52 protein-coding genes, 3 tRNA genes, 1 pseudogene and 1 CRISPR repeat array (1 of these 57 running past the window's edge) are annotated in these 55,667 nt (G+C 71.9%); of the genes and pseudogenes, 24 read left to right on the top strand and 32 right to left on the bottom strand.

Features of this window, described 5'->3' with window-relative positions:
* Together cas1e and cas2e are read left to right on the top strand one after the other, a co-directional pair.
* Nucleotides 1-180, top strand: the 3' portion of a protein-coding gene (cas1e, locus tag JXZ78_RS19595; protein WP_030023060.1) for a type I-E CRISPR-associated endonuclease Cas1e. It extends 768 nt beyond the left edge of the window; 180 of the gene's 948 nt are visible here — the last part of the coding sequence; the start codon falls outside the window, past its left edge; the stop codon is at nt 178-180.
* A complete protein-coding gene (cas2e, locus tag JXZ78_RS19590) occupies nt 177-542 on the top strand; it encodes a type I-E CRISPR-associated endoribonuclease Cas2e (RefSeq protein ID WP_030023059.1) in 366 nt (121 codons plus the stop codon). Before cas1e ends, cas2e begins: the two co-directional genes overlap by 4 nt.
* Nucleotides 543-670: 128 nt before the next feature.
* Nucleotides 671-1,370: direct repeats of the CRISPR family, unit length 29 nt; unit sequence GTGGTCCCCGCGCGTGCGGGGCTGTTCCC.
* Between the two features lie 1,046 nt (nt 1,371-2,416).
* Here the strand turns inward: cas2e and JXZ78_RS19585 are convergent.
* The 3 genes from JXZ78_RS19585 to JXZ78_RS19575 all read right to left on the bottom strand — a co-directional run bounded on the left by JXZ78_RS19585 (nt 2,417) and on the right by JXZ78_RS19575 (nt 2,821).
* A tRNA-Ile gene (locus JXZ78_RS19585) sits at nt 2,417-2,490 on the bottom strand.
* Nucleotides 2,491-2,670: 180 nt separating this feature from the next.
* Nucleotides 2,671-2,743, bottom strand: a tRNA-Asn gene (locus tag JXZ78_RS19580).
* Between the two features lie 5 nt (nt 2,744-2,748).
* Nucleotides 2,749-2,821, bottom strand: a tRNA-Asn gene (locus JXZ78_RS19575).
* Nucleotides 2,822-3,075: 254 nt separating this feature from the next.
* On the opposite strand from JXZ78_RS19575, the gene JXZ78_RS19570 reads away from it, so the two are divergent.
* Both JXZ78_RS19570 and JXZ78_RS19565 read left to right on the top strand, forming a co-directional pair.
* Nucleotides 3,076-3,375, top strand: coding sequence for a hypothetical protein (locus JXZ78_RS19570; RefSeq protein WP_030022394.1), 300 nt, complete (start codon nt 3,076-3,078; stop codon nt 3,373-3,375).
* A gap of 235 nt (nt 3,376-3,610) precedes the next feature.
* Entirely contained in the window at nt 3,611-5,050 is a 1,440-nt protein-coding gene (locus JXZ78_RS19565) for an FGGY family carbohydrate kinase (RefSeq protein ID WP_030022392.1), read from the top strand.
* A gap of 34 nt (nt 5,051-5,084) precedes the next feature.
* Here JXZ78_RS19565 and JXZ78_RS19560 read toward each other — a convergent pair whose 3' ends face one another.
* The 6 genes from JXZ78_RS19560 to JXZ78_RS19535 all read right to left on the bottom strand — a co-directional run bounded on the left by JXZ78_RS19560 (nt 5,085) and on the right by JXZ78_RS19535 (nt 13,584).
* Nucleotides 5,085-6,281: an RNA polymerase sigma factor gene (locus tag JXZ78_RS19560; protein WP_030022391.1), complete on the bottom strand. Its 1,197-nt coding sequence runs from the start codon at nt 6,279-6,281 to the stop codon at nt 5,085-5,087.
* Nucleotides 6,282-6,566: 285 nt separating this feature from the next.
* Nucleotides 6,567-8,489: a DNA primase gene (gene dnaG, locus JXZ78_RS19555; RefSeq protein ID WP_030022390.1), complete on the bottom strand. Its 1,923-nt coding sequence runs from the start codon at nt 8,487-8,489 to the stop codon at nt 6,567-6,569.
* A gap of 111 nt (nt 8,490-8,600) precedes the next feature.
* Nucleotides 8,601-9,563, bottom strand: coding sequence for a pyridoxal-phosphate dependent enzyme (locus JXZ78_RS19550; protein ID WP_030022389.1), 963 nt, complete (start codon nt 9,561-9,563; stop codon nt 8,601-8,603).
* 91 nt (nt 9,564-9,654) lie between these two features.
* Nucleotides 9,655-10,932: an NAD(P)/FAD-dependent oxidoreductase gene (locus tag JXZ78_RS19545; protein ID WP_030022388.1), complete on the bottom strand. Its 1,278-nt coding sequence runs from the start codon at nt 10,930-10,932 to the stop codon at nt 9,655-9,657.
* Between the two features lie 313 nt (nt 10,933-11,245).
* Nucleotides 11,246-12,595: a deoxyguanosinetriphosphate triphosphohydrolase gene (locus JXZ78_RS19540; RefSeq protein ID WP_030022387.1), complete on the bottom strand. Its 1,350-nt coding sequence runs from the start codon at nt 12,593-12,595 to the stop codon at nt 11,246-11,248.
* Complete coding sequence (locus JXZ78_RS19535; RefSeq protein ID WP_050502764.1) at nt 12,592-13,584, bottom strand: sirohydrochlorin chelatase; 993 nt, start codon at nt 13,582-13,584, stop codon at nt 12,592-12,594. The genes JXZ78_RS19540 and JXZ78_RS19535 overlap by 4 nt, the downstream gene beginning before the upstream one ends.
* 354 nt (nt 13,585-13,938) lie before the next feature.
* Between JXZ78_RS19535 and JXZ78_RS19530 the strand changes: the two genes are divergently transcribed.
* On the top strand, nt 13,939-15,978 hold the full coding sequence (locus JXZ78_RS19530; RefSeq protein ID WP_050502767.1) for a molybdopterin oxidoreductase family protein: 2,040 nt from the start codon (nt 13,939-13,941) through the stop codon (nt 15,976-15,978).
* 18 nt (nt 15,979-15,996) lie between these two features.
* Here JXZ78_RS19530 and JXZ78_RS19525 read toward each other — a convergent pair whose 3' ends face one another.
* The 4 genes from JXZ78_RS19525 to JXZ78_RS19510 all read right to left on the bottom strand — a co-directional run bounded on the left by JXZ78_RS19525 (nt 15,997) and on the right by JXZ78_RS19510 (nt 18,755).
* Nucleotides 15,997-16,455, bottom strand: a complete 459-nt coding sequence (locus JXZ78_RS19525; RefSeq protein ID WP_030022382.1) for a nuclear transport factor 2 family protein — start codon at nt 16,453-16,455, stop codon at nt 15,997-15,999.
* A gap of 110 nt (nt 16,456-16,565) precedes the next feature.
* Entirely contained in the window at nt 16,566-17,021 is a 456-nt protein-coding gene (locus JXZ78_RS19520) for a MarR family winged helix-turn-helix transcriptional regulator (protein WP_030022381.1), read from the bottom strand.
* Between the two features lie 133 nt (nt 17,022-17,154).
* Complete coding sequence (locus JXZ78_RS19515; protein ID WP_050502763.1) at nt 17,155-18,171, bottom strand: adenosine deaminase; 1,017 nt, start codon at nt 18,169-18,171, stop codon at nt 17,155-17,157.
* A gap of 95 nt (nt 18,172-18,266) precedes the next feature.
* Nucleotides 18,267-18,755, bottom strand: a complete 489-nt coding sequence (locus JXZ78_RS19510; RefSeq protein ID WP_050502762.1) for a gamma-glutamylcyclotransferase family protein — start codon at nt 18,753-18,755, stop codon at nt 18,267-18,269.
* Nucleotides 18,756-18,961: 206 nt separating this feature from the next.
* On the opposite strand from JXZ78_RS19510, the gene JXZ78_RS19505 reads away from it, so the two are divergent.
* Complete coding sequence (locus JXZ78_RS19505; protein WP_030022378.1) at nt 18,962-19,615, top strand: SanA/YdcF family protein; 654 nt, start codon at nt 18,962-18,964, stop codon at nt 19,613-19,615.
* Between the two features lie 59 nt (nt 19,616-19,674).
* Here the strand turns inward: JXZ78_RS19505 and JXZ78_RS19500 are convergent, their stop codons facing one another.
* The 4 genes from JXZ78_RS19500 to JXZ78_RS19485 are packed head-to-tail and all read right to left on the bottom strand — an operon-like array spanning nt 19,675 to nt 22,646.
* The gene (locus JXZ78_RS19500; RefSeq protein WP_050502761.1) at nt 19,675-20,019 is read right to left on the bottom strand and encodes a DUF6092 family protein; all 345 of its coding nucleotides are present in this window, start codon (nt 20,017-20,019) and stop codon (nt 19,675-19,677) included.
* Entirely contained in the window at nt 20,003-20,569 is a 567-nt protein-coding gene (locus tag JXZ78_RS19495; protein WP_238783237.1) for a nitroreductase family protein, read from the bottom strand. Before JXZ78_RS19495 ends, JXZ78_RS19500 begins: the two co-directional genes overlap by 17 nt.
* Nucleotides 20,566-21,801 (bottom strand): cytochrome P450, encoded by a 1,236-nt coding sequence (locus JXZ78_RS40810; RefSeq protein WP_050502760.1) that lies wholly within the window; start codon nt 21,799-21,801, stop codon nt 20,566-20,568. Before JXZ78_RS40810 ends, JXZ78_RS19495 begins: the two co-directional genes overlap by 4 nt.
* The gene (locus tag JXZ78_RS19485; protein WP_078624487.1) at nt 21,798-22,646 is read right to left on the bottom strand and encodes a tRNA-dependent cyclodipeptide synthase; all 849 of its coding nucleotides are present in this window, start codon (nt 22,644-22,646) and stop codon (nt 21,798-21,800) included. The genes JXZ78_RS40810 and JXZ78_RS19485 overlap by 4 nt, the downstream gene beginning before the upstream one ends.
* Nucleotides 22,647-22,954: 308 nt before the next feature.
* Between JXZ78_RS19485 and JXZ78_RS19480 the strand changes: the two genes are divergently transcribed.
* Nucleotides 22,955-23,620, top strand: a complete 666-nt coding sequence (locus JXZ78_RS19480) for a class I SAM-dependent methyltransferase (protein ID WP_157851668.1) — start codon at nt 22,955-22,957, stop codon at nt 23,618-23,620.
* A 34-nt stretch (nt 23,621-23,654) separates the two neighbouring features.
* On the opposite strand, the gene JXZ78_RS19475 is transcribed toward JXZ78_RS19480, so the two are convergent.
* Nucleotides 23,655-24,548 carry a trypsin-like serine peptidase gene (locus JXZ78_RS19475; RefSeq protein WP_238783236.1) on the bottom strand — a complete coding sequence of 298 codons (894 nt, stop codon included), beginning with the start codon at nt 24,546-24,548 and terminating at the stop codon, nt 23,655-23,657.
* A 196-nt stretch (nt 24,549-24,744) separates the two neighbouring features.
* A complete protein-coding gene (gene cutA / locus JXZ78_RS19470) occupies nt 24,745-25,041 on the bottom strand; it encodes a divalent-cation tolerance protein CutA (RefSeq protein ID WP_030022367.1) in 297 nt (98 codons plus the stop codon).
* A 388-nt stretch (nt 25,042-25,429) separates the two neighbouring features.
* On the opposite strand from cutA, the gene JXZ78_RS19465 reads away from it, so the two are divergent.
* Entirely contained in the window at nt 25,430-25,762 is a 333-nt protein-coding gene (locus JXZ78_RS19465) for a cupin domain-containing protein (protein WP_030022365.1), read from the top strand.
* 46 nt (nt 25,763-25,808) lie between these two features.
* On the opposite strand, the gene JXZ78_RS19460 is transcribed toward JXZ78_RS19465, so the two are convergent.
* The 4 genes from JXZ78_RS19460 to JXZ78_RS19445 form a co-directional block, all read right to left on the bottom strand.
* A complete protein-coding gene (locus tag JXZ78_RS19460; protein WP_030022364.1) occupies nt 25,809-26,594 on the bottom strand; it encodes a sulfite exporter TauE/SafE family protein in 786 nt (261 codons plus the stop codon).
* Nucleotides 26,595-26,803: 209 nt separating this feature from the next.
* Nucleotides 26,804-27,163: a hypothetical protein gene (locus JXZ78_RS19455; RefSeq protein ID WP_030022362.1), complete on the bottom strand. Its 360-nt coding sequence runs from the start codon at nt 27,161-27,163 to the stop codon at nt 26,804-26,806.
* Complete coding sequence (locus JXZ78_RS19450) at nt 27,160-28,731, bottom strand: alpha/beta hydrolase-fold protein (RefSeq protein ID WP_078624484.1); 1,572 nt, start codon at nt 28,729-28,731, stop codon at nt 27,160-27,162. Before JXZ78_RS19450 ends, JXZ78_RS19455 begins: the two co-directional genes overlap by 4 nt.
* Before the next feature lie 178 nt (nt 28,732-28,909).
* The gene (locus tag JXZ78_RS19445) at nt 28,910-29,860 is read right to left on the bottom strand and encodes a ribosome-inactivating family protein (RefSeq protein WP_030022359.1); all 951 of its coding nucleotides are present in this window, start codon (nt 29,858-29,860) and stop codon (nt 28,910-28,912) included.
* 387 nt (nt 29,861-30,247) lie between these two features.
* Between JXZ78_RS19445 and JXZ78_RS19440 the strand changes: the two genes are divergently transcribed.
* On the top strand, nt 30,248-32,278 hold the full coding sequence (locus tag JXZ78_RS19440; RefSeq protein ID WP_078624483.1) for a glycoside hydrolase: 2,031 nt from the start codon (nt 30,248-30,250) through the stop codon (nt 32,276-32,278).
* Nucleotides 32,279-32,476: 198 nt separating this feature from the next.
* Here the strand turns inward: JXZ78_RS19440 and JXZ78_RS19435 are convergent, their stop codons facing one another.
* From JXZ78_RS19435 to JXZ78_RS19425, 3 genes are all read right to left on the bottom strand, one after another.
* Nucleotides 32,477-33,106, bottom strand: a complete 630-nt coding sequence (locus JXZ78_RS19435) for a hemerythrin domain-containing protein (protein WP_030022357.1) — start codon at nt 33,104-33,106, stop codon at nt 32,477-32,479.
* The gene (locus JXZ78_RS19430; RefSeq protein WP_030022355.1) at nt 33,103-34,308 is read right to left on the bottom strand and encodes a hypothetical protein; all 1,206 of its coding nucleotides are present in this window, start codon (nt 34,306-34,308) and stop codon (nt 33,103-33,105) included. The genes JXZ78_RS19435 and JXZ78_RS19430 overlap by 4 nt, the downstream gene beginning before the upstream one ends.
* A gap of 95 nt (nt 34,309-34,403) precedes the next feature.
* Nucleotides 34,404-35,345 carry a beta-ketoacyl-ACP synthase 3 gene (locus JXZ78_RS19425; RefSeq protein ID WP_030022353.1) on the bottom strand — a complete coding sequence of 314 codons (942 nt, stop codon included), beginning with the start codon at nt 35,343-35,345 and terminating at the stop codon, nt 34,404-34,406.
* A 147-nt stretch (nt 35,346-35,492) separates the two neighbouring features.
* Between JXZ78_RS19425 and JXZ78_RS19420 the strand changes: the two genes are divergently transcribed.
* Nucleotides 35,493-36,116 (top strand): TetR/AcrR family transcriptional regulator, encoded by a 624-nt coding sequence (locus JXZ78_RS19420; RefSeq protein WP_030022352.1) that lies wholly within the window; start codon nt 35,493-35,495, stop codon nt 36,114-36,116.
* A gap of 128 nt (nt 36,117-36,244) precedes the next feature.
* On the opposite strand, the gene JXZ78_RS19415 is transcribed toward JXZ78_RS19420, so the two are convergent.
* Both JXZ78_RS19415 and JXZ78_RS19410 read right to left on the bottom strand, forming a co-directional pair.
* The gene (locus tag JXZ78_RS19415) at nt 36,245-36,895 is read right to left on the bottom strand and encodes a response regulator transcription factor (protein ID WP_030022351.1); all 651 of its coding nucleotides are present in this window, start codon (nt 36,893-36,895) and stop codon (nt 36,245-36,247) included.
* A 31-nt stretch (nt 36,896-36,926) separates the two neighbouring features.
* Nucleotides 36,927-38,285, bottom strand: coding sequence for a sensor histidine kinase (locus JXZ78_RS19410; RefSeq protein ID WP_106968856.1), 1,359 nt, complete (start codon nt 38,283-38,285; stop codon nt 36,927-36,929).
* A gap of 193 nt (nt 38,286-38,478) precedes the next feature.
* Between JXZ78_RS19410 and JXZ78_RS19405 the strand changes: the two genes are divergently transcribed.
* From JXZ78_RS19405 to JXZ78_RS19385, 5 genes are all read left to right on the top strand, one after another.
* A complete protein-coding gene (locus JXZ78_RS19405; RefSeq protein WP_238783235.1) occupies nt 38,479-39,843 on the top strand; it encodes an NAD(P)/FAD-dependent oxidoreductase in 1,365 nt (454 codons plus the stop codon).
* A 2-nt stretch (nt 39,844-39,845) separates the two neighbouring features.
* Nucleotides 39,846-42,497 carry a nitrite reductase large subunit NirB gene (gene nirB / locus JXZ78_RS19400; protein WP_030022345.1) on the top strand — a complete coding sequence of 884 codons (2,652 nt, stop codon included), beginning with the start codon at nt 39,846-39,848 and terminating at the stop codon, nt 42,495-42,497.
* On the top strand, nt 42,494-42,862 hold the full coding sequence (nirD, locus tag JXZ78_RS19395) for a nitrite reductase small subunit NirD (RefSeq protein WP_033038803.1): 369 nt from the start codon (nt 42,494-42,496) through the stop codon (nt 42,860-42,862). The genes nirB and nirD overlap by 4 nt, the downstream gene beginning before the upstream one ends.
* 111 nt (nt 42,863-42,973) lie before the next feature.
* Nucleotides 42,974-43,912 (top strand): oxidoreductase, encoded by a 939-nt coding sequence (locus tag JXZ78_RS19390; protein ID WP_030022340.1) that lies wholly within the window; start codon nt 42,974-42,976, stop codon nt 43,910-43,912.
* Between the two features lie 32 nt (nt 43,913-43,944).
* The gene (locus JXZ78_RS19385) at nt 43,945-44,130 is read left to right on the top strand and encodes a DUF1737 domain-containing protein (RefSeq protein ID WP_030022338.1); all 186 of its coding nucleotides are present in this window, start codon (nt 43,945-43,947) and stop codon (nt 44,128-44,130) included.
* A 134-nt stretch (nt 44,131-44,264) separates the two neighbouring features.
* On the opposite strand, the gene JXZ78_RS19380 is transcribed toward JXZ78_RS19385, so the two are convergent.
* Nucleotides 44,265-44,774 carry a hypothetical protein gene (locus JXZ78_RS19380; protein ID WP_030022337.1) on the bottom strand — a complete coding sequence of 170 codons (510 nt, stop codon included), beginning with the start codon at nt 44,772-44,774 and terminating at the stop codon, nt 44,265-44,267.
* Nucleotides 44,775-45,172: 398 nt separating this feature from the next.
* On the opposite strand from JXZ78_RS19380, the gene JXZ78_RS19375 reads away from it, so the two are divergent.
* Nucleotides 45,173-47,086 (top strand): APC family permease, encoded by a 1,914-nt coding sequence (locus JXZ78_RS19375; RefSeq protein ID WP_030022335.1) that lies wholly within the window; start codon nt 45,173-45,175, stop codon nt 47,084-47,086.
* A gap of 225 nt (nt 47,087-47,311) precedes the next feature.
* Here the strand turns inward: JXZ78_RS19375 and JXZ78_RS19370 are convergent, their stop codons facing one another.
* Nucleotides 47,312-47,881, bottom strand: a complete 570-nt coding sequence (locus JXZ78_RS19370) for a DUF3291 domain-containing protein (RefSeq protein WP_030022334.1) — start codon at nt 47,879-47,881, stop codon at nt 47,312-47,314.
* Nucleotides 47,882-48,131: 250 nt separating this feature from the next.
* Here JXZ78_RS19370 and JXZ78_RS19365 point away from each other — a divergent pair, with 250 nt between their 5' ends.
* Nucleotides 48,132-48,809: a dioxygenase family protein gene (locus JXZ78_RS19365; protein ID WP_030022332.1), complete on the top strand. Its 678-nt coding sequence runs from the start codon at nt 48,132-48,134 to the stop codon at nt 48,807-48,809.
* On the opposite strand, the gene JXZ78_RS19360 is transcribed toward JXZ78_RS19365, so the two are convergent.
* On the bottom strand, nt 48,751-49,218 hold the full coding sequence (locus tag JXZ78_RS19360) for an ATP-binding protein (protein ID WP_033038800.1): 468 nt from the start codon (nt 49,216-49,218) through the stop codon (nt 48,751-48,753). The genes JXZ78_RS19365 and JXZ78_RS19360 overlap by 59 nt on opposite strands.
* Before the next feature lie 195 nt (nt 49,219-49,413).
* Between JXZ78_RS19360 and JXZ78_RS19355 the strand changes: the two genes are divergently transcribed.
* The 7 genes from JXZ78_RS19355 to JXZ78_RS19325 all read left to right on the top strand — a co-directional run bounded on the left by JXZ78_RS19355 (nt 49,414) and on the right by JXZ78_RS19325 (nt 54,474).
* Nucleotides 49,414-50,295: a helix-turn-helix domain-containing protein gene (locus JXZ78_RS19355; protein ID WP_030022330.1), complete on the top strand. Its 882-nt coding sequence runs from the start codon at nt 49,414-49,416 to the stop codon at nt 50,293-50,295.
* Between the two features lie 3 nt (nt 50,296-50,298).
* Entirely contained in the window at nt 50,299-50,487 is a 189-nt protein-coding gene (locus tag JXZ78_RS19350; protein WP_033038798.1) for a DUF397 domain-containing protein, read from the top strand.
* 790 nt (nt 50,488-51,277) lie between these two features.
* Nucleotides 51,278-51,808 carry a hypothetical protein gene (locus JXZ78_RS19345; RefSeq protein ID WP_030022327.1) on the top strand — a complete coding sequence of 177 codons (531 nt, stop codon included), beginning with the start codon at nt 51,278-51,280 and terminating at the stop codon, nt 51,806-51,808.
* 216 nt (nt 51,809-52,024) lie between these two features.
* Nucleotides 52,025-52,873 carry a hypothetical protein gene (locus JXZ78_RS19340; protein WP_157851667.1) on the top strand — a complete coding sequence of 283 codons (849 nt, stop codon included), beginning with the start codon at nt 52,025-52,027 and terminating at the stop codon, nt 52,871-52,873.
* Nucleotides 52,874-53,053: 180 nt separating this feature from the next.
* A complete protein-coding gene (locus JXZ78_RS19335) occupies nt 53,054-53,371 on the top strand; it encodes a hypothetical protein (RefSeq protein WP_238783234.1) in 318 nt (105 codons plus the stop codon).
* Nucleotides 53,371-54,084, top strand: coding sequence for a polymorphic toxin-type HINT domain-containing protein (locus JXZ78_RS19330; protein WP_238783243.1), 714 nt, complete (start codon nt 53,371-53,373; stop codon nt 54,082-54,084). Before JXZ78_RS19335 ends, JXZ78_RS19330 begins: the two co-directional genes overlap by 1 nt.
* Nucleotides 54,085-54,474 carry a CPCC family cysteine-rich protein gene (locus tag JXZ78_RS19325; RefSeq protein WP_078624482.1) on the top strand — a complete coding sequence of 130 codons (390 nt, stop codon included), beginning with the start codon at nt 54,085-54,087 and terminating at the stop codon, nt 54,472-54,474.
* Nucleotides 54,475-55,550: 1,076 nt separating this feature from the next.
* Here the strand turns inward: JXZ78_RS19325 and JXZ78_RS19320 are convergent.
* Nucleotides 55,551-55,667, bottom strand: a pseudogene (locus JXZ78_RS19320) (IS5/IS1182 family transposase); the annotation flags it as partial.

Raw genomic sequence — 55,667 nt, 5'->3', positions numbered from 1 at the left:
CTGCGCAACCGCATCAACGACACCGGCCTGCTCGACCGCTGCGTCAGCGACATCAAAACCCTGCTCCACCACGAAGACACCGGCGACACCCCGGACCGCGAAGACTCCATGACCCTGCAATCGGACGGTGACACCCACCTGACAAGCGGCCGCAACTACAGCGACGAGGTGCTGTGGTGACCGTCATCATCCTGGCCAACTGTCCCGCCGGCCTACGCGGCTTCCTCACCCGCTGGCTCCTGGAAATTTCCCCCGGCGTCTTCCTCGGCTCCCCCACCGCCCGCATTCGTGACCTGTTGTGGGACGAGGTCCGCCAGTACTCCGACAAGGGCCGTGCCCTCCTCGTCCACCAGACAGACACCGAACAAGGCTTCACCTTCCGCACCCACAACCACGCTTGGCACCCCACCGACCACGAAGGCCTTACCCTCCTGCACCGACCAGCCCCCCGAACCACCCCACCGGAAGCCGGCCACCCACCCCAACCACCGAAACAAAACTGGAGCAAGGCCGCCCAACGCCGCAAGTACGGCCGCCGATGACAGCATCGGCCCACGACATCCACGAGCGAAGCGGCCAACGAATGCCTGAACATATGCCGGTTATGCCGGGATCTCGGAAAGTGAGCAAAAACCACCACCCCGCCTGACAAAACCGCTGGTCGCGACCTGTGGTCCCCGCGCGTGCGGGGCTGTTCCCTTCCAGCGAGGGGCTACCCCTCTGTGCATAAGGTGGTCCCCGCGCGTGCGGGGCTGTTCCCGTGACCGGCCCCTCGTCGACGTCGCCCTCTACGTGGTCCCCGCGCGTGCGGGGCTGTTCCCCCCCCAAGGTGTGTGCTTCGACTGTGCCACATGTGGTCCCCGCGCGTGCGGGGCTGTTCCCAGACTCTGCCAGTTGCCGTCAGCACCCTGGTCGTGGTCCCCGCGCGTGCGGGGCTGTTCCCTGGACGCTGTCATGGATGTACGGCAGGGCCCGGTGGTCCCCGCGCGTGCGGGGCTGTCCCCAGGACACCACCCTCGGCGTCATCGTCTCCGAGGTGGTCCCCGCGCGTGCGGGGCTGTTCCCACGGCGGAGAAGGGGCCCGGCGGGTACGGGTGGTGGTCCCCGCGCGTGCGGGGCTGTTCCCTGCCCGCCAGCGCCGCCCGCTCCCTGCCCATGGTGGTCCCCGCGCGTGCGGGGCTGTTCCCTGCCCGCCAGCGCCGCCCGCTCCCTGCCCATGGTGGTCCCCGCGCGTGCGGGGCTGTTCCCAAGGCCGTGGAACAGGTGCACATCATCGAGGCGTGGTCCCCGCGCGTGCGGGGCTGTTCCCGACTCGTCGGCATAATCCGGTCCGCCGCTTATGTGGTCCCCGCGCGTGCGGGGCTGTCCCCTCGGTGCCGATGCCTGCACCGCCACCTTCTTCGTGGTCCCGCACATGAGGGGCTGTTCCCCGGAAGCGCTGGCGTTCATGCTGGACATGCAGTGGTCCCCGCGTGTGCGGGGCTGACCCCTGAGAAGCGTCCGCTGTCAACCCTGCTCAGTCGTGGTCCCCGCGCATGCGGGGCTGTTGCCCGCCAGGTGAAGGTGTGGCCGACGGCCATACCGTGGTCCCCGCGTGTGCGGGGCTGTTCCCGCCGGGCCGATCGCGTTGTTCCACAGCCACATGTGGTCCCCGCGCGCGCGGGGCTGTTCCCTCACCACCGCCTATCAGTAGGCGGTGCCTTGAGTGGTTCCCGCGCGCGCAGGGCCGACCCTTGCGTGCAAGCTCATGGCGCTTCCCGCACGTCGAGCGGGACTTCTTGAGTAGTACAGCCGGCCAGGTGTGGGAGGCCAGCTTCCGAGGACCCCCTGTGGAGGTGGTGAGCCCGCCCTACCTCGGTTGCTGCGGCTTCTCCGCGAGACTCGTTGCTCTACTTTGCCGTCTACCAAGCAGGTGGCCGGGGTCGCCCGTGGGGCCGATGGACCTGCACCCGAGCCGTCCCTGCATCACGCGCGGTGGAACTTTCGACCCGGGCCCCCTGCGTCGGGGCGGCGGCGTTCGCGGGGGTCGAGTCGGGCTTCCAGCGGTGTGCGGGACAGGTACCGAAAACGCCACGGCTCTCCGGGCGGTGTCACCCTTCAGGTGCGCGCGGAGGAGCGCGTGCTCCGATGGCGCCAGGAAGATCTTCTCGTCCTTGGCCTCATGCGCCCTCGGCCGGCGGGCGCGGGCATCCGTTGTGCGATATCGGGCCCGCGGGGTGGAGTCGGACGTCCCCTGGCCCAGGTGGTGGCCCCTCATGGATTTCCGATATCTGATGTCGCTATGTCCCGATATGGACGTCAATAGTTTGACGTACTCGCGAGGGCCATCGCACACCGAGCGGGCCCGCAGGACGGGGTAGCGGCCTCGGAGTGACGTTTCCGCAGGCCACATCGTTTCTGCACACATGTGCAGCAGTGGGGCGGGTGGGACTCGAACCCACGGCCGACGGATTATGAGTCCGCTGCTCTAACCGGCTGAGCTACCGCCCCGATACGGCGCGCCGCGCACATTTGTGCGCGCCGTCTGCCGCAGCATAGCCGCTCATACGATCTGTTGCGCGGGTGGGTCCTCGCTGGGCCGCCATGCTCGTTCAAGAGGACTTCGGCCGCCCTGTGTTCGGTTCCCGCGCACAGGAAAGAGGACCCCCGCGGGGGTCCTCTTCCGTCCTGCTCCCCCGACTGGACTCGAACCAGTAACCCTCCGGTTAACAGCCGAATGCTCTGCCAATTGAGCTACAGGGGACCGAGCTCCCCCGACTGGACTCGAACCAGTAACCTGCCGGTTAACAGCCGGCTGCTCTGCCAATTGAGCTACAGGGGAATGCTCTGTGTGCCTCGAATGCACTCCGATCCGGGGGCTCCGGACGGCGTGCGCTCGCTGCTGCACATACATTAGCGCAAGCAGGGGGGTGCTCCGCCAATCGGTATGGCCGCGGGTGGCCCGGATGATCTTCTGGTCCGCGGGTAGGCGGGCAGCACAGCCCGGCGGACGCGCGGGTGGGCGGGCGGCGCGGACCGGCGAGACCCCGCACCGTGCGCGCGAGCGAGACCGACGAGAGGGAAGGTGGAGCGACGATGCGCTACCGGCTGACGTTCATCACGGGACTGGCCATCGGATACGTGCTCGGCAGCAAGGCGGGCCGCGAGCGGTACGAGCAGCTCCGCAAGAGTGCCCGGCGGATCGCGCAGAACCCGGCCGTCCGGAACACCGCGGAGTCCGCCGCGCTCGGCGGCCGCGAGGTGGCCACCAAGGCGTTCGACAAGGTGTCCGCCAAGGTCGGGGACCGGATGCCCGGGCCGGTGGCGGAGCGTATCCGGGCGCTGCGTGAGCAGCGCGGCGGTGGTGAGGACGACTGGGGGACGAGCAACACCTGAGCGCAGCACCTGGGCGAGGGACCGCGCGGGCGGCCGGGGACGGCCGCCCGCGTTCGCCTGTCCCCGTGTCCCCGCCCGCGTTCGCGTGTCCCGTGTCCCCGCCCGCGTTCGCCTGTCCCGTGTCCCCGCCCGCGTTCGCCTGTCCCCGTGTCCCCGCCCGCGTTCGCGTGTCCCCGCCCCGGGGGTGTGAACCTGGCAGCCGTACGGTCCCGTCCATGGGGCATCATCTGGGGGCATGGGGATAGTCGCCGGGCTGGACAGTTCGTCCGAGAGCACACGGATCGTCGTCTGCGACGCGGACACGGGTGCCGTCATCAGGCAGGGGTACGCGCCGCACCCCGCCGAAAAGGGACACGAGATCGACCCGCAGGCGTGGCTGATGTCACTCGGCGAGGCCGCGGGCAACGGGCTGCTGGAGGGTGTGCAGGCGATCGGTGTCTCCGCCCAGCAGCAGGGGCTGCTGCCGCTGGACGCCGACGGCGCGCTCGTACGGGCGGCACTGGTCGGTAACGACAAGCGGGCGCAGAGCGCCGCTGCCGATCTGATCGACGCGCTCGGCGGGCGGGCCGCCTGGACGCAGGCCGTCGGTGCCGTCCCGCACGCCGCGCAGCCGCTGACGAAGCTGCGCTGGCTGGCGCGGAACGAGCCGGCGAACGCGGCGCGCGTCGCCGAGGTGCTGCAGCCGCACGACTGGCTGGTGTGGCAGCTGCTGGGGCGCCCGGCGCGGCGTACGACGGACCGGGGCGGCGCGTCCGGCACCGGGTTCTGGTCGGCGGCGGCCGGTGCGTACCGGCCGGATCTGGTGGAGCTGGCGCTCGGGCACCAGGTGCGGCTGCCGGAGGTGCTGGGGCCGTCCGGCACCGCCGGTTTCACGCCCGAGGGGCTGCTGATCTCCGCCGGGACGGGCGAGACGATGGCGGCCGCCTTCGGGCTGGGGGTCGGTACGGGCGACGCGGTGGTGTCGCTGGGCGCCTCGGGCTCGGTCTTCGGCATCCACCACGAGGCGCTGGCGGACTCCAACGGCACGATCACCTCGTTCGCCGACGCGACGGGGATGCACCTGCCGGTGGTGCACACGAGCAACGCGGTACGGGTGCTGCGCGGCACGGCCGAGATGCTGGGCACCGACCTCCAGGGGCTGTCCGAGCTGGCGCTGAAGTCGACGCCCGGCTCGTACGGCATGGTGCTGCTGCCGTACCTGGAGGGCGAGCGGACGCCGCACCTGCCGCACACGGCGGGATCGCTGCACGGGCTGCGACGCGAGAGCATGAAGCCGGAGCATCTGGCGCGGGCGGCCTTCGAGGGCATGCTGTGCGGGCTCGCGGACGCGCTGGACGTGCTGCGCGGGCGGGGCGTCGAGGTGCGCCGGGTGTTCCTGCTGGGCGCGGCGGCGGAGCTGGGCGCGGTGCAGGCGGCGGCGCCGGGGCTGTTCGGCGCGCAGGTCGTGGTGCCGCAGCCGGCGGACTACGCGGCGCTGGGCGCGGCGCGGCAGGCGGCCTGGGCGCTGGGCGTGGCGCACGGCACGCTGGCTCCGCACGAGCCGCCGCGCTGGCCCGCGGCCGCCAGTCAGGTGTTCGAGCCGGGCGACGACCTGCCGGTCGGGCAGGCGGTGCGGCAGCAGTACATCGCGGTGCGGGAGGAGAGCTACGCGGGAGCTTTTCTCTCCGCGCAGTGAGGAGGAGGTAGGGGGCTCAGGGGGCGCACGGCCCTCAGTCCAGGTAGCCCCTCAGCTGGTCCGCGAAGGCGTGGTCGCGGAGTTTGTTCAGGGTCTTGGACTCGATCTGGCGGATGCGTTCGCGGGTCACGCCGAAGATCCGGCCGATCTCCTCCAGGGTGCGGGGGCGGCCGTCGACCAGGCCGTACCGCAGCTGGACGACCTTGCGCTCCCGTTCGCCGAGGGTGGACAGGACCGCTTCGAGGTGTTCGCGCAGGAGCAGGAAGGCCGCCGATTCGACCGGGGACGCGGCGTCGCCGTCCTCGATGAGGTCGCCCAGGGCCACGTCGTCCTCCTCGCCCACGGGGGCGTGCAGGGAGACCGGTTCCTGGGCGAGGCGCAGCACCTCGCTGACGCGCTCCGGGGGCAGGTCGAGCTGGGCGGCGACCTCTTCGGGGGTGGGTTCGTAGCCCCGTTCCTGGAGCATCCGGCGCTGGACCCGGACGACGCGGTTGATCAGCTCGACGACGTGCACCGGGACGCGGATCGTGCGGGCCTGGTCGGCCAGTGCGCGGGACATGGCCTGGCGGATCCACCACGTGGCGTAGGTGGAGAACTTGTAGCCGCGGGCGTAGTCGAACTTCTCGACGGCGCGGATCAGCCCGAGGTTGCCCTCCTGGACGAGGTCGAGCATGGTCAGGCCGCGGCCGACGTAGCGTTTGGCGACGGAGACGACGAGGCGCAGGTTGGCCTCGATGAGGCGGCGCTTGGCCATCCGGCCGAGGACGACCAGCTTGTCGAGGTCCAGGGCGAGTTGGGAGTCCAGGTCGGGGGCGAGCCGCAGCCGTTCCTCGGCGAACAGGCCGGCTTCCACGCGGCGGGCCAGTTCGACCTCCTCCACGGCGGTGAGCAGCGGTATCCGGCCGATTTCGCGCAGGTACTGGCGGAACAGGTCGGAGGACGGTCCGCCGGCCTCGGGGCGGGGCGGCGGCTCCGGGGCGATCTCCTCCACGAGGATTTCGGGCGCGGGCGGCTCGGCCTGCTGCGGCACGGTGGCCGAATCCGCGGCCGGCGCGTCGGCGAGGGTCCGGGTCTGCACGGGGGCGACCTCCAGTGTGATCGCTGCTGAGGCGGCGGAAAGGCCGGGACCGTCTGCGGCCGAGCCGCTGTCCGTCCCGTACATCAAGAGCGGTTCCGCGGGGGTTTCCGGTTCCGTACGTCCGGACCCGCCGCGCTCCGAGGACTCAGGCACCGCTCCTCAGTGTGGAGTACGACACAGTCCCGCCACGAGGGGCGTGCGGGCACTTTTTGGGTCCGGACGGTGACCGCGCGGCTACGGCGGGGTGGGTGCGGGGGCACGGGATGGGGGGTGCGGGATACGGGTGCCCGCAGTACCGGGTGCCGGGGTGCGGGGGCAGGGGTGCCGGGTTACGGGGCGTCCGCGGCCGCCGCCCGCGGGTACGGGCCCGTTCGCGCGGGCGTACGGGCCGTTCGCGCGGGCGGCGGCTTCCGGTGCCCGGCCGCCGGGCACAGGCGGCTACAGCGCCGCGTAGCCCCGTTCGCGGAGGGACTGGCCGTACTGCTGGAGGACCCAGAGCTCGTTCTGGACGGCGGCCAGGTGCTGGGGGTCGGCGTTCGGGCCGAGGCGCTGGAGGGCGCCGCGGATCTCCGTGACGCGACTGTTGACGGCGGCCAGCCGGACGGCGACCAACTGGACGCCCGCGTACGCCTCGTCGGGGTCGCGGCGGGTGTGCAGGGGCTCCACGGCCAGTTCGGTGACCATGGCGCGGACCGTGTCGTCGGGGGCGGCTTCGCGGACTCGGGCGAGATAGGTGGTGTCGCCCGCGGCGGACAGGGCGCCGCCCGCGTCCTCGATGCAGCGGCGGACGGTGGCGTACGGGGGCGCGGTGAACTCGTCGACGCCGTACGCGTCGAAGGCGGGCGAGACCAGGTCGGGGCGCTGGAGGGCCAGCTTGAGCAGTTCCCGTTCGACGCGGTGGGCGGGGCTGCGGAGGTTCAGGGCGGGCCCGCGCGGGCCGGCCGGCGGCTGGGCGCCCTCGGGGGCCTGCTGCCCGGCGCGGCGGCCCGTACGGGACGGGTCCTGGCCGTTCTGGCCGTCGCGGCCGCGCTCGCGGGCCCAGCGGGCGAGCTGGCCGACCCGGCGGACGACGAACTGGGTGTCGAGGATGCCGAGCATCCCGGCCAGCTGTACGGCGGACTCGTGCTGGATGGAGCTGTTCTTGATGTTGGCGACGATGGGCGCCGCCTCGTCGAGGGCGGCGGCGCGGCCCACGGTCGTGTCGAGGTTGTGCCGGGCGACGACCTGGCGCAACGCGAACTCGAACAGCGGCGTACGGGCCTCCACCAGCCCGGCGACGGCGGCGTCGCCCTCGGCCAGGCGCAGGTCGCAGGGGTCCATGCCGCCGGGGGTGATGGCGATGGAGGTCTGGGCGGCGAACTTCTGGTCGTCCTCGAAGGCGCGCAGCGCGGCCTTCTGGCCGGCCGCGTCACCGTCGAAGGTGAAGACGACCTCGGAGCCGGAGTTGTCCATCAGCAGCCGGCGGAGGATCTTGATGTGGCCTTCGCCGAAGCTGGTGCCGCAGGTGGCGATGGCGGTGCGGACGCCGGCCAGGTGGCAGGCCATGACGTCGGTGTAGCCCTCCACGACGACCGCCCGGTTGGTCTTGGCGATCTCCTTCTTGGCGAGGTCGATGCCGTACAGGACCTGGGACTTGCGGTAGAGGGGGGTCTCCGGGGTGTTCAGGTACTTCGGGCCGTTGTCGTCGTCGCGCAGTTTGCGGGCGCCGAAGCCGACGACTTCGCCGGCGATGTCCCGGATCGGCCACATCAGGCGGCCGCGGAAGCGGTCGATGGGGCCGCGGCGGCCGTCCTGGGAGAGGCCGGAGAGGATCAGTTCCTGGTCGCTGAAGCCGCGGCCGCGCAGGAACCGGGTGAGGTGGTCCCAGCCGGCCGGGCTGTAGCCGACGCCGAAGTGCCGGGCGGCGGCCTGGTCGAAGCCGCGGTCGGCGAGGAACTTGCGGCCGATCTCGGCCTCGGGGCCGTCCAGCTGCTCGGCGTAGTACTGCGCAGCGATCTTGTGCGCCTCGACCAGGCGGGTGCGCTCGCCCTGCTGGCGGCCCGGGGTGTAGCCGCCCTCCTCGTAGCGCAGCGTGATGCCGGCCTGGGAGGCGAGGCGCTCGATGGTCTCGGCGAAGGAGAGGTGGTCGAGCTTCATGATGAAGTCGACGACGTCCCCGCCCTCTTGGCAGCCGAAGCAGTGGTAGAGCCCCTTGGCCGGGCTGACGTGGAACGACGGGGACTTCTCGTCGTGGAAGGGGCACAGGCCCTTGAGGTTGCCGCCACCCGCGTTCCGCAGCTGGAGGTACTCGGACACGACGGCGTCGATCGGGACCGCGTCCCGCACCGCCTTCACGTCGTCATCGTTGATCCTGCCAGCCACCCCTGAATTCTACGGGTGGGATACGACAGTCCCCGCCGCCCCCGCCCGGCGGGGGACGCCGGACCCGGTGGAAAGCTGCCGGAACGCCCGGTAGGCCCGGGACGGCAGCCCTCAGGCCATCAGCTCCAGGAACCGGTCCAGCCCGATGTTGCCGCCGGAGACCACCGCCCCGACCCGGCGCGGCAGCGGATCGACGGCGCCGGCCAGCAGGGCGGCCAGCGCGGTCGCCCCGCTCGGCTCGGTGACGATCTTCAGCCGTTCGAAGGCCAGCCGCATCGCGGCCCTGATCTCGTCGTCGCCGACCAGCACCACCGAGTCCAGCAGCCGGCGGTTGATCGGGAACGTCAGTTCGCCGGGCTCCGGCAGCGCCTGCCCGTCGGCGATGGTGCGCGGTACGGGGACGCGGACCCGCTCACCGGCCGCCAGCGAGCGCCGGGTGTCGTCCCCGGTCTCCGGCTCGACGCCGATCATGCGGATGCCGGGGACGAGCGCGGTGGCGGCGACGGCCGAGCCCGCCATCAGACCGCCCCCGCCGACCGGCGTGAGCAGGGCGTCCAGCGGGCCGGTGTCCTCGATCAGCTCCAGGGCGGCGGTGCCCTGGCCGGCGATGACGTGCGGATGGTCGTACGGCGGGATCAGGGCCAGGCCGCGTTCGGTGGCGAGCCGCGCGCCGAGCGCGGCCCGGTCGCCGGTGTAGCGGTCGTACGTGACGATCTCGGCGCCGTAGCCCTCGGTCGCGTCCCGTTTGGAGCGCGGCGCGTCCTCCGGCATGAGGATGACGGCGCTGCTGCCCAGTTCCCGGGCGGCCAGGGCGACCGCCTGGGCGTGGTTGCCGGAGGAGAACGCCGCGACGCCGCGCGCGAGCTGCTCCGGCGCCAGCCGCGACATGGCGTGGTAGGCGCCGCGGAACTTGAAGGCGCCGGCCCGCTGGAAGTTCTCGCACTTGAGGTGCACCTCGGCGCCCACCAGGGTGTCCAGGGTGCGGGACCGGAGCACGGGGGTGCGGTGGACGACGCCCTTGATGCGGGCGGCGGCGTCCTGGACGTCGTCGAGCGTGACGGTGGCTCCGCTCACGGGTGGGTGTCTCCCTGGGCGTCGGCTGCGGTACGGGGGCTTGTGCGCCTTCTCGTGCGCCGGGCGCGCGGACGCGCCCGGCGGTGCGGGCTCAGAGCAGCGAGTCCAGGGCCACCTGCGGGTTGGCCAGCGCATTCGGGTCGAGGACCTGGCCCGAGCGGATGAGCTGCTGGATCGGCCCGGTGACGTCCCACATGTTGACGTTCATGCCCGCCAGCAGCCGCCCCTCGCTCAGCCAGAAGGCGATGAACTCGCGCTTGCCGACGTCGCCGCGGCAGACCACCTGGTCGTACGAGCCCGGGGGCGCGTAGCCGGAGTACTCCAGTCCGATGTCGTACTGGTCGGAGAAGAAGTAGGGGATCCGGTCGTACGTGACGTCCTGGCCGAGCATGGCGCGGGCCGCGGCGGGGCCGCCGTTGAGGGCGTTGGCCCAGTGCTCGACGCGCAGCCCGGCCGGTTCGCCGTCCTCGGAGGGCAGCAGCGAGTACGGGAAGGCGGCGATGTCACCGGCCGCGAAAATGTGCGGATCGGAGGTGCGCAGCGCGGCGTCCACGGCGACGCCGCCGCCGTGCGCCGGGTCGACCAGGGTGAGCCCGGCCTGCTCGGCGAGGGAGGTGCGCGGGGCGGCGCCGATCGCGGCGAGCACGTCGTGCGCCGGGTGCTCCTCGCCGTCGTCCGTGCGCGCGGCCAGCACCACGCCGTCCTGTCCGGTGATCTCGGTCAGCCGGGCGCCGAAGTGGAAGCGGACGCCGTGCTCGCTGTGCAGGTCGGTGAAGAGGCTGCCCAGTTCGGGGCCCACGACGCTGTGCAGCGGCGTCGGCTCGGGCTCCACGACGGTCACCTCGGCGCCGTACGAGCGGGCGGCGGCGGCCACTTCCAGGCCGATCCAGCCGGCCCCGGCGATGACGAGGTGGCCGTTGTCCCGGCCGAGGGACTGAAGGACGCCGCGCAGCCGCTCGGCGTGCGCCAGACGCCGCAGGTGGTGGACGCCGACCAGGTCGGTGCCGGGGATCTCCAGGCGCCGCGGCTCGGCGCCGGTGGCCAGCAGGAGCTTGTCGTACGCGATCAGGGTGCCGTCGCCGAGCCGGACCGTGCGGGCCGCCGGGTCGAGGTGGACGGCGGGCTGGCCGAGGTGCAGTTCGATGTCCGCGCCGGCGTACCAGGCGGGCTCGTGGACGAAGACGCTGTCGCGCTCCTCCTTGCCGAGCAGGTACCCCTTGGAGAGCGGGGGGCGCTCGTACGGGTGGTCGCGCTCGTCACAGATCAGTATCACCCGGCCGGTGAAGCCTTCCGCACGAAGGGTCTCGGCGGCTTTTGCCCCGGCCAGGCCACCCCCGACGATGACGAACGTCTGGTGTGCGTCGACCACTTGCTTCCTCCTCGCTGCGGCGCGGTGCGTCCGCGTCCGTGAACGCCCCCGGTCGTGTCCCCGTTCTACCCCCCGCAGTGCTTGCGCCGCGTACTGCCCGGCGCGGGCGGCCGCGTGTCACCGCCCGGCCGCGCGCGGATCTGTCATATCGCGTTCCGCGGCCGTCCACCCCGTCGTGCCCCTGTTTTGTTTCCCCGGTTCGCGGCACTCAAGCTTGAGCGTCCCGCAGCCGGCGTGCCGCGGGAAGAGGGCCCGTGCCCCAGGGGGCGCACCGGTCCCGGCCACGGTGGCCCGGCGGCGCGGGCGGCGCTGGTCAGAGCGTGCCCCGCGGCCGGGTGAGCCGGGCGTGCAGGGAGCGCGCCGAGGCGTCGGTGAGGGCGGCGATCTGGTCGATCAGGGCGCGCATCCGGGCGGTGTCGTCGCCCGCCGCCTCGGCCCGGTCGTACAGGGCGCGGAACTGCGGGTCCAGGCCGTCGGGTGCGCGGGCGACCAGCGCCTCGGCCAGTTCGGCGATGACGACGCGCTGGTCGGCGCGGAGCGCCTCCTGGTCGGGACGGCGCATGACGTAACGTTCCGCGACCGCCTTCAACACGGCGCATTCCAGCCGGGTTCCGGGCGGTACGACGAGCCGGGCGCGGTGCCGGGTGAATCCGCCGGTGCCGGCACGGCCCGGCAGGTGTCCCCACTCGGCCCGGGTGGCGGTCTCGGCGGCGAGGCAGAAGCGGCCGATGAGCTGGCTGGTGGCGTCCTTCAGGCGGGCCTGGGCGACGGCCGTGCCGTCGTAGCCGTGCGGCCACCACTCCTGGTCGAGCAGGCGGTCGAGGGCCTCGCCCAGTTCCGCCGGGTCGGCGCCGGGTGCGTAACGTCCGGCGGCGATCGCGAACACTTCGGCACGTTCGGGCCCGGCGAGCAGGCAGTTCGGGTCCAGGTAGCCGGCGTGCAGTCCGTCCTCCACGTCGTGCACCGAGTACGCCACGTCGTCGGCCCAGTCCATGACCTGCGCCTCGAAGCTGCGGGACGCCTCCGGCGCGCCCTGCCGGAACCAGGTGAAGACGGGCAGGTCGTCCTCGTAGACACCGAACTTGGACGAACCGGGGTCGGTGGGGTGGCCGCCGCGCGGCCAGGGGTACTTGGTCGCGGCGTCCAGGGCGGCGCGGGTGAGGTTGAGGCCGACGCTGACGGCCGTGCCGTCGGTGTCGGGCACGAACCGTTTCGGTTCCAGGCGGGTGAGGAGCCGCAGCGACTGGGCGTTGCCCTCGAAGCCGCCGCAGGGCGCGGCGACCTCGTTGAGCGCCTGTTCGCCGTTGTGCCCGAACGGCGGGTGGCCCAGGTCGTGGGCGAGGCAGGCGGTCTCCACCAGGTCCGGGTCGCAGCCGAGCGCCGCGCCGAGTTCGCGGCCGACCTGGGCGCACTCCAGGGAGTGGGTGAGACGGGTGCGGGGGCTGGCGTCCCACAGGTGTTCGGTGGTGCCCGGGGTGACGACCTGGGTCTTGCCCGCGAGGCGGCGCAGCGCGGCGGAGTGCAGCACCCGGGCGCGGTCCCGTTGGAAGGCGGTGCGGCCCGGGCGTTTGTCGGGCTCGGGGACCCAGCGTTCGGTGTCGGCCGCTGTGTACCCCGTACCGTCGTGGCCCGCTTCGCGGCCCGTCGTTCGTGTGCCCGTCATACGCTGACGGTAGCCGCCCCGAGGGAGTCCTGGACGCACCCGCCGCGTGCAGCGAGGGCCTGGTCGTAACGGTGCAGGACCAGCCGGGCCAGCGCGGGGTGGTCGCCGAGCGGTGCGGCGGCGGGCCCGGGGGCGGCCGCGGCGCACTGGGCGGCGAAGCGGCCGGGCGCGGTGAAGCAGGAGGCGAGGGCGGGCCGCCGGTGACCGCGGGCGGCGAGGACGCGCAGCGCGGCGGGGACGGAGAGCGGGGTGCCGGGCGGGCCGCCTTCCGGGGGCGCCGAGGCGTAGGCGGGCAGGACGGGCACGCCGCCGAGCCGCTGGGACAGGAGCCGCGCCGTACGGGCCGTGTCGGTGGCCGATTCGGGAGCGCGGGACCCGGCGGCGGCCAGCACGACGGCGCTCGGACGCCGGGCACCGGCCTCTTCGAGGCGGGCGTGCAGGGCTTCGGCGAGCAGGGGGTGGGGGCCGAGCGGGCGGGCGAGGCGCGCGGCGAGGTGCGGTGCGCCGGCCAGCGCGGCCGGGATGTCGTGGCCGACGTGGTGCCCGCGGGCGAGCAGCAGCGGTACGGCGACGGCCTGGCCGTCCAGCTCCGCCAGTGTGTCCGGGAGCAGGGGCGCGTTCAGCTCGATGTGGCCGAGACGGACGACGAGCCCGGGGCGCAGCTCCCGTACCCGGTCCAAGAGGGCGGTGACGGTGCGCAGCGCGGCGGGGTCGCGGCTGCCGTGGGCCACGGCGACGAGGGCGGGGGCGGCCGGTGGGCGGACGGGACGGGCGCCGTTCGGTGGTCCGGCCGGGCAGGGGGCGTCCGGGCGGCGGGCCTCCGGTGGGCGGCCAGCGGGGGGCCGCGGGGCCAGGCCGCGCAGCCGGACCCGGCTGAGCCGGTCGCCGAGCTGGATGCTGATCTCCGTCATGAGCTGCGCCGTACTGTCGAAGGGAACCGGGGCGCACGGAGGGGCCGCGGGCGGCGGGGGCGGGGTCGACGCCTTCATGGGGGGAGCCTGGCATCGGGGCGTTGCCGGGCCGTTGCGCGGGTGTGACGGCTGGTTTCCGGTGGCTGACGGGCCGCCGGGTACGGGCGTGAGGGGTACGGGTCCGGTCCCCCGGCCTCCTCACCTCCCCCGTACGGGCGCCGTGAGGCCCGCTTCGCCGGCCCGTAACGCCGTCCCGGACCGGCGGAAACACGGGCGTCGCAGGCTGGCCGTATGAACGCCGCCAGCCCCCGCACCACCGCCGACCCGGCGGCCGAGCTCCCGAAGCCGCCCCCTGCCCCTGCCTCGGCCCCGCTCCCGGGCCCGGCAGAGCCCGTCGACACCCACTGCCCGTACTGCGCCCTCCAGTGCGGCATGGGTCTGCGCCTCCTCCCGGCGGGCGCCGCGGACGCCCCCGCCGAGGTCGTGGAACGCCCCGCCTTCCCCGTCAACCGGGGCGCCCTGTGCGGCAAGGGCCGCACCGCCGCCGAGGTGCTCGCGCCCGGCGTCCGGCTGACCGAGCCCCTGGTACGCGACCGGGCGACCGGCCGGCTCGTCCCGGCGGACTGGGACACGGCCCTCGACCGGGTCGCCGAGGGCCTGTCCCGTACCGGCACGCGGCACGGCAAGGACGCGGTGGGCGTCTTCGGCGGAGGCGGTCTGACCAACGAGAAGGCGTACGCGCTGGGCAAGTTCGCGCGGGTGGTGCTCGGCACGTCGCAGATCGACTACAACGGCCGGTTCTGCATGTCCTCGGCCGCCGCCGCGCACCAGCGGGCCTTCGGCCTGGACCGCGGGCTGCCCTTCCCGCTGGCCGACGTCGCCCGCACCGGCTGCGTCGTCCTGGTCGGCTCCAACCTGGCCGAAACCATGCCGCCCGCGCTGCGCCACCTGACGGAGCTGAAGGAGAACGGCGGCCGGCTGATCGTCGTCGACCCGCGCCGTACCCGTACGGCCGACCAGGCCGACCTGCACCTGGCACCGCGCCCCGGCACCGACCTGGCCCTCGCGCTCGGCCTGCTGCACCTGGTGGTGGCGGAGGGCCGTACGGACGAGGAGTTCATCGCGGCGCGCACCAGCGGCTGGCCGGCGGCCCGGGCCGCGGCGATGGCGCACTGGCCGGAGCTGGTCGAGCGCATCACCGGCGTACCGGTCCCGCAACTCCGTGCGGCGGTCGGCCTGTTCTGCTCGGCGGACAGCGCCATGGTGCTCACGGCCCGCGGCCCCGAGCAGCAGTCCAAGGGCACGGACACGGTCGGCGCGTGGATCAACCTGTGCCTGGCGACCGGTCACGCCGGACGCGAGTACTCCGGGTACGGGTGCCTGACCGGCCAGGGCAACGGGCAGGGCGGCCGCGAACACGGTCAGAAGGCCGACCAGTTGCCGGGCTACCGCAAGCTGTCCGACCCGGCCGCGCGGGCGCACGTCGCAGGGGTGTGGGGCGTACCCCCCGAATCCCTGCCGGGCCCCGGACGCAGCGCGTACGAACTGCTGGACGCGCTGGGCCGGGACGTCCGCGCCCTGCTCGTGATGGGTTCCAACCCCGTCGTCTCCGCACCCCGCGCCGCCCATGTCGAACAGCGCCTCCGGAGCCTGGACTTCCTCGCGGTGGCCGACGTGGTGCTCTCGGAGACCGCGGCCCTCGCGGACGTGGTCCTGCCGGTGGCCCAGTGGGCCGAGGAGACCGGGACGACGACCAACCTGGAGGGCCGGGTGCTGCTGCGGCGCCGCGCCCTGCCCCCGCCCCCCGGCGTCCGTACGGACCTCCAGGTCCTCCATTCCCTCGCCACCCTCCTCGGATGGGAGAAGGGCTTCCCCGCCGACCCGGAGGAGACCTTCGACGAACTGCGCCGCGCCTCCGCCGGCGGTCCCGCCGACTACGCCGGCATCACCTACCGCCGGATCGCCGCCGAGGACGGCGTCTTCTGGCCCTGCGCCGACGAGGAGCACCCCGGCACCCCACGGCTCTTCCTGGACCGCTTCGCGACCCCCGACGGCCGGGCCCGCTTCGCCCCGGTCACCCACCGCCCGGCGGCCGAGGAGCCCGACGACCGCTACCCGGTGGTCCTGACGACCGGCCGCGTCCTGGCCCAGTACCAGTCGGGCGCCCAGACCCGCCGCGTCCCGGAGCTGAACGCCGCGGCGCCCGGCCCGTACGTCGAGATCCACCCCCGGCTCGCCCGGCGGTACGGCATCGAGGACGGCCGGCCGGTCGCGGTGGTCTCCCGCCGCGGCCGGGCGGTGGCCCCCGCCCGCTTCAGCGAGGCGATCCGCGCGGACACCGTCTTCATGCCCTTCCACTGGCCGGGGCCCGGCCGCGCCAACACCCTCACCAATCCGGCGCTGGACCCGGTGTCGGGGATGCCGGAGTTCAAGACGTGCGCGGTACGGCTGGAGCGGGTGGAGGAGATGTAGGGGCGCTGCACGGTGCCTTCACGGCGTGCAGGCTTCGGCGATCGAGAGGCTGTTCTCGTAGAGGTGGTGGCGGGTGATGCGGCCGTTCTCGACGGTGAGATGGAGGGCGAAGGGGCCCTCGAAGGACTTGCCCGTCGCCCGTACGGTGCCTGCCACGTGTCCCATCAGGACGGCGTCGGTGCCGTCCACGAGGAACGTGCCGACGGAGGCGTGCGACTTCCCGGGCACGGTGTGGGCCGCCAGTTCCTCGGCCTGGGCGGCGCATTCGGCGGCCGTGCGCCGGGGGCGTATCCACGGGACGGCCGGGTTCTCGGCGAGCAGCCAGTCGACCTCGTCGGCGAAGAGTTCCGTGAGCCGCCCGGTGTCACCGGCCAGCCGGGCGGTGAGGAACTCCTGCACGACGGCCCGGGTGGTTTCGGCGGCGGATCGCACGGGAGTGACCGGAGTCGGCGTGTGCGGGGTGGGATCGGCGGTCATCGCGTGCTCCTCGCTGCGGCGGGCGGGTCCGGCGGATGCGGCTTCCTCGACGGGGCCGATCCTGTCGCGGGAGGGGCGTGCGGTCGATTACTCCCGGGGTAATGAGGGCCTCAGTGGTGCCGCATCTTCCCGCCGACGTTGTGGATCATCCGCTGGAGCACCTTCAGCGTACGGACGTACTCCTCGTCGCTGATGCCGTCGTGGATCCGGGCGCGCATCTCCACCTGGAGGGCGGCGCAGGTGGCGCGCAGGTCCGCGCCCTCGGCGGTGATGTGCAGCCGGTCGCCGCCGGCGGCGGCGAGGCCGCGGCCGAGGAGGTCGTCGACGGCCGCGCCGATGCCGTCGGCGCCGGTGTCCAGATAGCCCTTGAGCATGTCGGTCACCTCCGTCCGGTCACGGCCGTCGGCGTGGCCCGCGAGCTGGTTGAGCACCCACCACTGGGGCTGGTTCAGGCCGTGGCGGGCCAGCCCGGCGCGGATGTGGGTGACGGCCGCCGTGTGGGCGGCCCAGGCCCAGTAGCCGATGGGCTGGCCGGCCAGTTCGGCGTCGCTGTGCGAGTACTCCATGGTGGTGCCTCCTCTGCCCGTTACGGGCGTCGTGCCTGATGAGGAAGAACCTAGGAACTCAACCGGACTTGAGGTCAACGGTGGCGTCGGTCACGCGGCCGGGGACCGTCGGCGTCCCCGGCCCGCCGCACGGTCACGTACGGCCGTGCGCCTCGACCTCCTTGAGGTACGCCTCGCGGGTCGGCTCGTCCAGGAAGGACGCGCGGAAGGAGTTGCGGGCGAGGGTGCGCAGGGTCTCCTCGTCCAGGTTCAGGGCGTCGCGTACGGCGGTGAAGTTGTCGTCGGCGTAGCCGCCGAAGTAGGCGGGATCGTCGGAGTTGACGGTGACCAGCAGGCCCGCTTCCAGCATGGCGGGCAGCGGGTGGTCGGCCAGTTCGCCGATGACGCGCAGCCGGACGTTGGACAGCGGGCAGACGGTGAGCGGCACCTGGTCGGCGACCAGGCGGGCGACCAGCCGCTCGTCCTCCAGGCAGCGCACGCCGTGGTCGACCCGGTCCACGCCGAGGACGTCCAGCGCCTCCCAGACGTACGACGGCGGGCCTTCCTCGCCCGCGTGCGCCACGCACTTGAGCCCGGCCTCCCGCGCCAGCGCGTAGACCTCCCTGAACTTCGACGGCGGGTGCCCGACCTCCGCCGAGTCCAGGCCGACGGCGGTGATCCGGTCCAGGTACGGGCGGGCCGCCTCGAAGGTGGCGAGGGCCGACTCGGCGCTCTCGTCGCGCAGGAAGCACATGATCAGGCGGGTGGTGATGCCGTACCGCTCCTCGGCGGTGTCCAGGGCGCGCGTCAGGCCCTCGATCACCGTGCCGACGGGGACGCCGCGCGCGGTGTGCGCCTGCGGGTCGAAGAAGATCTCCGCGTGCCGGACACCCTGGGCCTCCGCGCGCGCCAGGTAGGCGTGGGTGAGGTCGGCGAAGTCGTCCTCGGTGCGCAGGACCGCCATCAGCGCGTAGTAGAGGTTCAGGAACGACTGGAGGTCGCTGAAGGAGTACGCGCGACGCAGCTCGTCTTCGGTGGCGTACGGCAGGGTGACGCCGTTGCGCTCGGCGAGGGCGAAGGCCAGCTCGGGTTCCAGGGTGCCCTCGATGTGGAGGTGCAGTTCCGCCTTGGGGAACGGGGGGTTCGCCGGGCTCGGGGTGGAGGGGGGCACGCTGGGATCACACCTGTCTGCTGCTGGGGCCGCCGGGGCTTCCAGTACTGGCGGAGCCGCCGGGTCCTGTTGCGGTTCGGGGGAAGTCGTCCAGATTAACCGGGCGGCGGCGCTGGACGGGCGGCCGGGGCGGCCGTACAGGGCGGCGCCCCCGCAGCGCGTCCGCGCAGCCAGTCGCCGCCGGGTATCGGTGGGCCGGACGCGCGCAGCCGGGCGGCGAGCGGTGCGGCGGCCACGTACATCCAGGCCCGTACGCTCCGGCCGTCCACGCACTCGGCCTGCCGCGCCACCCGCTCGTAGAGGTTGCCGGGGCCGCCCGGAACGTACCCCTCCAGCCGGTCCAGGGCGGCGCGCACGGAGTCGTAGGCGTCCTCGCGCGGCGCTATGAGGTCGCCGTGCACGACGGCTTCGGCGGGGCCCGGCACGGCGTACGGATAACCTGGTCCCTCGTACAGCGACACGCCTCTGACCAGGGCGGATTCCTCGGACGCCGTGCGGCCGCGCAGGCACCGGGCGTGGTTGGCCCGGCCGGGGCGCAGCGTTCCGTAGACGAAGAACGGCAGGCGCTCGGGCTCGGTGGTCATCCGGGCGGGCTCCTTCGGGTGCGGTACGGGGCGGGGGCCCGGCCCCCTCGTTCCCGCAACCATGCCAGGCCACGGCGCGTCGCTGCTTGCGTCAGCAACAAGAACAACGGGGGCAACGGATGACACAGCGGACGCATCAGTCACAACAGGCACAGCGGCCACAGCAGGCACAGCGGGAAGGGCGGCTACGGCGCGTACGGAGCCGAGTGCGCCTACCCCGGACGCGGCGCGGACAGCGGCGGGTCTTCCAGGTCGCCGTGCTGGCGTGCGTCCTGGCACTGCTGCCGGCGACGTGGATGAACGCCGCCGCGGCGTCCCGGATCCGTACGGTCGAGGACGTCCCGGCGGCGCCGGTCGCCGTGGTCTTCGGCGCGGGGCTGTGGGACGGCGAGCCCTCCCCGTACCTGGCGCACCGGCTGGACGCCGCCGCCCGCCTCTACGAGCGCGGCACGGTCCGCGCGCTCCTGGTGACCGGCGACAACAGCCGCGAGGACTACGACGAGCCGGACGCCATGCGCCGGTACCTGGTCGCGCACGGCGTCCCGGCGGACCGGATCGTCAGCGACTACGCGGGTTTCGACACCTGGGACTCGTGCTCCCGCGCCCACCGGGTCTTCGGCGTGGACCGGGCCGTCCTGGTCAGCCAGGGCTTCCACATCCGGCGCGCGCTGGCGCTGTGCGGTGCGGCCGGTATCGACGCGTACGGGGTCGGCGTCGACGCCCGGCACGACGTGACCTGGTACTACGGCGGGACCCGCGAGGTGTTCGCGGCGGCGAAGGCGGCGGCCGAGGCCGCCGTACGGCCCGATCCGCGCTTCCTCGGGCCGAAGGAGGACGGGGTGTCGGTGGCGCTGCGGTGACGGCGGCGCCGCGGTGTGTCACGGCAGGGTGACGGGCCACGGCTGCGCGGTGTGCGACGTCAGCCGGTGGCCGGCACGTGCGGCGCCCCCGCCCGGCGGGCCGTGATGACGTCCAGCATCTGCTCGCACGCCGTACGGAGCAGGGACGGCAGGTCCACGTCGGCCATGGGGCCGCACATCGCGTCCTCCAGCTGCGTGCGGACTCTCAGCAGAGCCGGGTCCGGCTCCCCGTACGCGTCCAGCAGTTCGAGGGCGCGCCGGGCGCCGTCGGCGCAGCGGGCCGGGCCGTACGCCGGGGGTTCGTCCAGCAGGCCGTGGGCGCTGCTGAGGAGAAAGGCGGCCAGCAGGACGATGTCATCGGTCAGGTCGGGTGCTGTCGTCGGCTGGTCAGGTCCAGGTGCCATGGCGGATCACTTCGTCACGGTGGCGTCGGGCGGAGGGGCGCACCGGGTCCGCCGGGTGGCCGACCGGTACGAGGAGGACGGGTTCGAGGTGGGGCGGCAGTGCCAGCAGGCGGCCGACGGCGGTCCGGGAGAAGCTGCTGACGGGACAGCCGCCCAGGCCGGTCGCGTGCGCGGCCAGGAGCAGGTTCTGTACGGCCATGGCCACGCACAGCAGCCCGACGTCCGTGGGCCCGCTGTCCTCGCGGGCGGCACGGTCGCGGTCGAAGCACGCCGTGACCACCAGCGGCGGCAGGCCGATCATGCCCGGCGCGAAGGCCCGCAGGCAGCGCACCGTGTAGGGGTCCCGGACGGCCACGAAACCCCATGCCTGCTTGTTGGCGGCCGTGGGTGCCGCCGGCATGACGTCCAGCAGTGCGTCGAGCAGCGCGTCGTCGACCGGTTCGCGGGTGTAGCGGCGCACCACCGCACGCGACCGCAGCAGGTTCAGGAACGCCGTTCGTGCCGCCGCGGAGTCGGTCGCCTCCGGCGTGGTCCCGGCGGGGCACGTCACCAGAGCACCGGCAGGCGTTCAGGTGTGCGTTTGATCCAGCCGGAGCGCCAGTTGAGCTCATCGGCGGGGACGGCCAGGCGCAGGCCGGGCAGGCGCGCGAGCAGGGCGGTGAGCGCGGTGGCCGCGTGGGCCCGGGCCAGCGTGGTGGCCGGGCAGTAGTGGCGGCCGCTGCCGAACGCCAGGTGGGGATTGGGCGTCCGGGTCAGGTCCAGCCGGCCCGGGTCGCGGAAGACGGCCGGGTCGTGGTTGGCGCCTTCGACCAGGACGAGGACGAGGTCGCCCGCGGCGACGGGCACGCCGCCCAGTTCGGTGTCCCGGGTGGCGATGCGCGGCAGTGCGTCACCGATGGACAGGTTGTAGCGCAGCAGTTCCTCCACCGCCGGGCCGATGGCCTCGGGGTGGTCCCCCAGCCACCGCCGTTGCTCGCTGTCACGGAGCAGGAGCAGGATCGCCAGCGTCAGGAAGGCGGAGGTGCTGACCGCTCCCGCTTCGAACAGGGAGTGCAGCGTCATCGTGAGGTGTTCGTCGGTACTCGCCTCCTCGCCGCCACCGCTGTCGGCGCGGACCCGTGCCAGCGCGCCGAGGAGGCCGGGCGCGTCGGTCGCGCCGGGCGCCCGCAGCAGCCCGGCCATGTGGGACATTCCCTTGTCCCAGTTGGCCAAGGCGCCTTCGAGGGGGCGGGGCGCGGTCATGATGCTGATGTCCAGACCGCTCATCAGCCGGCGCCAGTCGTCGTCGGGCAACCCCAGGACGGTGCACATCACGGACGCGGTGTAGGGGTCGGCGAACCGGTCCTTGAGGTCGACGGGCGGGCCCTCGGCCAGCAGCTCGTCGATCAGTGCGTCGGCCCGGTGCCGGAACCGGTCCGCCGCCTGCTTGATCGCGCGGGGCGACAGGGCCTGCATCACGGCATCCCGCGTCCCCTCGTCCTTGATGCGCGACAGGTTGTTGCGGATCTGGACGGGGAAGGTGGGCGCGTACTGCTGGGGCGCGCCGGGGGCGGCGGTGGCGGAGAGGCTGAAGGTCTCGTCGTCCAGGACCCGGCCGGCCAGGTCGTAGGTGGACACCAGCCAAGCCGGGTCGCCGGCCAGCGTGCGTACCCGGGCGACCGGGCGCTCGTCGCGCAGCCAGGCGCACTCGGCGGGGACGACGTCACCGCGCCGGGAGAGCGGGAAGGCCACGTCCGTACCGGCGGGGTGGGCGGCCTGCTCGCCGGGAGGCCGTCCGCTCACGTCACGTCCCCTGCTCCGCCGGGACGCCCGGGCGCTGAGGAGCCGGCGTCTCCCGGACGGCCGGCGTCGTCCGGATGCGCGGGAGCGTCGTCCGGATGCACGGGAGCGTCGTCCGGCGTCACCGCCAGGAATGCCTGGTTGTCCGCCGCCCGCAGACCGTTTTCCCGCATGTAGAGCGGCCCGAGGACAGGCGTGAACAGGTGGTAGCAGGAAACCGACGAGGGCACGCCGAGAATGCTCGGGGTGTCCACGAAGAAAGGCAGTTCGCCGCTGAGATACTGCAGCCCCGCCCGCACCTGGTCGTCTTCCGCCGCGTCTGCCGGGCCGCCGGCCACGGGCCCGGCGGCGGAATGCGTTCCACCCGTATTCTGCGGCTGGCCCAGCAGATGGATACGGATCATGTCGTGGCAGGCGTCCGCGAATTCCGGGTCCTCGCAGAGGGCCCTGTCGATGTCCGCCCGCAAGCGCTGGTAGGCGCCGTTGTGCTGGAAGTCCGAGAGCAGGTGGGTACCGGGCACCGGACCGTCGGGCGAGGCCGATTGGACGGCTTTGCGGATTCTGCGGCGCACGTCGGTGACGCGTCTGCGAGCCCGCCTTCCGACGCTCTCCGGAGCGGCCCCCTCAGCGGTCAGCACGGTGTCTATGTGCAGGTCGGCACAGATGATGTCGACGGCCCGGAAGTGTCTTTGCGCCCAGTGCACCAGCGCGGTGAGCCGTTCAGCGCTGAAGTAACTGTTGTTCGTGCTCACTCCGATCAGCGCGTGATCACCACGCCGCCGGATACGGTCGCACCGGTCAGTGAAAGGTCGCGTGCGAAAATTCACAGCAGCCTGCGATGCACTCATGCCCAACCTCCTGACTGCCGGAAAGGAGACAGGGAAAGCGGCCGCCCTGTCATTCCTGCGGATCGTCGCGCCCTGCCCCGCACCACCGAGTGCGTTACTTTCTGAGTGCCCGGAGCCGCCGCACGCTGACCGCCACCCCTGCCCATTTCACCCATTCAGCTCACGTGAACGTTTCCCAGGTGGCGCGCGGCACCAATGAATGCTCCGGCGTACGCCCGCCGGCACACCATTCGACGAGAAAACGCTTACGGGAAGGGCGAGCGGGAACGGCCTTGCACATGACGTGCCTCCGGAAAGGCGAATTCCTCATGACAGCAGCAGACATGACTCCCTACGGCAAAGAGGCCGCGCAGGTGGCCGATCGGGTCGCCGCGCGCTATGCCGAAGTGGCGCCCGCCCACCAGGATTCCCAGATCGCCGTCATCGAGCGGCTGTTGAAGCGTCTGCCACGCGGGGCCCGGGTGCTCGACGCGGGCTGCGGCACCGGACGGCCCACCTGTGCGCAGTTGTGTGCGGGCGGCGGGCTGGACGTCACCGGGATCGACGTGTCGGAAGCGATGCTGGCGGCCGCGCGCGCCAACGTGCCCGAGGCCCGGTTCCTCCTGGTGGACCTGCTCGGCGAACAGGCCACCGGGCTGGGCACGTTCGACGCCGTGGTCAGCTTCTTCTGCCTGATGAATCTTCCCGAGCCGGTGTTCGTCTCGGCGCTGGCCCGCTTCGCCTCGCTCGCCCGGCCCGACGGAGCCGTCATCGTCGGCGTTCCCGAACGCCCTGGTGAGACACCCGTCGAGGGCCTTTACGGGACGTATCACCCACCTCGGTGCACCCGCCAGGACTTGCGGCGCCGCGCCGGGCTCGCCGGGCTGACGGTCGAGGAGATCGAGGTCCGGCCCGGCACCGGCATCATGGGCGCGGAAGAGGACCATCTCTTCCTCCACGCCCGTCCCGCGTCCTCTCCGGATCGCTCCGGGTGAGCACGGAGCCGCACGGCACCGCGGGCCGTACCCGTCACCGGGTGACGGCGCGGGCGTAGAGCCGGAAGACCTCCGAGCCGTAGTACGGGCTGTAGGACGTCCGGTGGCCGTCCGGGCCGGACGGGCCGCCGCCGTTCAGGCCGCCGATGTTGCCGACCACGTACCCGGTCTTCGTCCGCTCGTCGAAGCGGCTCAGCCACGGGCCGCCCGACGTGCCGCCGTAGAACCCGCCGCACTCCATGCGCAGCTGCCGCTGCCCGGTGAGCCGGCTGGTCCGTACATCGCACCGGACGGCCTGGTCGGCGGGGTCGTTGCGGGCGGTGGGGTAGCCGATGACGGTGACGTCCGTGGTGTAACCGGGGGTGCGCAGCAGGATGTTGCCGCCGGTCACCGACTCCAGTGTGCGGCCCCGGCCGTCCGGCGCGACCGTCGCGAACGCGAAGTCCAGGTCCGATCCGGGGCCGGTGCCGCTGCGTCGCGGGTCGGTGAAGCCGCGTTCGACCGCCCAGACCCCGTACGGCTGGGTGGTGGCGCCGGAACGATACTGCGGTACGAAGGCCGCACGGGACCCCGGCTTGCAGTGCCCGGCCGTCAGGATCAGGTCGCGGTGCGGGCTGCGGACGACGCTCGCGGTGCAGTGGTGGGCCCGTGCGTCCTGGTCGACGGAGAACAGCACGCCGACGGAGGGCACGCCGCCGAAGTGCCGGGCGGACCGGGCGGCGCCCGCCGTGGCGCGCGCGCCGGGCGCACCGGCGCTCTCCCCCGGCGGAGCGGCGCTCTTGCCGCTGCCCGCGCCCGCCGGGACGGCCGCCGCCATCCGCCCGGCCGTCCAGTACCGGGCCGCGTCCTCGCTCGTCCAGCCGCCCGCACCCCCGCCGCTCCCGCCGTCACCGGCCGCGTCGGTGACGGCGCCGCTCGCGGGCGCCACGAGGAGGCACAGCGCCAGCCCGGCTCCGGCAGCGCTCAGCCGGCCACGGGCCCGCCGTCCGCCCCGGCGCCCGCGGCCGCCCCGCCCCGCTGGTCCCCGTAGCTCGGACCCCCGTAGCTCGGACCCCCGTAGCTCGGACCGCCGTACCTCGGGCCCCCGCGCCCCGGACCCCCGCGCCTCGGACCGCCCTCCCACGTCAGCTCGTCTCCTCCGCGACCCACGCGAGATAGCCGGCCCCGCCCCGCGTGACGGGCGTGGCGATGATCTCCGGCGTGTCGTAGTCGTGCGCCGCGACGAGGTACGCCTCCAGCGCCTCGTACCGAGCGGCCGCCGTCTTGAACAGCACCTGCCACTCCTGTGCCGTCTCGATGGCCTGCTCCCACCGGTACACGGACGTGACGGGCGCACTGATCTGCGCGCACGCCGCCACCCGCGCCTCCACCGCGCCGCGCGCCAGCGTCTCCGCCTTCTCGGCGCTGTCGGTCGTCGTCATGACGGTCAGGAAGCCGGCCGGGCCGCCGTCCGCTGCCGCGGCGGGTTCCCGCCGCCCGCCGTGTTCCGCCGGTTCGTCTCGCATCCGGACGCCTCCTTCGGGCACTGGGTCGCTGATCAGGTTCCTCGCATCGTACGGACCCCGGCGATCGCCCGGCCGCCGCCCGCCGGCCGTGCGCCGTCCGACGGCGATTCCGCGGCCGGGCGGCCATTCGGCAGCCGACCGGCCACCCGTCAGGATGGACCGGGCCGCACGGCGGTGCGGTGGGCGGAGGCGATACGGGTACCAGTACCGGAACCGGCGCCGATCCCCGGCGCCGTGGCCCCCCGACGACCCCCCGACGGACCCCGATGGACCCCCGATGGACCCCCGATCGAAAGGCCGCGTCATGGACGACCTCAGCTCGCTCGCCCGCCGCCAGCTCGACGACGCCAGGGCCTCCGCTCACGGGCGCAGCGCCCACCTCTTCCTCCAGGACGGCCCGCTCCGGCAGACCGTGATCGCGCTCATCGAGGGCGCCGCCCTGGACGAGCACGTCACGCCCCCGGCCGCCAGCCTCCAGGTGCTGCACGGCCGGGTGCGGCTGACCGGGACGAGTGACGACCGGGACCTGATCGCCGGGCAGGTGATGCCGGTCCCCCACGAGCGGCACGGCCTGAAGGCCCTTCAGGACTCCGCCGTCCTGCTGACCGCCGTCACGGCGACGAAGTCCATGAACTGACGGCAGCCGGCCGCCACCGGCCCCAGGCCGGTCGGCGCCATGGCCCTCAGGCCAGCCACTGGTCGAAGGCCAGCTTGCACAGCAGCGTCACCACGACCACGACCAGCACCCCGCGCACGAACCCGGCCCCCCGCTTGAGGGCCATGCGCGCGCCGACCGTGCCGCCGACGAAGTTGAACACCGCCAGCAGGGCGCCCAGTTGCCACAGAACCGTGCCCTGGTAGGCGAACATGGCCAGGGCGCCGACGTTGGTGCACACGTTGACGACCTTGGCGGTGGCCGAGGACGTCACCAGGTCCATGTGCAGGATCGCGGCCAGCGCGACGACGAGGAAGGCGCCGGTGCCGGGGCCGATGAGGCCGTCGTAGAAGCCGATGCCCAGGCCCGCCACCAGGAGCGCGGCCAGGAGGCGCCGCCGGGTGACGGGCCCCGAGGGCGGCGGGGCGGTGCCGAAGGCCGGGCGCAGGAGGACGAACGCCAGGACACCCACCAGGACGGCCATGATGAGCGGGCGCAGCACCGCGCTGTCGATGCCCGCCGCGAAGAACGCGCCGCCCAGCGAGCCGCCGAGTGCGGCCAGGCCGATGCGCAGGGCGGTGCGCAGGTCGATCGGGGCCTTGCGTACGTAGGTCCAGGCCGCGGCGGCGGTGCCGACCACGGCCGTGGACTTGTTGGTCCCCAGGACGTACGCGGCGGGCGTGTGCGGGAGGCCGACGAGCAGGGCCGGCAGGAGCAGCAGACCGCCGCCGCCCACGACGGCGTCGATCCAGCCCGCCGCCAGGGCGGCCAGGCACAGCAGGAGAGTCGTCGTCAGAGATATGTCTGCGGGCACCGGCCGATCTTAAGGAGCCGGGCGGGGCGGGAGGGGCCCGCGTGGCAGGAGTCACAGAAGTGGCGTACGGGGGACGCCCAGGGACCGCGCAAGGGGCGGGTGGCGCACGGGTGATGGGCGGGTGGCGGGCGGCCCGTGACCGCCGCCCGCCACCCGTCCGTATCAAGGGCGCCCCGCCCCGGCACTGGTGGGGCGGGGCGCCGCGTCCGTCATCCGGCGAGGGCCTTGGTACGCCGGTGAGGACGGTCAGGGACGGACCGCTGCGGGCGGTCCTTGGGGAACCGCTGGGGGCGGTCCTTGGCGGAGCGTTGCGGGCGGTCCTTGGCGGGCCGCTGCGCGCGTTCCGCGACCGGCCGTTGCGCGCGGTCCTTGGCGGGCCGGTGCCGGCGATCCGTCGTGGCACCTTGTGGGCGGTCCGGTCGGCGTTCCGTCGCCGACGGAGCCGACGGGGGTGCCGGGCTCGCCGGGTCCGCCGACTTGGCCGTACGGAAGCGGGGCGTGCGCAGGACGGCGTGGTACGCGCGCGACTTGAGGGCGTAGTACGCGAGGCGCGGGGTGAAGGGCTTCATGCGAACCCTCGTGTTCCGGCGTCGGCGGCCGGTCGGCCCAGCAGGTCCGCCAGCCCCTCCGCCAGGCCGCCCGCCCAGCAGGCGTGGTCATGACCGCCGTTGTACTCCCTGTACGTGACCGGATGGCCGAGGACACGCAGCGTGTCGCGCAGTTCCCGGGAGCGGGTGCGCGCGTCGCCCGCGTACCGGCCTGCCCGCAGGTGGGTCCGCAGCTCGCGGCGGCCCCCCGCGGCGAACCGTTCCGCCAGCCAGGACGGCCGTTCCGCGACGTCGCTCCCGTTCACCGGGCCCGCCCCCTCCGGCCGCCACCACAGCGCGGGCGACTGGGCCAGGACGTTGCCGAACCGGTGCGGCGCCGCGAAACCGGCGTACAGCGCGGTGAGTCCGCCCAGGCTCTCGCCCGCGGCCACCGTGCGCGACGGGTCGAACGTCACCGGCAGCCGCGCCGCTGCCCAGGGCAGCAGTTCGGCGGCGAGGAAGTTCGTGTACGCCTGCCGGCCGCCGAACTCGCGGGCGTGGGTGGCGTTGTCCACGGCGTCCGGCGCCAGCACGACCAGCGGCGGCAGCACGCCGTCCGCGATCAGCCGGTCGAAGAGGCCCTGCACCCCGAGCCGCCCGAACCACATGTCGCCGTCCAGGAGCACCAGCGTGTCGGCCCCGCCGTCCGGGAGCGGCCCCGGCGGTACGTACGTCCAGATGTCGCGGCGGGCGGCGAGGGCGGCACTGGTCAGCCGGTGCCGTTCGACCGTACCCCGGGCCATGTTCCCGTCGGGTCCGGCGGCCCACGGCCGCCACGGCTGCGGCGGGGCGTCGGGCAGCTCGAAGACCGAGCCGCCCTCACCGCGCCAACGCGACGGCATGACGTGCGGGTTGAGCGGGTCGGGCCGCGCGGCGGCGAGCAGCGGGAGCAGCCGGGCCTGGAAGTCGTCCGCAGGCTCGGAGACCGGCGCCGGCGACAGCACCGGCGCCGCCGACACCGCCTGCGCCGACACCGGCACCTCCGGCATCGCGACCGAAACGTCCCCCGTACGGGCCCGTCCGCCCTCCGCCCCCGTGTCGGGCGCGATGACGTACGACCCGCGGTGGTCGGAGGGCAGCCGGTAGGTGAGGTGCCAGACGTCGGTGCCGTGGATCCGGCGCATCAGGCTGCCCGCGAGGTGCGCGCGGTCCACCAGGCGGTCGACCAGCAGGAGGACCCGGCGGGTCCGGTCCGTGCCGCGCCACAGGAAGGTGACGGCCCGGTGCTCGGGGTCCCAGGGGATCGGCTCGACGAGCGGGGTCCCCTGCGTGGCGGCCTCGGCCCAGAACTCCCGTACGGCGGCGTCGCGTCCGCCCGCCACGGAGGCGGCCAGCGCGACGATCCGCGGGCTGTCCACGATCTCGGCCGGTGCCGGGCGCGACGTGTGCGGCGGGCCGGCGGGCACGGCTTCCGCCGCCCCCGTTCCCGCCGGTCCGCCGGAGGGTGCGCCCGGCACCGTCCCCCGTACCGCTCCCGTCGCCGTACCCGTCGCGGCACCCGGCAGGGTTCCCCCGACCGCGCCCGTCGACGTGCCCACCGATGTCTTCATCGACGCTCCCATCGACAACCCGCTTCCCGCCCGGCGCTCCGGCGCGGGCACAGACGACTTCGGCCGGGTCGTACGCAGCGCGTCCGACCTCGACTTAGGTAAGCCTAACCTAATCGCACATCGGTCGCCGGGACAACACCCACGGGGACGGGCGGCGGGGCGCCCCGGCCGGACGGAGTCAGGCGCCGTAGAGCGTGATGAAAGGGGCGATCCGGGGGCCGGCTTGGTTGTTGCGCGTCGTGCCGTACTGGATCTCGTGGAGGTTCGCGTAGATGCGTCCGGCGATCCGGGCGTGCTGCGCGGCGGGGAGACTCTCGTTGTTCATGCCGGCATGAACGATGCGCGACAGACGCTCCCAGTTGTTCTCCAAATCCACACCGAATCCACCGATGAACGAGTAGGAGCCCTCCCCGTCGTAATCGCTGCCCGCGTGGATGCTCCGGGCGATACGGTTCTCGATCCAGCCGAAACGGGCGGCTTCGGAGGTGGCGCCGATGACGAAGGCGATGTGGGACCGCGCCCCGTACCAGTTGTTCTCCGTCAGCCCCGTCATCGTGTCGAGGTACTGGAACATGTGACTCGCGTCGTAGGAGGCTTCACTACGAGCCTGGGACTCGGCCAGGTCCCTGTAGTGCCCGGTGTAGGGAAGAACATCGAACAGCATGTTGCCCTGGTTGCGGTAGAAACGGCTGAACCCCGTCACCATTTCCCGCGGGGCTTCTCGGAAGCTGTAGTTCTGTCCCTGGACCGTGAAGCCGTCGAGGTAGAGGTTGTCCGCGCGCAGATACAGGGACAGCCGGTGCTGGGTGGCTGCGCCGCGGTCCCTGACCCTGACCTCGATGTAGCGGCCGGTGCCCTGCGGCATGCTCTCTCGCACATCGTTGAGGATCTGGTGACTGGAGATGTCCCGAAGGCGGGCGACCATGGCACGGTAGTTGCTGGCCGCGCCCGGACTGGCGGTCTTGCCCTTCATCCCCGTGATGTCCCACTCGATGACGGTCCACGGCTGGGTGGTGTCCGCGTGGGCCGGTGTCGCATTTCCGTTCAGCAGTCCGCACGCAGCGAACAGCGCAAGACACAGAACGCCGATCCGTCTGCCGACGCCACGTACGGCGGATATCGGATGCATCGATTTCTCCCTAACGCTTCAGCCCGAAGCCCCGCAGCAGGACTTCGCAACAACCTGACTCCGAGGCAACAGTCAGCGGTACGGACGCGTACCGGCGCCGCCGTCCTTGCCCATCGGTGACAGACCGCCTGGGTACACAGGACAGCCCGAACCGGCCGCCGGGCCACGGCGGACAACGCCACGGCCACAGCAGGCGTCCCTCACCCTGGCCTGCGGACCTAACGTTCATCTAATGCCAGCACCACGCGCCGCTCCCCGGCCGCGACCGCCACGGCCGAACACTTCGCTCCCCCGAGCAACCGACGCGTGCTTCCCGAAGACATGGCTGCTCGCGTCGTGCCAGGGCTTCTTAGAGAGTTCTTAACCCCGCGCACTATCCACGTGTCCATGGATTCCAAGATCACCCCGACCGGCGGCGAGCCCCGCCCCGGCGCCCGCACCCGACCCCGCTCCCGTACCGGTACGCGCGTGCTCGCCGCCTCCCTCGTACTGACGGCCACGGCCACTGTCGGCGCCTCCGGGTGCAGCAGCCAGGCCGTGGCCGGGACCGTCGGAGGGCGGCACATCGACATCCCCGTACGGGGCGGCACGGCCACCGTCGACACCGGCACGCTCGCCGTCAACGCCCGTACGGCGGACGGCAGGAGCCTGGCCCTGTCCGCCCCGTCCGGCACCGCCCTCGGCACGCCCGGCCCGGTCGAGCGCACCGACGGCGGCGCCCGCTGGAGCTACCCGGACCAGGGCCTGACGGTGACCGCGCGCGCCGACCACGGGCGGCTGCGGGTCAGCATGAAGGCGGACCGCGACGGCTCGCTCACCTGGCCGGTGACCGGCACCGACCGGGCCGCGTCGTCCGTCCAGCTGCCGCGCGGCGAGGGCCTGGACATCCCCGTGCGCGACGCGTTCTGGAACTCCGCGAAGGGCGGCCTCACGGGCGACGCGATCGACGTGGGGGGCCAGCTCGAACTGCCGCTGTGGGGCTACTCCCTGGGCAAGGGCCACGGCGTCAGCTACCTCACCCCCACCGACCTCGGCACCTCGCTGAAGTTCCGCTCCGACGGCGGACGGCTGACCACCTCCACCACCCACGCCTTCGACGGCGGCGACGGCACCCGCGACTACACCGTCACCTTCGCCCTCACCGACGGCAACCCCGTCGCGCCCGGCGCCGACTACCGCTCCTGGCTCTCCGAGCACGGACAGCTCGGCAGCCTGCGCGAGAAGATCCGCAGGAATCCGGCGAACGGCCGGCTGCTCGGCGCCTTCCACGCGTACGTGTGGGGCGACGCGCGCAAGGCCGGCGGCGTCGAGGAGCTGCGGAAGCTGGGTGTGGACCGGATGTGGCTCGGTTACGACGCCGGGGCCGATCCGATGGACGCCGCGGCCGTGAAGGCGGCGAAGAAGGCGGGTTACCTCGTCGGCCCGTACGACACGTTCGCCAACGGCCAGGACCCGAAGAGCGCCGACTCCCCCACCTCCAAGTGGCCCGGCACGGTCTACCCCGACTTCTGCGTACGGGACGCCGAGGGCAAGCCGGAGACCGGGTTCGGCGACCGCGGCTGCTACCTCAGCTCGCGCGCCTTCGAACAGGCCGAGCCGCAGCACCACTACCTCGCCGACCGCACCCGCGCCATGACCGCCAACGACGCCGACAGCTACTTCCTCGACGTCGACGCGACCGGTGAGGAGTTCCGCGACCACAGCGCCGCCCACCCGATGACCAAGGCGGACGACCGCGCGAACCGGCTGGCCCGGATGCGGCGCCTGGCCCAGGACAAGAAGCTCGTCCTGGGTTCGGAGAGCGCCCAGTCCTGGGCCAACGAGGTGCTGGCGTTCAACCACGGGGCGGCCACCCCGGTCGCCGACGGCCTGTGGAAGCTCCAGCGCGACAAGGAGACCTGGGGCGCCTGGTACCCGCAGAGCGCCCCCAAGATGTTCTTCAAGCCGGTCGAGCTGCCGGCCGACCTGGCGAAGGCGATGTACGACCCGGCCTACCGGGTGCCGCTGTACGAGACCGCGCTGCACAGCTCGCTCGTCAACGCCGAGCGGTGGGAGCTGTCGTACAACAAGCTGCCGAAGCAGAAGACCGACCGCGCGCTGCTGGCGATGCTCTACAACATCCCGTTGAACTACGTGCTCGACGGCCCGTCCATCAAGAAGTCCGGGCCCGAGCTGGCCGCGCTGCAGAAGTACTTCTCACCGCTGCACAAGGCGGCGGGCACCGAGCAGCTGACCTCGTTCCGCCGCCTGACCGACGACAACCTCGTGCAGCGTACGGAGTTCGGCAACGGCAAGCTCACCGTCACCGCCAACTTCGGCACCACGGCCCACGCCGGCCTCCCCGGCGGTTGCGTGGACGCCCGGCTGCGCGGCGACGAGCAGCCGCGGCGACTGTGCCCGGCGAAGGCTGCGGGCTGAGGAAACAGGGGGCTGACGCGTCAGGGGGCCGACGAAGCAAGGGGCTGACGCGACAAGGGCGGACGAAGCAAGGGGCTGACGCGACAAGGGTTGACGAAGCAAGGGGCTGACGAAGCAGGGGCGGACGTCCGGTGGAGGTCCGCCCCTCGCTCTCCGCGGGCACCGGCCCGGCGCGGTACCCAGGTACTACCCAGGTACTCAGCCATCCTTGCCCATGGCCTTGCGGACGGCGTCGCGCGTACGGTCGGCGATCGCCGCCACCGGGCCGAGCACGGCGTTCATCGCGCCGGATTCCACCCCGGGGTGCGGGTGCGTCGGCGCGGCGGACTCGGCCGCCTTGACGGCCTTGGCCAACGAAGCCAGCCGGGCCGGGTCGTTCAGCCGCCGCAGCTGGTTGAACTCGTAGCGCTCCTCGGCACGCGCGTGTTCCCTCACGTCCGTCCGCAGGGACAGCAGGCGCGGCAGGAACGCCTCGTCCTCCGGGTCCAGGTCCTCCAGCGCGGACAGTGTCCGCTTGGCCGTCTTCTCCTCGCCGAGCCGGTCCGCGACGATGTCGTCCCCGCCGTCCGCCGTCCGTTTCACATACGGGTGGACGGCCTCCTCCTCGGCCGTCTCGTGCACCGCCAGCATCCGCACCAGCCGGCGGAACGCGTCCCGGCGGGCGTCCCCGCTGCTCTGCTCCACCTCGTCGAAGAGGTTGCGGATCTGTCCGTGCTGGGCGATCAGCAGCGCGACCACGTCCGTGTCCGGCGTGGGGTTCCGGTCGGTGGCCGGGTCGGTCGTCGCCGTGGTCCGCCCGTCCTCGGCGCGGTCCGCCGGGGCCGTCACCGCTCCTCCGTCCGCAGCGCGGCGACCGGGTGCTCGCCCTCCGTCTGCAGCCGGTAGTCGCCGCCGATCAGCTTGTCGTGCTCGGCCAGCACCCGGTCGCTCGGCGTCGTCCCGCCGCCGTTGAGGGCTTCCTGCATCGACTCGAACCGCTCGTGGGCCTCGCGGACGTAGCCCGCGCCCAGCGTGGTCAGGTCCAGCTGCTCGGCGATCAGTTCCCGCAGGTACCCCTTGTTCGGTTCAAACGTCAGCACGTCGGGCAGCTCGGGGGCCAGCACCTCGGCCGGTTCGCGCCCGTCGTGGCGGCGCATCAGGTCGCAGGCGATGTGCAGGTGCTCCAGCTCCATGTTCAGGTGCAGTTCCCAGATGGCCTTCACCTTCGGGTCGCTCTCCTGCTCCATGAAGGAGTGGTACAGGTAGCACTCGTTGTACTCGTGGTTGACCAGCTGCTCCCACCATGTCTCCCCCGGGTCGACCAGCGACTCGTAGTGCGTGACGTGCTCCTCCTCGATCAGCCCGATCTCCTGGTAGAGCTGGCGGGCGATCGGCTCCATGTAGGTGGGGCCGGTGTTCATGTAGAAGTTCATCGTCTGCTGCTCGGCCGACATGACCGTCAGCGCGTGCAGCTTCGACAGCGGGTGCGCCTTGGTCTTGTCGTACGGCTCGCGCACGTTGTCCACCGGGTGGCGGTGGTGCACCGGGGTGGGGCGGCCCGGCATCACCTCGGTCAGCCCGTCCACGATCGTCTCCGCCTTGCGGTGCTCGATCATCTCGTACAGGTTCGCGTACCGGTACAGGTGGTCGAAGTCCTCCAGCACCCCGAACTGGTACGCCTGCTTGAGGTACGGGTCGGGCTCCATCCGCGCGACCCACGCCGTCAGATCCACGGCCACCTGCTCGTAGGCGATCGTCGTCTCCAGCACCGACGAGACGCCCGGCAGCAGCCAGTTGACCGCCTTCTGCTGCTGGGCCTCGATGTAGCGGGTACGCGCCAGCTGCTGCTTGATCTCCATGTCCGGACAGTGCCGTGCCAGCTGGTGACCGAACAGGATCGCCTCCACCTCGATCCCGTTCATCGTGATGATGCGGCACCGGGTGTACGGGTCGCACTGGTCCGGGTCGATCGGCGTTACGTTCAGCTCACGCCAGTTGCGCACCTGCCGGTCCAGCGGGATGCCCCGCTGCTCCAAAGGGTTGAACGACATCGGGCTCTCCAGCCGTAGCGGAACAGGAACGTTCCAGCACCGAGTGCCCCCGTCCCACGGAAGAAACGGCGGATCCCCGCCGGGACGCGCCCCGCCTACGGGCAGTCCACCACCTGCCCCGCGTACGACAGCCCGCCCCCGAAGCTCAGCAGCAGGACCGGCCCGCCGGCCGGCAGGTCGCGGCGCTCCACCATCTTGGACAGGGCGAGCGGCACGGACGCGGCGGACGTGTTGCCGGACTCGACCACGTCGCGCGCGATCACCACGTCCTCGGGCAGGCCGAGTTGCTGCACCACGGCCTCGATGATGCGCAGATTGGCCTGGTGGGTGACGACTCCGGCGAGATCGGCGAGGGCGACACCGGCCCGTTCGCAGGCTTCCCGGGCCAGCGGGGCGAGTTCGGTGGTGACCCAGCGGAACACCGTCTGCCCCTCCTGCGCGAAGCGCGGGTGCCAGTCGCCCATCAGGCGCACCGCCTGGGCACGGGTGGGGTCGGAGCCCCAGACGACGGGTCCGATGTGCGCGGACTCGGCGGCGCTCACCACGGCGGCGCCCGCGCCGTCACCGAGCAGGACGCAGGTGCCGCGGTCGGTCCAGTCCGTGACGTCCGACATCTTCTCGGCCCCGATGACCAGGGCGTGCCGGGCGGCGCCCGCACGGACCGCGTGGTCCGCCGAGGCGAGCGCGGTGCAGAAGCCCGCGCAGCCGTTGTTCAGGTCGTACGCGACGGCCGAGGGGATGCCGAGCGCGGCCGCGACCTGGGCGGCGGTGGACGGGCAGCGGTCGATGGCCGAGCAGGTGGCGACGGTGACCATACCGATGTCGCCGGGGGCCAGCCCGGAGGCGGCCAGGGCCTTGGCGGCGGCGGCCGTGGCCAGGTCGGCCACCGACTCCTCGTCGGCGATCCGGCGGGTGGCGATGCCGGTGCGCCGCCGGATCCACTCGTCACTGGTGTCGACCATGCCCGCCAGGTCGTCGTTGGTCAGGACGCGGGCCGGCTGGTGGTGGCCCAGCGCGGCGATACGGGTTCCCGGCACGGTTGCTCTCCTCGGGTCGTGGACGGCGCGACGCGACCGGTGCGCCGCCTGGTGCGGTGGCGCCGGCCGCACCGGCCGGAAATATAGCAACCGATCGGTCGGAAGTTAATTGCGGGCGGGGCGGGACGCGCTGGCTACGATGGCGGCATGAGCCCACGCAAGTCCGCCGCCGAGTCCCGCCGGACCCGGGACCGGATCATCGACCGCAGCATCGCGATCGCCTCGGTCGAGGGGCTGGACGGGCTGACCATCGGCCGCCTCGCCACCGACCTGGGCATGAGCAAGGCCGGCGTCCTCGGCCACTTCGGCACCAAGGAGACCCTCCAGCTCGCCTCCCTGGACGGCGCGTCCGCGATCTTCTCCAGGGCGGTGTGGGAACCCGCCGCCGGCACGGCCCGCGGCCTCGCCCGCCTCCGGGCCGTCTGCGAGTACTGGATCACCTATCTGGAGCGCGAGCACGGCGCCTTCCCCGGCGGCTGCTTCTTCACCACGGCGGCGGTCGAGTTCGACGCGCGCGTGGGGCCCATCCGCGACGCGGTGGTACGCCGTTCCCTGCTCTGGCGCCGCCGGCTGGCCAACGAGATCCGGTACGCCGTGAACGCGGGCGAGCTGCCCCCGGACACCGACCCGGACCAGCTCGTCTTCGAGCTGATCGGCCTCTACACCGGCCTCAACCAGGCCATCCAGCTCTTCGCCGACCCCCAGGCCCAGGACCGCACCCGCCGCGCGCTCACCCGGCTGCTGGCTCCCGCGCCGGAGGGGGCCCGGTGACGGCGCCGGGAGGTGCCCGGTGACGGACGCGCCTTCGACGCGCGTCGCGGACCTGCTCAGGACCGGGATCGCCGGGGCCACTCGTGGCAGCTGTCACCGCCGCCCGCCACCGCCCCGTAGCCCTGCCCCTACCCCACCGCCTCCAGGTACCGCAGCACGGCGAGCACCCGGCGGTGGTCCGTCCCGGACGGCGGGAGGTCCAGCTTGGTGAAGATGTGCGCGATGTGCTTCTCGACGGCGCGTTCGGTGACGACGAAGGCGGCGGCGATGGCCTGGTTGGTGCGGCCCTGGGCCATGTGGGCGAGGACTTCGCGTTCGCGTGGTGTGAGGGTGTCCAGGGCGGCGGCGCGGCGGCCGGCGCCGAAGAACTGGGTGACGACCTCCGGGTCGAGCGCGGTGCCGCCCGCCGCGACGCGTTCCAGCGCGTCGACGAACTCGGCGATGTCCACCACCCGTTCCTTGAGCAGATAGCCGACGCCGCCCGCCCCGCCGCCCAGCAGCCGCGCCGCGTACGCGGTCTCCACGTACTGAGAGAAGATCAGTACGCCGGTGCCGGGGTGGTCCCGGCGGATCGCGACGGCCGCGCGCAGGCCCTCGTCGGTGTGGCCGGGCGGCAGGCGGATGTCGACGACGGCGGCGTCCGGGCGGTGTTCGGCGACCGCGGCCCGCAGCGTCTCGGCGTCGCCGACGGCCGCCGCCACCTCCACTCCGCGCAGCGTGAGGAGTTGGACGAGTCCGTCGCGCAGGATCGCGGAGTCCTCGGCGATGACGACGCGCATGGGGCTTGTCCTTCTGGAGTGGGAACGGGGCCTAGGACAACGGGATACGGACCGTGGCCACGGTAGGGCCGCCGGGTGGGCTGTCGCAGGTCAGTGTGCCGTCCACGGTACGGACCCGGGCCAGCAGCCCCGTGAGTCCGCTGCCCGCGCCGACCACCGCGCCCCCGCGTCCGTCGTCCCGTACGGCGAGCCGCAGCTCGCTGCCGCTCGCCGTGTCCACCTCGACCTCGACCCGCGTGGCCCCGCTGTGCTTGGCCGCGTTGGCGAGCAGTTCGGCGGCGCAGAAGTAGAGAAGGGATTCGACGGCGGGGGTGGGGCGGGGGCCTGGCGCGCCGGCCGTCACCGTGACCGGCAGGGCGCTGTCGGCGGCGAGGGTGGCGAGCGCCGTGCCCAGCCCCTGGTCCAGGACGGGCGGGTGAATGCCGCGTACCAGGTGGCGCAGATCGGCGACGGCCTGTTTCGCATTGCCCTGGGCGGTCTCCACCACGGCCAGCAGCTGGTCCGGGTCCGCGCCCGCGGTGATCATTTCGCGGATCATCGTGAGGTGCATACCGAGCCCGACCAGCCGCGCCTGGGTGCCGTCGTGCAGGTCGCGTTCGATACGGCGGAGCGTCGCGGCGGCGTCCTCGACGGCCTGGGCGCGCGTCTCCTCCAGCGTACGGATGCGCTGCGCCGACGGGTCGGGGCCGAGCAGTGAGCGCAGCAGGAGGCGGTGCGGGGCCTGGGCCTGGCGCAGCAGCCACGGCGCGACGAGGAGCAGCGCGGCCCCGGTGGCGACCACCGGCAGCCACCGTGGCCAGGAGTCGAACTCCACCCCGTCCACCTGGAGGGAGACATGGCGTTCGGCGCCGTCCGGACCGCGCTCGGTGAAGTGGTTGACGTGCTTCAGGACGGGGTGGGCGAGGAAGAGCAGCCCGTACACGTACCCGGCCAGCACGACCAGGAGCGGCGCGACGGCCGTGAACGGCGCGAGGAGGGCGCAGCCGACCGCCCGCCACCCGGCCCGGTCGCCGAGCACCGCCCGCCGCCACCCGAGCGCCCCGCCGCCGGTGCGCCGCGCGGGCGCTTCGATGTGCACCGACAGCAGCCCGCGTGCCAGGGCGCGCTGCGCAGCGCCGAGCGCGGTCGCTCCCCGTACGGTCAGCGCCATCAGCCACGGGCCCAGCGCCGTCCACGCCAGCACCGTGCTCACCAGCAGCCCCACGACGACGAGCACCATGCCGAGCAGCGCGAACGGCAGCCCGGTCACGGCGTGCAGCACCGCGGTCAGGCTCCGGGGAGCGAAGGGCGCGGCCGCCCGGCGGCACAGGCGGGCCGCCGGAGCGGGCAGACGGGCCGCTGCTCTCGACAGGCGGGCCGCCGGAGCAGGCAGACGGTGGTGCGGTGGCATGGGCATCAACCTACGGCGGAGCCGCGCACGGATCGATCGTGCGGATACGGAGAGCAGGGGTTCGGGTAGCACCCCCCCCGGCCGACCCGCCCCGTCCCCTCACACCCCGCCCGCCCCCGCGCTGAGGGCAGCGTTCCCCGCGGGTAACAACGCAGATGCGGACGGGTAACAGCGGGACCGCACGCTGACGGACATGACCTCGCAACAGCGTGTGGTGGTGATCGGCGGCGGCATGGCGGCCGCCCGGCTCGCGCAGCGCCTCCGCCCGGCCGGCGCCCACGGCACCGGCGGCCCGGCGCTCACCGTCCTCGGTGAGGAGCCGCACGCGCCGTACAACCGTGTCCTGCTCGCCGAGGTGCTGGCCGGCCGGTACGCGCACGAGGTCATCGCGCTGCCCGCCCCGCACGACGGCGTGCGGTGGCTGGGCGGGGTGCGGGCGGTACGGATCGACCGGGCGACCCGTACGGTGCTGTGCGACGACGGGCAGGCCGTACCGTACGACCGGCTCGTCCTCGCGACCGGCTCCAACCCGGTGCTGCCGCCGCTGCGCGGCCTCTTCCCTCCCGGGCACGACGAGCTGCCCGACGGCGTCCACCCCTTCCGCACCCTGGACGACTGCACGGCGCTCGCCGCGGCCGCCGCCCGGCCGGGGGCGCGCGCCGTGGTGATCGGCGGCGGGCTGCTCGGTGTGTCCGCGGCCCGTGCGCTGGCCGAGCGCGGTGTACCGGTGCTGCTCGCGCAGCAGGGCGAGCATGTGATGGAACGGCAGCTGGACGCCGGTGCCGCGGCCCTGCTGCGGGCGCACATCGAGGCGCTGGGTGTCGAAGTCCACACGAAGTGCCGGGTGCGCGGGCTGCGCGTCGAGGACGGCTCCGTACGCGGCGTGGAACTCGCAGACGGTTACCTGCCCGACGCCGACGTGGTCGTCCTCGCCTGCGGCGTACGGCCGCGCGTCGGACTCGCGCGGGCCGCCGGGCTGCCGGTGGACCGCGGCATCGTGGTGGACGACGAGCTGCGGACGGCCGATCCCCGTATTCACGCGATCGGCGACTGTGCACAGCATGACGGCGTGGTGTACGGCCTGGCGGGCGCCGCCCTCGAACAGGCGGACCTGCTGGCGCGCCTCCTCTCGGAGGAGGCCGCCGCCCGCTACCGCGGCACCCGCGCCCTCACCCGCCTCACCCTCACCGGCCCCGGCCCCGGCACCGGCCCCGGCACCAGCACCAATCCCGGCCCCAACTCCAGCCCCACCTCCCTCTCTTCCCCCTCCACCCCCTCCACCCCCCTCGACCTCGCCGCCTTCGGCACCCCCTCCCCCGCCCCCGGCGACGACGTGATCCGGCTGTCCGACGCCACCCGCAGCGCCTACCGCCAGGTCATCGTCCGCGGTGACCGCCTCGTGGGCGGCATCCTCCTCGGCGACCTGGGCGCCGTCGGCACCCTCGCCCGTACCTGGGAGGCCGACGACCCGCTGCCCGCGGCGCCCCTCCTGCACCTGCTCACCCCCGAATCCAGCGGCGGTCCCCGGACCGCTCCCACCCCCGACGGAGGCTCCTGACCATGGCCGCAACCGCCGTTCCCACCCTCGTGCTCATCGGCCACGGCATGGTCGGCCAGCGGTTCCTCGAAGCCCTCGCCGACCGTGGGGTGACCCGCCGGTCCCGCGTCGTGGTGCTCTGCGAGGAGCCCCGGCCCGCCTACGACCGGGTCCAGCTCACCTCGTACTTCTCCGGCCGCACACCGGAGGACCTGTCCCTCGCCGACCCCGGCTTCATGGCCCGGCACGGCATCGAACTGCACCTCGGCGACCCGGCCACCGCGATCGACCGCGCGACGCGCACCGTGACCGCCCGTTCCGGCCTGGTGGTCCCGTACGACACCCTCGTGCTGGCCACCGGCTCGTACCCGTTCGTACCGCCGGTGCCCGGCGCGGACAGCACCGGCTGCTTCGTCTACCGGACCGTCGAGGACCTGCTCGCCATCGAGGAGTACGCCAAGAACTCCCGCACCGGCACGGTCGTCGGCGGCGGCCTGCTCGGCCTGGAGGCGGCCGGTGCGCTCAAGGGCCTCGGACTGCGCACCCACATCGTGGAGTTCCAGCCGCGGCTGATGGCGGTCCAGGTGGACGAGGGCGGCGGCAGCGCGCTGCGCCGGACCGTCGAGGAGATGGGCCTGAGCGTCCACACGGGTGTTGGCGGCAAGGAGGTCGTCACGGGTGCGGACGGTGCCGTACGGGCCATGGAGCTGTCCGACGGCTCGCGCGTCGAGACCGACCTGGTGATCTTCTCGGCCGGAGTGCGCCCCCGCGACCAGCTCGCCCGTGACTGCGGGCTGACGGTGGGCGAGCGCGGCGGCATCGGCGTGGACGAGCGGTGCCGGACCAGCGACCCGGCCGTGTACGCGATCGGCGAGTGCGCGCTGGCGGCCGACGGCCGGGTGTACGGCCTGGTGGCGCCCGGTTACGAGATGGCGGAGACGGCGGCGGCCGCGATCGCGGCCGGCCAGGGCGCTCCCGCCGTCGCCGGCGACCTGGACGGGCCCGCCTTCACCGGCGCCGACACCTCCACCAAGCTCAAGTTGCTCGGCGTGGACGTGGCCTCCTTCGGGGACGCGCACGGCACCACCCCGGGCTGTCTCGACGTCGTGTACGCCGACTCCCGTTCCGGCGTCTACAAGAAGCTGGTCGTCGGCGCGGACGGCGCGCTGCTCGGCGGTGTGCTGGTCGGCGACGCCGAGTCGTACGGGCTGCTGCGCCCGCTCACCGGCTCCGTGCCGCCGGTCGCCCCGGAACAGCTCGTGCTGCCCGCGGGCACCGGCGCACCGGCCGCGCTCGGGCCCGCCGCCCTCCCGGACGACGCGGTGATCTGCAACTGCCACAACGTCACCAAGGGCACCATCCGCACCGCGGTCTCCGAGCACTCCTGCACCACCGTGCCCGAGGTGAAGAAGTGCACCAAGGCGGGCACCGGCTGCGGCAGCTGCGTCAAGGCACTGACGACGCTGGTCAACGACGAGCTGGCAGCCGGCGGCGTGACCGTCGACCAGGGCCTGTGCGGCTGCTTCCCGCACACCCGCGCCGAGCTGTACGAGATCGTCCGCACCCGCCGCCTCACCTCGTACGCCGCGCTGCTGGACGGTCACGGCCGGGAGGAAGCGCGCGGCGGTGACGGCTGCGAGACCTGCAAGCCGACCGTGGGCTCGATCATCGCCTCGCTCGCCCCCACGGTCGGCGCCGACGGTCACGTCCTGGACGGCGAACAGTCCGCCCTCCAGGACACCAACGACCACTTCCTCGCCAACCTCCAGCGCAACGGCTCCTACTCGGTCGTGCCGCGCATCCCCGGCGGCGAGATCACCCCGGAGAAGCTGATCGTCATCGGCGAGGTGGCCCGCGACTTCGGCCTCTACACGAAGATCACCGGCGGCCAGCGCATCGACCTGTTCGGCGCCCGCGTCGACCAGCTCCCGCGCATCTGGGCCCGCCTGGTGGACGCCGGTTTCGAGTCCGGGCACGCGTACGGCAAGGCCCTGCGCACCGTGAAGTCATGCGTCGGACAGAGCTGGTGCCGCTACGGCGTCCAGGACTCCGTCCGGATGGCCATCGACCTGGAGCTGCGCTACCGGGGCCTGCGCTCCCCGCACAAGCTCAAGTCGGCCGTCTCCGGCTGCGCGCGCGAGTGCGCCGAGGCGCGCGGCAAGGACTTCGGCGTCATCGCCACCTCCAACGGCTGGAACCTCTACGTCGGCGGCAACGGCGGCGCCGACCCGCGCCACGCCGACCTGCTCGCCCAGGACCTCTCCGACGCCGAACTGATCCGGCTCATCGACCGCTTCCTGATGTTCTACATCCGCACCGCCGACCGCCTGGAGCGCACCTCCGCCTGGCTGGAGCGCATCGAGGGCGGCCTCGGCCACGTACGCGACGTGGTCGTGCACGACTCGCTCGGCCTCTGCGACGAGCTGGAGGCCCTGATGGCCGCGCATGTGACGGCCTACCGCGACGAGTGGGCCGACACCCTCGCCGACCCGGAACGCCTCGCCCGGTTCGTCTCCTTCGTCAACGCGCCGGACGCCCCCGACCCGGCCGTCCGCTTCGTCCCGGAACGGGACCAGATCAAGCCGGACCTGGTGCTGCTGGCCGGGCCGGCCCTGCCCGTCCGTACCGCTTCCGACAGCCGCGCCCGCACCCTGGAAGGGACCGCCGCCCGATGAGCCCCACGACACTCGCAGTAGAACTCCCCTCGGAACCGCACGCGGAACAGCGGTCGGACCGCACCTGGTTCCCGGTCTGCGCCCCCTCCGCCCTCGTCCCCGGCCGGGGCGTCGCCGCCCTGCTCCCCGACGGCGGGCAGGTCGCGCTGTTCCTGGACCGCGCGGGACGCCCGTACGCCATCGGTAACCGCGACCCGTTCACCGGCGCGTACGTCCTCTCCCGCGGCCTGACCGGCTCGGCCGGCGGCCGCCCGTTCGTCGCCTCGCCCCTCCTCAAGCAGCGCTTCGACCTGGAGACGGGCGCCTGCCTGGACGATCCGGCGGTGTCGGTGCCCGTCTACCGGGTGCGGGAGATCGGGAGCTAACTTTCCCCTGTACGCGTCCCGGCCCCGGCCCCGGCCCCGGCCTGGGAGTATCCCCGACGGGCCGGGCGTACCCTGGTGCTCCCGACGCACCGACGAAGGAGCGCAGCAGGCGTGACCCGTTGGACCACGAGCCACATCCCCGACCAGACGGGCCGCTCGGCGGTCGTCACCGGCGCCAACAGCGGCATCGGTTACATCACCGCACGCGAACTCGCCCGGCGCGGCGCCCGCACCGTACTGGCCTGCCGCAACGAGGCACGCGGGCATGCCGCTCTCGCCCGGCTGCGTTCCGAAGTACCGTCGGCGGAGGTGGAGTTCCGGCAGCTGGACCTGGCCGACCTGGCGTCCGTACGCGCCTTCGCGGCGGGCCTGGACACCTTCGACGGCGACCGTCTCGATCTCCTCGTCAACAACGCCGGGGTGATGGCGCTCCCGCACCGCCGTACCGCCGACGGCTTCGAGATGCAGTTCGGGACCAACCACCTCGGTCACTTCGCACTCACCGGCCTCCTCCTCCCCAGACTGCTGGCCACGCACGGGGCGCGCGTCGTCACCGTCTCCAGCGGCTTCCACGTACTGGGCAATGTCGACCTGGACGACCTCAACAGCGAGCGCGGCTACCGCCGCTGGATCGCCTACGGCCGTTCCAAGAGCGCCAACCTGCTCTTCGTCCACGAGCTGTCGCGCCGCCTGGCGCGCGCCGGTTCGCAGGTGCTGGCCGTCGCGGCGCACCCCGGGTACGCCGACACCAACCTGCAGACCGCCGGCGTACGGATGGAGGGGCGTACGGGCGCGGAGCGCGTCGTGGCACTGGCCAACCGCATCGTCGGCCAGCCTGCCGAGTCCGGCGCCCTGCCGACACTGTGCGCCGCCACCGCCCCGCACATGAAGCCGGACGCTTTCCTCGGCCCGCGCACCGGCCTGCGCGGAGCGACCGCGCCGTCCCCCCGCGCACCGTGGACACGCGACGACGAGACGTCGGCGCGGCTGTGGGACGCGTCGGAGGAGCTGACGGGCGTTCGCTACGACTTCGGGGGCGCCGCCTCGTGAACGGTTCTTCCTCCAGCACTCCGCCGGACGGCATGCCCGTCTACCGCGTCCTGACCGGCCCGGACGACGCCGCGTTCTGCCACCGGGTGAGCGAGATGCTCGCCCTGGGCTACACGCTGCACGGCGGGCCCGCCGTGACCTTCAACGGCGAGCGCGTCATCGTCGCCCAGGCACTGCTGTGGCCGGGCGGGGCGCAGGAGTCACGGGCGCATCCGTAGCAGGTCCGGCGGCGTGTCGGTGGCGGCCTCGGCGAGGTGTTCGTGGCCGCCTCGGCGACGTGTTCGTAGCGGTTCCGGCGACGTGTTCGTAGCGGTTCCGGCGGCCGTGGCAAGATCCGCTCTCGGGCGGCCGGTCACTCCATCCCCGAAGCCTCGAAGATCCTCCGGGCACCGTCCCGGTCGACACACTCCCCCAGCACCCGCAGCACCTCACTACCCGACCGGAGCAGCCCGCGCTCCCGCGACAGCCGGGCGCCGGTGTCGAGGAGGTGCCACAGGGCCGGGTCGGCGGTGAGGACCTTGGGGTCCAGTTCGACGCGGCCGCCCACCGCGTCACGCAGCACCAGCCGGGGCGCCATCCCGTCACTGCGGTGGACGAGGACCAGCAGGTCGGTACGGACCCGGCGCTCGCACAGCAGCCCCCGTACGACGAGCCATCCCGCGCCGGCCGTCACCCGTGCCGGGAAGAGCGCCGCGAAGAGCACCACCGCGAGGCCCGTCCAGCAGGCGGCGCGCAGCGGGTCGAGGGTGCGGCAGGCGAGGTCGACGCCGAGCATGAGGCCGAGGACGCCGGCCGTGCCGCAGGCCGTCGTGCGCAGTTCGGCCGTCCACCGGCGGTCGCGGTACGCCGCCGGGCCGTGCACCGGGGGTGGAAGGGCGTACCTCCTTCGCGTATGCCGTCCATCGCGCGTCACACCGCCTCTCCGTTCCATGGCCGTGACGGTAGGCCCGTGGCGCGCACGCCGCCGGGACATTGACGCGACACTGACGGCGCGTCGCGGCTGCTTGACGCACCGCTGACAACGCGGCCCCCGCCGTACGCGCACCGGTGCCCGTGCCACCCGATGTCCGTACCACCCGGTGCCCCGGCCACCCACCCGCGTCAGTACACCCCCGCCGGGCATCAAGAAGGCGTGAAGAAGGCCGGATCACCCGCCAAAGCCACGCCAAGAACCGGCGCGCCCGTACGAACCGGCACTCACGCTGGGCTGGCCCCGTCACCGGGGTTCTCTTCCCGCAGCGCACGGAGGTACGGCGAACGATGTCGATGGTGTGGAAACCCGTGGGCCGGCCCGCGGACCGAACCACAGGCCGGGTGACCGGCCGGTCCCTTTCCGGTGCCGGTTCCGGCCCCGCTTCCGCCCCCTCCCCCGCTCCCGCCCCCGACCCGGACGCCCGGCACCGTCTGACCTCCGTCCAGGGCCTCGCCGCCCTCTCCCTCGACGCGATGGCCTCCGTCGCGTACGGGCCCGAGTCCATCGTCCTGATCCTGGCCGCCGCCGGGGCGTACGGTCTTGGCTTCACCCTCCCGGTGACCCTCTGCATCGCCGCCCTGCTCGCCGTCCTCGTCGCCTCGTACCGGCAGGTGATCGCGGCCTTCCCGAACGGCGGCGGTTCGTACGCCGTCGCCAAGGCGCACCTCGGGCGCCGTACGGCCCTGGCCGCCGCGGCCTCGCTCCTCCTCGACTACGTGCTGAACGTCGCCGTGTCGGTGACGGCCGGCGTCGCCGCGCTCACCTCCGCCTTTCCCGCCCTCCACGGCCAGCGGCTCTGGCTGTGCCTGGGCGTGCTCGTGCTGGTGACCGCGGTGAACCTGCGCGGCATCGTCGACTCGGCGAAAGCTTTCATCCTGCCCACCGCCGTCTTCGTGGGGTCGATCCTCACCGTCGTCGTGGCCGGCCTGTTCCGGGACGCGCCCGCCTCCACGGCGTCCGCCGCCGGCCACGCCTCCGTCCTGGCGGACAACGCGACCTCGGTCGGCGCGCTGCTCCTGCTCAAGGCGTTCGCCGCCGGGTGTTCGGCCCTGACCGGCGTCGAGGCGGTCGCCAACGCCGTACCGTCCTTCCGCGCGCCCGCCGCCAAGCGCGCGCAGCGCACCGAGGTCGCCCTGGGCGCCCTGCTCGGCGTGATGCTGATCGGCCTCTCGGTGCTCATCGGGCGCTTCCACCTCCAGCCGGTCGAAGGCGTCACCGTCCTCGCGCAGCTCGCGGACGCGTCGCTCGGCCACAACTGGGCTTTCTATGTCGTGCAGTTCGCGACGATGGTGCTGCTCGCCCTCGCCGCCAACACCAGCTTCGGCGGGCTGCCGGTCCTGATGGGCCTGCTGGCCCGCGACAACTACCTGCCGCACGTCTTCGGCCTCAAGGCCGACCGGCAGGTGCACCGGCACGGCGTCCTCGCGCTGGCCGCCGTCGCCGCACTGCTCCTCGGCTTCTCCGGCGGCGACGTGAACACCCTCGTCCCGCTCTTCGCCATCGGCGTCTTCGTCGGCTTCACCATCTGCCAGGTCGGCATGGTCCGCCACTGGCGGCAGGAACGTTCCCCCGGCTGGCGCGGCAAGGCCGTGCTCAACGGCTTCGGCGCGCTGCTGACCGGCGTCTCGGCCGCCGTCGTCACCGCCACGAAGTTCACCGAGGGCGCCTGGCTCATCGTCGTCGCGCTGCCGCTGCTCGTCCTCACCTTCGAGGCCGTCCACCGGGCGTACGGCAGGATCGCGGACCGCCTGCACCTCGGCCGCATCCCCGAACCCCCGCACCGCGACCGCTCCCTCGTCGTCGTCCCCGTCTCCCACCTGTCCAGGCTCACCTGCGAGGCGCTGAACGCCGCGGTCTCGCTCGGCGACGAGGTGGTGGCCGTCACCGTCACGTACGCCGCGCCCGAGGACCGGCGTACGGCGGAGTCCCTGCGCCGCGACTGGGAACTGTGGAACCCCGGCGTCGACCTCCTCGAACTCCCCTCCGCCACGCGCACCGTAGGCCGCCCGATCGCCGCATACGTACGCGAACTCGCCGGCCGGCACCCCCACACCCGCGTGACCGTCCTGATCCCCGAAGTCGAACCGGCCCACCTCTGGCAACGCCTCCTCCAGAACCAGCGCGGCGCGGTCGTCGCCCACGCGGTGCGCCGCACGACGGACGCAACGATCTGCAGGCTGCGGTTCCGGCTGTCGGCGTGACCCTCCGGGGCGGCGGGGAGCGGGGCCCCGCTGTTAGGGTCGCAAGGAAAGGCCCCCGGTGGAGCGCCACCGACCACCCCTACCCGAACCCCTCACGCATGCTTCTCGCACGGATACTCTCCACCCTCGCCCTCCTCTGCGCGCTCGCCGTGACGGCCCTCGGGATCTGGCTCGGCGACACGTGGAACATCGTCCTCGGCAGCATCCTGATATGCAGCGCGGCCGTCAGTGTGCGGACGGCCTGGCGAACCCGCCGCCAGACGCACCGCCCGTGACCTCGGCAGGAGTTCCGTCCGGGGCGAACGCGTGGTGGAAGGTGAAGGCGTGCGGCGCGGAGCCGTGGTCGTGGAGGTGCTCCAGCCGGGAGACCCCGGCCTGCCAGGTGGGTATCACGTCGTCGGAGACCCACCAGAACACGTGACCCGGGTGCCGGGACCGCTCGAACCAGTCGTAACGCCTGTTCAGCGCCTCACGGTGCACGCCGGTATAGATGGCGTCGAAGGCAGGGCGCAGGTCGGTCCACAGCGAGAGGGTCGTGGCCAGGGCGGTGGTTTCCGCCGTACGGCCCTTGTCGTACCAGTTCGGTACGGCGAACTCTCCCCATGCGCCCCAGTCCGCCCCGAAGTGCGATCCCCGGCCGGCGTCTGCCGCTTCAGCGTGCCCGAGGTATCCGGGGTGCTGACTCATTTCCCGGTAGACGACCTCACCGGTGTCGTAGAACTCGCGCGTGAGCGGCCCGGGGTCGGCGAGGGCCGACTTCAGGACGCCGAAGGTGTACAGAGCAAGACGGGGCATGCTTCTCTCCCTGGTTGGAAGGTGCCTGATGTGGTCGCGACCGTGGGCGACCGCCGAGGACCAGGTGAAGGTAGCTGCCTCCGCGGGCCCTGTCGAAGTTGTGTTTTCGCAGCCCAAGTGCCCTCTTGTACAGGCCGTTACGGGATTCGGGGTAGCGGATGCGACGCCCCTTGTGCCTCTCGTGCCCCTCCGAACAGATCACCTGGTTCGCAGCCTTGCCCCTCCCTCCGCCAGGTGCGACAACGACCCCATGCCGACCTCACCCACCCCGTACCGGGGCTTCCCCTTACGCCGGCCCACCCGGCCGCCGTTCCTCCTCCCCACCGACCCGGAAAGCGCCGAGCTGTACGGACCCGTCTTCGGCCAGGCCGACGTAACGCCCCTGGACAGCGACCTCACCCGCCACCACCCGGGCGCGGGCACCCCCATCGGCGAACGCATCACCGTCACCGGCCGCCTCCTGGACCACCAGGGCCACCCGGTCCCCCACCAGCTCCTCGAACTCTGGCAGGCCAACGCCGCCGGCCGGTACGCGCACCAGGGCGACCGGCACGACGCCCCACTGGACCCGCACTTCACCGGTACGGGCCGCACCCTGACCGACGCCGAGGGCCGCTACGCCTTCACCACGATCAAGCCGGGCCCGTACCCGCTCGGCACCCCCGACCACGCCTGGCGCGCCGCCCACCTGCACTTCTCCGTCTTCGGCCGCGCGTTCACACAACGCCTGGTCACCCAGATGTACTTCGAGGGCGACCCGCTCCTGGCCCACGACTCGGTCCTTCACACGGCCCCGAACGCCGCAGCCCGCCACCGCCTGATCGCCACCTACACCCCGCTCCCCCTACCCCCGGGCCGCCCGCCGTCCCTCACCTACCACTGGAACATCGTCCTCGGCGGCCCCTCACCGATGGTCGCTCCCGCCTGACATCCAACTCGCACCACACGGTCTTGCCGATCTCCCGCTCCCGTACACCCCACCGCACGGCCACCTCCTGCACGAGCACCAGCCCAAGCCCACCGGCCCTGTCACTCTCCGCCTCCCGCACATGCGGCCACACTTCCCCACGCGCGTCAGTGACCGCCAGCCGCAACACCTCCTTCCCCACCGTCAGGTGCACCCGCACGAGCCGCCCGGGCACCCGGCCATGCGTGATCGCGTTCGTCAGCAGCTCGGCCACCAGCAACTCGGCGTCGTCCACGAGATGCCCGTACCCCCACTCCCACAACAGCCGGGCCATCCGGTACCGCGCGAGCCGCACACTCTTGGGGAACGGCGAGTAGTCGAGCAGGTCCTCGTGGAGGACGGTTTCTGTGGGGTCATGCGGAGAGATCATCGACGGCCACCTCCGGGTTACGAGCAGCGCGCACCCTTGCGCCAACTGATGCGGCCGCGCGGGCAGTTCGTTCGTTAGGGACGGTAGGGGCGCCACGACGTCGACCACAATCGAGCGGTGCAATTTTCACCCGTGAGAGTTGCCAGGTCGCGATCTCGTGCCCAGACCGCTCCCCCACGAGCGAAAGTGAGCGACATGGAACGCAGCCAGACACCACAAGGCAACCGCACGTCGACCGTGCTGGGCCGCCGCCTCGGCGGCGAACTCACCAGGCACCGCCTCGCAGCCGGCCTGACACAAGGCCAGGCGGCCAAGGTCATCAGCGCGTCAACCGGCAAGATCGCCAGGATGGAGAGCGGCTGGGTCCCGATGCGCGACCCGGACATCCGCATCCTGTGCGAGCTGTACGAGGTGAGCGACCCGGCAGCGGTGGGCGGGCTGCTGGAACTGGCTCGCGTGGACCGGGAGCGGCGTAAGGCGAAGGGGTGGTGGAATGACTTCCCCGACCTGGGTGACATGCGCGAGTACGTCACCCTGGAGAACGCTGCGACCGTCATCCGAACATGGCAGCTCTCCTTCGTGCCAGGCCTCCTCCAGACACCGGACTACGTGCGTGCCTTGGCCTTGGGCAACTCATCACGGGAGCATGCCGACGGTGGGCAGCGGGTGGTCGACACGCGTCTGGCGCGGCAGCAGCGTCTTGTCGGGCAAGCACCACTGTTCCTCCGGGCCGTGATTCACGAGGCAGCGCTCCGCCACCTGGTCGGCGGCGAAGATGTCATGCGCGAACAGCTCAAACACTTGGTCAAGGCGTCTCAACAGCAGAACGTCAAGGTACAAGTGCTGCCTTTCGCCGCAGGGCAGCACGCCGGTATGGGCGGCACCTTCAACATCATCTCGTTTGCGGAGCCCGGCGCCATGGATGTTGTTTACACCGAGACAGCCATGGGACAACTGTGGATCGAAGGCGGCGACGGAGCGGCCCAGCATGACAGGCTCTTCCAACGCCTGGTTGCGAGTGCACTCTCGCCTGCCGACTCGCAAGCATTCATCGACACTCTGCACAAGGAGATGTGAACGGTGTCACCGGAGTTCCGCAAGTCCACCTACAGCAGCGCCGACCGCGAGTGCGTCGAAGTAGCCACCAACCACCCCCACCTCATCGCCATACGCGACTCCAAGAACCCCACCGGCCCCATACTCCAGCTCTCCCCCATCGCTTGGATCTCCTTCCGGACCGCCGTGCGCAGCGGCTGGTTCGAGCACTAGGTCGTTCTGACGGCTCTTGAACGTCGCGGGGCCGAACGACGATCGCGGTAGGGCTGCCCAACCGGCCTGGTGGCTCCTCCCCGGCCAGCCCCCGGGCCCGCGAATGGGCGGCCCGAAGGGCGCTATTGCGGTGACGCCGAGGTCTATTTCAATGATCTGACATCGAGGGATTCGCTGGCACGAGCTCTGGGTTCTGTGGAACTGCAAAGCTTTCCCGAGCTTGCGCCGCTTCGCACAGAAGTGGAATCAGCAGACTCAAGGTTCCGTGAACTCCTGATTACAGATGCGTTCCCAAGAATCTCTGAGGAATTCTGGTGGGCGCGCGGCGTGGTGAAATCCGCCCGGAGGAAGCTGGTGGAGAGCCTGCGGCGCGAATATCGTCTTGAGGTGGCACTGCATCAGACACGAGCAAGCTGAGCGGCTCCCAGGTGGGATGCCGCTCAAAACTGGGCTGGGCCCTCAGACGGACCCTTGTTGTCTCTCTCGCCGTTCGAGGATGACCAGAAGGGCACGGGCCACGGCAGCCTTGCAACCGCGCGGGGTACCCCCTGGTAAAGCCGCCGGTGAGGGGCTTTGGGGTCTCATCCGCTCGGCAGCCCAACCGCCCTGCTGATGCTTCGCGACGCCTTGAGCTACCGATCACCGCCGCGACGGCGGAAAATGGCCGGCAACCGTCGCGGCCCGCGAGCAGCACAGCGGCCACCCATGGTCACCAAATGTTCCGGACCGCATCAAGAACATCGCGGATCCAGCAACACGGCAACGCGCGCCGAGCAAGTGGGCGCACGGAATGTCGTCGTCAGGGGGCCGAAGTGCGCCGTCTTCCGCGGCGCTTCAGGAGAATGAGCGAGGAGCAGCAAACGATGGCGGTCGCCCGCGATGCCGACAAGGGCGCGAACCGAAAGCCGCAGCTGTCGGCAAGCTCGCCGACTCCGCCGAACAGCACGCCAAATCGGCCGAAGCTTTCGCGAAGAACGCCAACCAGTATGCCCAGGAGGCGAAGGAATCCGCCGAGAAGGCGGAGGCCTACGAGCGGGAGCAGGAGCGGAAGCGGCGCGAGGAGTCGCTGAAGGAGGAGAGCGGCAAGGGCGACGCGCCGAAGCTCAGCGCAGGCGAGGAAGCAGCTCTCAAGGCCGCCGGCATCACGCCCGAAATGCTCGCGGCAGCCCGCGAACTCGACGACAAGGGGTTCCTCGGCTTCCTCAAGGAACACGGCGCCGAAATCCTGGTCTCTCTTCTCGGTCTTGACAACGTCAAGGCGTGCTTCACCAAGGTGGACATCGAGGCGTGCGTCTGGACTCTCATCGGCGCGCTCCCTTGAGGCAGGGCCTTCCAGGCCATCAAGGAAGCCCCGGCGATCGCCAAGGCCATCTACCGGACGGTCACGGGCATTGGCGCGTTTATCGAGAAGTCCGACAAAGCGAAGAAGCACCTGGTAGAAGTCACCATCGACACCGATGGTGCAGCCGGCAACGCCACCGGAACAATCAAGGCCACCGACGGCAACCCGTTCTGGGTCGCCAACCGCAGCCAGCGGGTGGACGCCAAGGACCTCAAGACGGGCGACCAACTCCGCACCTCCGACGGTGACCTGCCCGAGGTCGTCGGCACCCGCGCCCGGACCGAGGTCCGAAGGGTCGTCAAATGGTCGCGACCTGACTGGGACGGTTGGAAACACGTACAGGAAACACACCGCGAAGGCGCAGTGGAATACTTGAAGGACCCGCTCAACAAGGGTGTATTCTCTGGGAAGTTCGTCAAGGGTGAGGAGCTGAAGAAGCGCCTTCAGGAGGTTAACGACAACGGCAGGGCCTCCCCAAACACCGGAGGGATGGAAGGCACGGTGTACGAGTATGACTTCCATAAGCGGATCGCCATCATCTCTCGCCTCCGCAGCAGTCAAGGAATACGAGGAAAACGCATGATCCTGCTGACTTTCTCGCCAGACGAACAGTCCGACTTCCCCAGTCCAGCCGCGCGCCCCGGCACGATTGACCTCACTACTGAAAGCTCCATGAACCTCCGGTATGGTTTCTTCGTGTATCCAGTGAACCTCAGGGTAGACGGCGTGGAGTTCCTTTCTGCTGCGCGCGTTCCGTTGATCGACATCATGTTCACGGTCGCCTACTCGCTGAAAGACCTCGACCACAATGGGGCCGGCGAGGTCGACTTTACCGAAAACGCGCGCGTGATCTACGTTACACAGCAAGGGGACAATGTCGTGTTCACCGACCCTCATGCGGGTACGGCAAGCTGTCTCCGCAGCGAGTATTTCGATGCAGTGCGCGACTTCGCGCGCCAGGGCATCCAACACCTCGCAGATCGCCACCCTGAAATACTGAGCAACAAGACCATCAGTGAGCTTCGGGAGCTAATTTCCACATAAAAGCGACTTGAACAGACGGGGGCCAGAAATGCTCCGCGAAGTCGTCGTGGTGGGCGCCGGTCAGCGGCAGCCGCAGCCGGATTCCGCCGCCGAACAGCACATGCAGCTTGGAGTCCTGAATGACAGTGGTGCAGTGACGGCCCCGATGCCCTTTTCACCCAGGCCCGCCAGCATGGCTGGGTGGAAACCTCGGACTATGCCGGGCGGGTCGGCCTTGACGACGTCAAGGCATGCTTCACCAAGGGAGACATCGAGGCGTGCGTCTGGACTCTCATCGGTGCGCTCCCTTGGGGCAGGGCCTTCCAGGCCATCAAGGAAGCCCCGGCGATCGCCAAGGCCATCTACCGGACGGTCACGGGCATTGGCGCGTTTATCGAGAAGTCCGACAAGGCGAAGAAGCTGATCGCCAAGCCGACAAGGTACTCGAAAAGCTCCGCAAGACGCCTTGCCCCACGGAAGGGAAGAAAAACAGCTTCACGCCGGAAACTCCGGTGCTGATGGCCGACGGTTCACGTGAGCAGATCAAGGACGTTCGGGTCGGCCAACAGGTTTTGGCCACTGACCCGGCATCCGGCCGAACCGAAGCACGAGCGGTCACCGATGTGATCGTCGGCGAGGGAAAGAAGAACCTTGTAGAGGTCACCATCGACACCGATGGTGCAGCCGGAAACGCCACCGGAACACTCAAGGCGACCGACGGCCACCCATTCTGGGTCGCCAACCGTAGCCAGTGGGTGGACGCCAAGAACCTCAAGGCGGGCGAACAGCTCCGCACTTCCAACGGTGAGCTGCTCCAAGTCGTCGGCACCCGCACCTGGACAGAGGCACGCAGGGTCTTCAACCTCTCCGTGGCGGGCATCCACACGTACTATGTGCTGGCGGGTAAGACTCCGGTCCTCGTTCACAACAACAACTGTTTCGGGGATAAATGGAGCGACGCCAACAACCTCGATGAGCACTTCAGGAGGTATGGCGAGGAAATGGGATTCGACACCCTGGCTGAGTACAATTATGCAGCACAGGACCTCATGTGTATGTGCGATGGTCACAGACCTGGAGTTCTCATGAAGAAGGACGGCGAGGTTTATCGATTCTTCGACCCAGAGTCGGGAGAATTTGGGTCTGCTGGACCGAGAGGCATTATTACGTACTTCAAGCCCGAAGGCGGTCTAGATTATTTCAGGCGGCAGCCTGGAGTCAAGGTTCCATAAATGAGCTTCTATCCCTGCCCCTGCTGTGGGCGCCTCGTCCACGAAGCCCCGCCTGGCTCCTTCCAGATCTGCCCCGTTTGCGGCTGGGAGGACGACCTGGTTCAGCTGCGCTGGCCCAACGTCAGCGGTGCCAACCGTTGTTCCCTCATCGAGGCTCAGCGGCTTTATCGGGAAGCCGGAGTCGCTGATCCCAAGTTCGTTCCAAAGGTTCGTTTTGCGAACGAATCCTGGCCGCTGGAAATTGAATTTCGGGTTGTCACCCCTGAGGTCGATGACTTTGAGCCGGATGGAGCGATGGAAACGGAATGGCCGGAGGATCGCACGCGGCTCTACTGGTGGAGGCCGTCCTTTTGGAGGCGGCCCCGTGGGGGTGTCGATCCGGAAGCGTGATGGCCTTGGATCCGAATCCGAGGGGCGACACCACAGCTTTCCAGCCTTCCCCTTGAAGGGTTGAGGTAGCAAATATGAAGCCCCGCCAGGTGTGCCCTGACGGGGCTTCTGCATGGGATGACGGCAGTAGTTGACGGCAACATCGGCGGACGATGGCTCCGCACAGCGGCGGGTCGTTGCCGCCGCTGTGCGGGTCGTCGTGTGTGACGGCGCCATGGCCGAGCCAGTCGGGCGCGACCTGGAGCCTGCCGGACACGGTGATCACGACTTTCTCCTTCAGACAACCGACGAGCGGACGGGCGGGTGACGAAGGCTTTGTACCGCATGGTGCATCGAGGGTCTGACAATTACCCTGACCTGCGCGCACGTTCGCCACGCCCCCTGCATCCGCCGGCCATGCCCCAGGCCTCGCCACCGAACTGCCGCCTCCTCCAGAGCGGGGACGGGCATCGGACTGTCGTCCATAACGCAACTTGTCCGACCGCGTTCAAGAATCTGGGCGGTGATCGCTAGAAGTCTCCTGCCGGTCTCACATATGGGCCAGGTTCGAAGCATGGGCACCGACTTGATCACGTGATGGCGCACGCGAGCCCCGACCCGTCGAAGAAGACGCCGCGAATCACTGTCTCTCCAGGAACCAATAAACTCATATCGGCTTATCCGTACTAGCGAAAGTTGCCTCAAATGGATTGGTGCCCCAGGTGCGACCAGGGTTGGGTAGTCAGATGCCGAGTTCGCGGACGGACTGACATGTTCGTAGTACGCGAAGAGTGCGATACGGTTTGGGAAGAGGGAAGCTCGGTAACTCTGGCATCTCATACGACTCTCGAAAAATATATGAGTAACTTTGGGCTTGCCCCTTTGTGGTCGGATCTCATTCCGCTGGAGCGCGGGGCCGAGGGGTAGACCGCGTCCTGGCGGGGCTGCTGCATGGCAGGATGGCAGTAGTCGACGGCAACGTCACCGCACCGGCTTGCCCAAGTGGCACATCGCCGGAGAGCTACAGAAGGCGGTCCGCGCGCATCGCGACGGTGGACCGCAGAGTGAAGTACCGCGCGTCGTAGGCCTTAGAGCTCCTAACGCAATGTGGGACGCAGGCGTCGCCAGCAGATGAGTGAGCAGGCGAGTTTCAGGAATGCTTCGTGGATGTCGTCGCGGGTTTCCCAGCGGATGCGCAGGCGGCTGAACCAGTG

The organism is Streptomyces monomycini (genome assembly GCF_022271435.1).
In the GTDB taxonomy this organism is placed as follows: Bacteria; Actinomycetota; Actinomycetes; order Streptomycetales; family Streptomycetaceae; genus Streptomyces; species Streptomyces monomycini.
This window is presented reverse-complemented; position numbering and strand designations above follow the sequence as displayed.

Bases quoted from the DNA above. Each gene is read 5' to 3' on its own strand.
- JXZ78_RS19570 (WP_030022394.1), top strand. From the start codon at position 3,076: ATGCGCTACCGGCTGACGTTCATCACGGGACTGGCCATCGGATACGTG.
- JXZ78_RS19565 (WP_030022392.1), top strand. From the start codon at position 3,611: ATGGGGATAGTCGCCGGGCTGGACAGTTCGTCCGAGAGCACACGGATC.
- JXZ78_RS19540 (WP_030022387.1), bottom strand. From the start codon at position 12,595: ATGACGGGCACACGAACGACGGGCCGCGAAGCGGGCCACGACGGTACG.
- JXZ78_RS19535 (WP_050502764.1), bottom strand. From the start codon at position 13,584: ATGAAGGCGTCGACCCCGCCCCCGCCGCCCGCGGCCCCTCCGTGCGCC.
- JXZ78_RS19530 (WP_050502767.1), top strand. From the start codon at position 13,939: ATGGGTCTGCGCCTCCTCCCGGCGGGCGCCGCGGACGCCCCCGCCGAG.
- JXZ78_RS19525 (WP_030022382.1), bottom strand. From the start codon at position 16,455: ATGACCGCCGATCCCACCCCGCACACGCCGACTCCGGTCACTCCCGTG.
- JXZ78_RS19520 (WP_030022381.1), bottom strand. From the start codon at position 17,021: ATGGAGTACTCGCACAGCGACGCCGAACTGGCCGGCCAGCCCATCGGC.
- JXZ78_RS19510 (WP_050502762.1), bottom strand. From the start codon at position 18,755: ATGACCACCGAGCCCGAGCGCCTGCCGTTCTTCGTCTACGGAACGCTG.
- JXZ78_RS19500 (WP_050502761.1), bottom strand. From the start codon at position 20,019: ATGGCACCTGGACCTGACCAGCCGACGACAGCACCCGACCTGACCGAT.
- JXZ78_RS19485 (WP_078624487.1), bottom strand. From the start codon at position 22,646: ATGAGTGCATCGCAGGCTGCTGTGAATTTTCGCACGCGACCTTTCACT.
- JXZ78_RS19480 (WP_157851668.1), top strand. From the start codon at position 22,955: ATGACAGCAGCAGACATGACTCCCTACGGCAAAGAGGCCGCGCAGGTG.
- cutA (WP_030022367.1), bottom strand. From the start codon at position 25,041: ATGACGACGACCGACAGCGCCGAGAAGGCGGAGACGCTGGCGCGCGGC.
- JXZ78_RS19465 (WP_030022365.1), top strand. From the start codon at position 25,430: ATGGACGACCTCAGCTCGCTCGCCCGCCGCCAGCTCGACGACGCCAGG.
- JXZ78_RS19455 (WP_030022362.1), bottom strand. From the start codon at position 27,163: ATGAAGCCCTTCACCCCGCGCCTCGCGTACTACGCCCTCAAGTCGCGC.
- JXZ78_RS19450 (WP_078624484.1), bottom strand. From the start codon at position 28,731: ATGAAGACATCGGTGGGCACGTCGACGGGCGCGGTCGGGGGAACCCTG.
- JXZ78_RS19445 (WP_030022359.1), bottom strand. From the start codon at position 29,860: ATGCATCCGATATCCGCCGTACGTGGCGTCGGCAGACGGATCGGCGTT.
- JXZ78_RS19440 (WP_078624483.1), top strand. From the start codon at position 30,248: ATGGATTCCAAGATCACCCCGACCGGCGGCGAGCCCCGCCCCGGCGCC.
- JXZ78_RS19430 (WP_030022355.1), bottom strand. From the start codon at position 34,308: ATGTCGTTCAACCCTTTGGAGCAGCGGGGCATCCCGCTGGACCGGCAG.
- JXZ78_RS19420 (WP_030022352.1), top strand. From the start codon at position 35,493: ATGAGCCCACGCAAGTCCGCCGCCGAGTCCCGCCGGACCCGGGACCGG.
- JXZ78_RS19415 (WP_030022351.1), bottom strand. From the start codon at position 36,895: ATGCGCGTCGTCATCGCCGAGGACTCCGCGATCCTGCGCGACGGACTC.
- JXZ78_RS19410 (WP_106968856.1), bottom strand. From the start codon at position 38,285: ATGCCACCGCACCACCGTCTGCCTGCTCCGGCGGCCCGCCTGTCGAGA.
- JXZ78_RS19405 (WP_238783235.1), top strand. From the start codon at position 38,479: ATGACCTCGCAACAGCGTGTGGTGGTGATCGGCGGCGGCATGGCGGCC.
- nirB (WP_030022345.1), top strand. From the start codon at position 39,846: ATGGCCGCAACCGCCGTTCCCACCCTCGTGCTCATCGGCCACGGCATG.
- nirD (WP_033038803.1), top strand. From the start codon at position 42,494: ATGAGCCCCACGACACTCGCAGTAGAACTCCCCTCGGAACCGCACGCG.
- JXZ78_RS19385 (WP_030022338.1), top strand. From the start codon at position 43,945: ATGCCCGTCTACCGCGTCCTGACCGGCCCGGACGACGCCGCGTTCTGC.
- JXZ78_RS19375 (WP_030022335.1), top strand. From the start codon at position 45,173: ATGTCGATGGTGTGGAAACCCGTGGGCCGGCCCGCGGACCGAACCACA.
- JXZ78_RS19370 (WP_030022334.1), bottom strand. From the start codon at position 47,881: ATGCCCCGTCTTGCTCTGTACACCTTCGGCGTCCTGAAGTCGGCCCTC.
- JXZ78_RS19365 (WP_030022332.1), top strand. From the start codon at position 48,132: ATGCCGACCTCACCCACCCCGTACCGGGGCTTCCCCTTACGCCGGCCC.
- JXZ78_RS19360 (WP_033038800.1), bottom strand. From the start codon at position 49,218: ATGATCTCTCCGCATGACCCCACAGAAACCGTCCTCCACGAGGACCTG.
- JXZ78_RS19355 (WP_030022330.1), top strand. From the start codon at position 49,414: ATGGAACGCAGCCAGACACCACAAGGCAACCGCACGTCGACCGTGCTG.
- JXZ78_RS19345 (WP_030022327.1), top strand. From the start codon at position 51,278: ATGTCGTCGTCAGGGGGCCGAAGTGCGCCGTCTTCCGCGGCGCTTCAG.
- JXZ78_RS19330 (WP_238783243.1), top strand. From the start codon at position 53,371: ATGGCCGACGGTTCACGTGAGCAGATCAAGGACGTTCGGGTCGGCCAA.
- JXZ78_RS19325 (WP_078624482.1), top strand. From the start codon at position 54,085: ATGAGCTTCTATCCCTGCCCCTGCTGTGGGCGCCTCGTCCACGAAGCC.